General features: G+C 43.5%; 46 protein-coding genes (1 of these 46 cut by a window edge). 26 read left to right on the top strand and 20 right to left on the bottom strand.

The features are described 5' to 3' along the window. Nucleotides 1-4 precede the first annotated feature (4 nt). The 3 genes from JMX70_RS06410 to JMX70_RS06400 all read right to left on the bottom strand — a co-directional run bounded on the left by JMX70_RS06410 (nt 5) and on the right by JMX70_RS06400 (nt 3,767). A complete protein-coding gene (locus JMX70_RS06410) occupies nt 5-859 on the bottom strand; it encodes an RsiV family protein (RefSeq protein ID WP_201590562.1) in 855 nt (284 codons plus the stop codon). 199 nt (nt 860-1,058) lie between these two features. Next, entirely contained in the window at nt 1,059-2,654 is a 1,596-nt protein-coding gene (locus JMX70_RS06405; protein ID WP_068404019.1) for a peptide chain release factor 3, read from the bottom strand. Nucleotides 2,655-2,849: 195 nt separating this feature from the next. After that, nucleotides 2,850-3,767: a hypothetical protein gene (locus JMX70_RS06400; protein WP_201590559.1), complete on the bottom strand. Its 918-nt coding sequence runs from the start codon at nt 3,765-3,767 to the stop codon at nt 2,850-2,852. Nucleotides 3,768-4,071: 304 nt separating this feature from the next. Here JMX70_RS06400 and JMX70_RS06395 point away from each other — a divergent pair, with 304 nt between their 5' ends. The 4 genes from JMX70_RS06395 to JMX70_RS06380 all read left to right on the top strand — a co-directional run bounded on the left by JMX70_RS06395 (nt 4,072) and on the right by JMX70_RS06380 (nt 8,983). Continuing rightward, nucleotides 4,072-4,485 carry an organic hydroperoxide resistance protein gene (locus JMX70_RS06395; protein WP_144298045.1) on the top strand — a complete coding sequence of 138 codons (414 nt, stop codon included), beginning with the start codon at nt 4,072-4,074 and terminating at the stop codon, nt 4,483-4,485. 200 nt (nt 4,486-4,685) lie between these two features. Continuing rightward, a complete protein-coding gene (gene polA, locus JMX70_RS06390) occupies nt 4,686-7,652 on the top strand; it encodes a DNA polymerase I (protein WP_201590555.1) in 2,967 nt (988 codons plus the stop codon). 255 nt (nt 7,653-7,907) lie between these two features. Beyond that, complete coding sequence (locus JMX70_RS06385; RefSeq protein WP_227671179.1) at nt 7,908-8,408, top strand: hypothetical protein; 501 nt, start codon at nt 7,908-7,910, stop codon at nt 8,406-8,408. Between the two features lie 233 nt (nt 8,409-8,641). Next, the gene (locus JMX70_RS06380; RefSeq protein ID WP_201590552.1) at nt 8,642-8,983 is read left to right on the top strand and encodes a hypothetical protein; all 342 of its coding nucleotides are present in this window, start codon (nt 8,642-8,644) and stop codon (nt 8,981-8,983) included. A gap of 84 nt (nt 8,984-9,067) precedes the next feature. Here JMX70_RS06380 and hemH read toward each other — a convergent pair whose 3' ends face one another. Next, a complete protein-coding gene (gene hemH / locus JMX70_RS06375) occupies nt 9,068-10,087 on the bottom strand; it encodes a ferrochelatase (RefSeq protein ID WP_191691086.1) in 1,020 nt (339 codons plus the stop codon). Nucleotides 10,088-10,640: 553 nt separating this feature from the next. Between hemH and metX the strand changes: the two genes are divergently transcribed. From metX to trhO, 4 genes are all read left to right on the top strand, one after another. Further along, entirely contained in the window at nt 10,641-11,957 is a 1,317-nt protein-coding gene (gene metX, locus JMX70_RS06370; protein WP_201590631.1) for a homoserine O-acetyltransferase MetX, read from the top strand. Then, nucleotides 11,954-12,571 (top strand): methionine biosynthesis protein MetW, encoded by a 618-nt coding sequence (gene metW / locus JMX70_RS06365; RefSeq protein ID WP_201590547.1) that lies wholly within the window; start codon nt 11,954-11,956, stop codon nt 12,569-12,571. The genes metX and metW overlap by 4 nt, the downstream gene beginning before the upstream one ends. A 422-nt stretch (nt 12,572-12,993) precedes the next feature. Continuing rightward, a complete protein-coding gene (locus tag JMX70_RS06360) occupies nt 12,994-13,575 on the top strand; it encodes a tetratricopeptide repeat protein (protein ID WP_068404007.1) in 582 nt (193 codons plus the stop codon). A 246-nt stretch (nt 13,576-13,821) separates the two neighbouring features. After that, nucleotides 13,822-14,877: an oxygen-dependent tRNA uridine(34) hydroxylase TrhO gene (trhO, locus tag JMX70_RS06355; protein WP_201590544.1), complete on the top strand. Its 1,056-nt coding sequence runs from the start codon at nt 13,822-13,824 to the stop codon at nt 14,875-14,877. Nucleotides 14,878-15,004: 127 nt separating this feature from the next. Here the strand turns inward: trhO and JMX70_RS06350 are convergent, their stop codons facing one another. Beyond that, entirely contained in the window at nt 15,005-15,538 is a 534-nt protein-coding gene (locus JMX70_RS06350) for a DUF488 domain-containing protein (protein ID WP_201590541.1), read from the bottom strand. A 349-nt stretch (nt 15,539-15,887) separates the two neighbouring features. Next, nucleotides 15,888-17,114: a phosphoglycerate dehydrogenase gene (gene serA / locus JMX70_RS06345; RefSeq protein ID WP_068404003.1), complete on the bottom strand. Its 1,227-nt coding sequence runs from the start codon at nt 17,112-17,114 to the stop codon at nt 15,888-15,890. Between the two features lie 394 nt (nt 17,115-17,508). On the opposite strand from serA, the gene JMX70_RS06340 reads away from it, so the two are divergent. Beyond that, nucleotides 17,509-18,978, top strand: coding sequence for an FAD-binding oxidoreductase (locus JMX70_RS06340; protein WP_201590538.1), 1,470 nt, complete (start codon nt 17,509-17,511; stop codon nt 18,976-18,978). 105 nt (nt 18,979-19,083) lie between these two features. Here JMX70_RS06340 and JMX70_RS06335 read toward each other — a convergent pair whose 3' ends face one another. Then, complete coding sequence (locus JMX70_RS06335; RefSeq protein ID WP_201590535.1) at nt 19,084-19,713, bottom strand: BLUF domain-containing protein; 630 nt, start codon at nt 19,711-19,713, stop codon at nt 19,084-19,086. 696 nt (nt 19,714-20,409) lie between these two features. On the opposite strand from JMX70_RS06335, the gene JMX70_RS06330 reads away from it, so the two are divergent. The 5 genes from JMX70_RS06330 to JMX70_RS06310 all read left to right on the top strand — a co-directional run bounded on the left by JMX70_RS06330 (nt 20,410) and on the right by JMX70_RS06310 (nt 27,415). Further along, nucleotides 20,410-22,047, top strand: a complete 1,638-nt coding sequence (locus tag JMX70_RS06330) for a carbon-nitrogen hydrolase family protein (protein WP_068403999.1) — start codon at nt 20,410-20,412, stop codon at nt 22,045-22,047. A gap of 118 nt (nt 22,048-22,165) precedes the next feature. Beyond that, on the top strand, nt 22,166-22,729 hold the full coding sequence (locus JMX70_RS06325) for a protein disulfide oxidoreductase (protein ID WP_201590532.1): 564 nt from the start codon (nt 22,166-22,168) through the stop codon (nt 22,727-22,729). A gap of 420 nt (nt 22,730-23,149) precedes the next feature. Then, a complete protein-coding gene (gene ileS, locus JMX70_RS06320) occupies nt 23,150-26,008 on the top strand; it encodes an isoleucine--tRNA ligase (protein WP_201590529.1) in 2,859 nt (952 codons plus the stop codon). Beyond that, nucleotides 26,001-26,618 (top strand): signal peptidase II, encoded by a 618-nt coding sequence (lspA, locus tag JMX70_RS06315; protein ID WP_201590526.1) that lies wholly within the window; start codon nt 26,001-26,003, stop codon nt 26,616-26,618. The genes ileS and lspA overlap by 8 nt, the downstream gene beginning before the upstream one ends. 170 nt (nt 26,619-26,788) lie before the next feature. Next, entirely contained in the window at nt 26,789-27,415 is a 627-nt protein-coding gene (locus tag JMX70_RS06310) for an O-acetyl-ADP-ribose deacetylase (RefSeq protein WP_201590523.1), read from the top strand. 13 nt (nt 27,416-27,428) lie between these two features. Here JMX70_RS06310 and JMX70_RS06305 read toward each other — a convergent pair whose 3' ends face one another. The 4 genes from JMX70_RS06305 to JMX70_RS06290 form a co-directional block, all read right to left on the bottom strand. Continuing rightward, nucleotides 27,429-28,106 carry a DUF1294 domain-containing protein gene (locus tag JMX70_RS06305; protein WP_201590520.1) on the bottom strand — a complete coding sequence of 226 codons (678 nt, stop codon included), beginning with the start codon at nt 28,104-28,106 and terminating at the stop codon, nt 27,429-27,431. Between the two features lie 200 nt (nt 28,107-28,306). Continuing rightward, nucleotides 28,307-28,732: a hypothetical protein gene (locus JMX70_RS06300; RefSeq protein WP_201590518.1), complete on the bottom strand. Its 426-nt coding sequence runs from the start codon at nt 28,730-28,732 to the stop codon at nt 28,307-28,309. Then, nucleotides 28,729-29,259, bottom strand: coding sequence for a hypothetical protein (locus tag JMX70_RS06295; protein ID WP_201590516.1), 531 nt, complete (start codon nt 29,257-29,259; stop codon nt 28,729-28,731). The genes JMX70_RS06300 and JMX70_RS06295 overlap by 4 nt, the downstream gene beginning before the upstream one ends. Before the next feature lie 11 nt (nt 29,260-29,270). Beyond that, the gene (locus JMX70_RS06290) at nt 29,271-29,666 is read right to left on the bottom strand and encodes an outer membrane protein assembly factor BamE (protein WP_201590515.1); all 396 of its coding nucleotides are present in this window, start codon (nt 29,664-29,666) and stop codon (nt 29,271-29,273) included. Nucleotides 29,667-30,082: 416 nt separating this feature from the next. On the opposite strand from JMX70_RS06290, the gene JMX70_RS06285 reads away from it, so the two are divergent. Both JMX70_RS06285 and JMX70_RS06280 read left to right on the top strand, forming a co-directional pair. Next, nucleotides 30,083-30,580, top strand: a complete 498-nt coding sequence (locus JMX70_RS06285; protein ID WP_201590513.1) for an FKBP-type peptidyl-prolyl cis-trans isomerase — start codon at nt 30,083-30,085, stop codon at nt 30,578-30,580. A 56-nt stretch (nt 30,581-30,636) separates the two neighbouring features. After that, the gene (locus JMX70_RS06280; protein WP_201590511.1) at nt 30,637-31,677 is read left to right on the top strand and encodes an aldo/keto reductase; all 1,041 of its coding nucleotides are present in this window, start codon (nt 30,637-30,639) and stop codon (nt 31,675-31,677) included. A gap of 185 nt (nt 31,678-31,862) precedes the next feature. On the opposite strand, the gene JMX70_RS06275 is transcribed toward JMX70_RS06280, so the two are convergent. Next, a complete protein-coding gene (locus JMX70_RS06275; RefSeq protein ID WP_191691120.1) occupies nt 31,863-32,663 on the bottom strand; it encodes a lysophospholipid acyltransferase family protein in 801 nt (266 codons plus the stop codon). A gap of 386 nt (nt 32,664-33,049) precedes the next feature. Here JMX70_RS06275 and hflX point away from each other — a divergent pair, with 386 nt between their 5' ends. The 4 genes from hflX (at nt 33,050) to JMX70_RS06255 (ending at nt 37,339) form a co-directional block, all read left to right on the top strand. Further along, a complete protein-coding gene (gene hflX, locus JMX70_RS06270; RefSeq protein ID WP_201590509.1) occupies nt 33,050-34,489 on the top strand; it encodes a ribosome rescue GTPase HflX in 1,440 nt (479 codons plus the stop codon). 428 nt (nt 34,490-34,917) lie between these two features. After that, a complete protein-coding gene (locus tag JMX70_RS06265; protein ID WP_201590507.1) occupies nt 34,918-35,370 on the top strand; it encodes a CidA/LrgA family protein in 453 nt (150 codons plus the stop codon). Between the two features lie 22 nt (nt 35,371-35,392). After that, on the top strand, nt 35,393-36,082 hold the full coding sequence (locus JMX70_RS06260) for an LrgB family protein (RefSeq protein WP_201590505.1): 690 nt from the start codon (nt 35,393-35,395) through the stop codon (nt 36,080-36,082). Between the two features lie 444 nt (nt 36,083-36,526). After that, nucleotides 36,527-37,339, top strand: coding sequence for a lytic transglycosylase domain-containing protein (locus JMX70_RS06255; RefSeq protein WP_144297564.1), 813 nt, complete (start codon nt 36,527-36,529; stop codon nt 37,337-37,339). A gap of 169 nt (nt 37,340-37,508) precedes the next feature. Here the strand turns inward: JMX70_RS06255 and tsf are convergent, their stop codons facing one another. The 5 genes from tsf to JMX70_RS06230 all read right to left on the bottom strand — a co-directional run bounded on the left by tsf (nt 37,509) and on the right by JMX70_RS06230 (nt 45,714). Next, nucleotides 37,509-38,390, bottom strand: coding sequence for a translation elongation factor Ts (gene tsf, locus JMX70_RS06250; RefSeq protein WP_144297563.1), 882 nt, complete (start codon nt 38,388-38,390; stop codon nt 37,509-37,511). A gap of 245 nt (nt 38,391-38,635) precedes the next feature. Further along, complete coding sequence (gene rpsB / locus JMX70_RS06245) at nt 38,636-39,445, bottom strand: 30S ribosomal protein S2 (RefSeq protein ID WP_201590502.1); 810 nt, start codon at nt 39,443-39,445, stop codon at nt 38,636-38,638. A gap of 308 nt (nt 39,446-39,753) precedes the next feature. Continuing rightward, nucleotides 39,754-41,013, bottom strand: a complete 1,260-nt coding sequence (locus JMX70_RS06240; protein WP_201590499.1) for a multidrug effflux MFS transporter — start codon at nt 41,011-41,013, stop codon at nt 39,754-39,756. Between the two features lie 246 nt (nt 41,014-41,259). Beyond that, nucleotides 41,260-42,072 carry a crotonase/enoyl-CoA hydratase family protein gene (locus JMX70_RS06235; protein ID WP_201590496.1) on the bottom strand — a complete coding sequence of 271 codons (813 nt, stop codon included), beginning with the start codon at nt 42,070-42,072 and terminating at the stop codon, nt 41,260-41,262. 138 nt (nt 42,073-42,210) lie between these two features. Then, the gene (locus JMX70_RS06230; protein WP_201590493.1) at nt 42,211-45,714 is read right to left on the bottom strand and encodes an ATP-binding protein; all 3,504 of its coding nucleotides are present in this window, start codon (nt 45,712-45,714) and stop codon (nt 42,211-42,213) included. Between the two features lie 456 nt (nt 45,715-46,170). Here JMX70_RS06230 and cysM point away from each other — a divergent pair, with 456 nt between their 5' ends. From cysM to JMX70_RS06200, 6 genes are all read left to right on the top strand, one after another. Beyond that, nucleotides 46,171-47,139: a cysteine synthase CysM gene (cysM, locus tag JMX70_RS06225; protein ID WP_201590491.1), complete on the top strand. Its 969-nt coding sequence runs from the start codon at nt 46,171-46,173 to the stop codon at nt 47,137-47,139. A gap of 24 nt (nt 47,140-47,163) precedes the next feature. Continuing rightward, a complete protein-coding gene (locus JMX70_RS06220) occupies nt 47,164-47,988 on the top strand; it encodes a 3'-5' exonuclease (protein ID WP_201590489.1) in 825 nt (274 codons plus the stop codon). Nucleotides 47,989-48,109: 121 nt separating this feature from the next. Then, nucleotides 48,110-49,651, top strand: a complete 1,542-nt coding sequence (gene rlmD / locus JMX70_RS06215) for a 23S rRNA (uracil(1939)-C(5))-methyltransferase RlmD (RefSeq protein ID WP_201590486.1) — start codon at nt 48,110-48,112, stop codon at nt 49,649-49,651. A 468-nt stretch (nt 49,652-50,119) separates the two neighbouring features. Further along, nucleotides 50,120-52,672, top strand: coding sequence for a RelA/SpoT family protein (locus JMX70_RS06210; RefSeq protein ID WP_201590483.1), 2,553 nt, complete (start codon nt 50,120-50,122; stop codon nt 52,670-52,672). A 64-nt stretch (nt 52,673-52,736) separates the two neighbouring features. Beyond that, complete coding sequence (gene mutM, locus JMX70_RS06205) at nt 52,737-53,672, top strand: bifunctional DNA-formamidopyrimidine glycosylase/DNA-(apurinic or apyrimidinic site) lyase (protein ID WP_201590480.1); 936 nt, start codon at nt 52,737-52,739, stop codon at nt 53,670-53,672. 369 nt (nt 53,673-54,041) lie between these two features. Then, the gene (locus JMX70_RS06200) at nt 54,042-54,482 is read left to right on the top strand and encodes a hypothetical protein (protein WP_201590477.1); all 441 of its coding nucleotides are present in this window, start codon (nt 54,042-54,044) and stop codon (nt 54,480-54,482) included. Between the two features lie 88 nt (nt 54,483-54,570). Here JMX70_RS06200 and mscL read toward each other — a convergent pair whose 3' ends face one another. From mscL to JMX70_RS06185, 3 genes are all read right to left on the bottom strand, one after another. Beyond that, the gene (gene mscL, locus JMX70_RS06195; protein ID WP_144297554.1) at nt 54,571-55,014 is read right to left on the bottom strand and encodes a large conductance mechanosensitive channel protein MscL; all 444 of its coding nucleotides are present in this window, start codon (nt 55,012-55,014) and stop codon (nt 54,571-54,573) included. 278 nt (nt 55,015-55,292) lie between these two features. Beyond that, nucleotides 55,293-57,140 (bottom strand): translational GTPase TypA, encoded by a 1,848-nt coding sequence (gene typA, locus JMX70_RS06190; protein WP_201590474.1) that lies wholly within the window; start codon nt 57,138-57,140, stop codon nt 55,293-55,295. A 350-nt stretch (nt 57,141-57,490) separates the two neighbouring features. Next, on the bottom strand, nt 57,491-57,671 hold the 3' portion of the coding sequence (locus JMX70_RS06185; RefSeq protein ID WP_201590471.1) for an OmpA family protein. 998 nt of this gene lie beyond the right edge of the window; only the last 181 of its 1,179 coding nucleotides appear in the window; its start codon lies beyond the right edge, outside the window — the gene reads right to left on this strand; it ends in the stop codon at nt 57,491-57,493.

The following is a 57,671-nucleotide window of genomic DNA, read 5'->3' as shown; positions in this document are numbered from 1 at the left end:
ATTATTATTTAGCTATAAATCGAGGTTTGATGATACCGTTAAGCTTACTATAAGGAATACTAAGTACCGGCATGCCATAAGCATAGGGACTAATAGCATAATGCTGATAACGAATATCAATCCCTTTATCAGTTAAGGTTACGTTCTCACTTAAGGTAAATGGCCAGTTTTTCTCATAGCTTGCCGCATCTTCATCGACCGTTTTTACCCAATCTTTATAAGCATCATAAGCTAAAGCTTTAAATTTTGATTTTTTGTTAGGCTGTAGCATATCTGCTAACTGAATTTGTTTCTCAGTTTTTTGGTCAAATATCAAATACTCGCTATATGGCATACCATGAGCGCCACCAGTGAAGACATAAGAGTTTATTTCAAACAGCTCAAAATCATTCACATGACCTAAGTATTCAGGCGTCACCATTAAGTTATAGACGAAAATGCTGTCTTGCGGTAAGTCGGCAAACTGCGCGCTAACAAAACCGTCGATGGCAGCTTTGACCTCGGCTGGGCTACTTTTCTTGGTGATGGGCGCGGACTCCGTTGGCTTACTATTGACCACTAAATTATCAATACGCGCATTGGCAAGCTTATTTATCCAAGCATGATTGGTCTTAAGGTACTTCACTTCAATATCTGGGCAATTATCACGCGCCGTACATTTTTCCTGTATTTTTTTAGGCAATTCATATTCTAAATATTCGCTATGACTAATCAAGCTACCCGCCTGCGCTGATAGGCTTAAAGCCCCAAACAGTACGCCACTACTTAGCAACGTAAGCAGACGTCCCACGCTGTGCTGAGATGGAAATCGTTTAGTAAATCTTGAGTTATTGTTATGAATGTCAGTTGTAGATTTCATATAGACTCTTTCACGTACAAATAAGGTTTATTGATATTCTACCGTAACTATTACGCCGTATTGTAGGCGCACTGTTTGTGTTTTTGAGTACTTAATGTTGAGGCGGGCACTTATATTTGACTGCGACAAAATTTTTCGTAATAAAAAAGACACGATAGCGTGTCTTTTAAAGGTAAGAATAAGAATTCATAAGCTAATTTTAATGCTCGCGCGTATTGCTAAAAGTAATCTCAGGATAGCGGTCTTGCATCAGCTGCAAGTTCACCCGAGATGGCGCGAGATAAGTTAAATAACCGCCACCATCTATTGATAATTGGTCGTGGGCTTTTTTCTTAAATTTCGCCAGCGCCACTTCATCATCACAATGAATCCAGCGTACGGTCGCAATCGATACCGGCTCAAAGATACATTGCACTTTATATTCTTCTTTTAGACGGTGGGCGACCACTTCAAACTGTAGGACACCGACCGCTCCTAAGATTAAATCGTTATTAATCTGCGGCATAAAGACCTGCGTTGCGCCCTCTTCGCTTAACTGCTGTAAACCTTTTTGCAGCGCTTTTGATTTAAGCGGGTCTTTTAGCACCACACGGCGGAACAATTCAGGAGCAAAGTGCGGAATACCAGTAAAGTTTAATTCTTCGCCTTCGGTAAAGCTGTCACCGATAGAAATCGTCCCGTGGTTATGCAAGCCAATGATATCACCTGGATAGGCTTCTTCTAACGCTTCACGGTCACCTGCAAGGAAAGTCAAAGCATCGGCAATACGCACGTCTTTACCCAAGCGCACGTGCTTCATTTTCATGCCTTTTTCATATTTACCAGAGCACACGCGCAAAAAAGCAATGCGGTCACGGTGACGCGGATCCATATTGGCCTGAATCTTAAACACAAAACCGCTAAATTCGGTTTCGGTTGCGGCGACTTCGCGCTCATTGGTCGGATGCGATTTTGGCGGCGGTGCATATTTAATCAAGGTATCAAGTACCATGTTGACGCCAAAGTTACCCAGTGCCGTCCCGAACAATACAGGCGTCATCTCACCTTTTAAAAACGCATCGACCTCAAAGTCTTCGAGCGCCATTTGTACCAGCTCAAGCGACTCTTCAAAAGAATCAAACATCAGCTTGCCCAAGCGCTCACGGATATCAGGATAATCGTAGCCTTCGCGCGTCTCAGAGACGGTCATCTCGCCGCCATGACCTTTTTCATATAGGTAAGTTTTATTTTCGGTTAAATGATAAACACCAACGAAATCTTGCCCCATACCAATCGGCCACGTGACCGGAATACATTTAATCTTTAATACTGCTTCGATTTCGCTGAGTAGCTCAAGCGGCTCGCGAATCTGACGGTCAAGTTTATTAACAAATGAGATGATGGGCGTATCACGCATTCGGCAAACTTCCATCAACTTGATGGTCCGCTCTTCGACACCTTTTGCGCCATCGACCATCATCAGCGCACTGTCTACCGCGGTCAGAGTACGATACGTATCTTCACTAAAATCGGCGTGACCCGGGGTGTCTAGCAGGTTGACCATATGGTCTTTATAAGGAAACTGCATGACCGAAGTGGTGATAGAAATACCACGCTCCTGCTCCATACTCATCCAGTCAGAGGTCGCATGACGGTCAGTTTTGCGGCCTTTTACTTCACCAACCACCTGAATCGCTTGACCCCATAGCAGTAGCTTTTCGGTCATGGTGGTCTTACCCGCATCGGGATGCGAGATAATAGCAAAGGTGCGGCGTTTGGCGACTTCTTTGCTTAATTTCTTTGGATCTACGCTCATAATTTCGGCTTCAACGGTTGTGTGATTTAGAAATCACGCTAAATAAATAGGATAAATAATGGGCGTATTGTAGCGGATTTAGCGTTTGCTTGCAGAATTAGCGCATAAAAAAACACTCTCTGCTAACCAAATAGAAAGTGTTTTTTTATCTTTAGTGACTTTTTATTTTGAGTTATCTTTAAACCTTAGCCATTCTTAATAATAACGCTTGATTTCTCTTTCTAAAAAGTCAGCGGCGACATCATTGACAATCGTGCAATCGACCACACCGCGAAAGCTGTTGGTATTTGGATTGCTACTACCTTTGGCCACATAATCCGCTTCATAAATATCTTTACTATATTCAACCCCATTATACTGATAAGCTGGTTGGTCTTTATACTCAAAAAACACCACTTGCGCCGCTTGTTGCTTGTTATCTACGCCATAACCAACCTTGGTAGTTCTAGGCTTTCTATCATCACTAAAACGCGCTTCGGCTGCTTCAATCCATTTATCAAGCGACGAGTATCCTGTTTTGTCTTTTTCGTTAAAGGCTAAAAATTTACGCTCGCTGCTGACGACGGGAATATAGCAAACCGAGCCTGCTGGAAACGCTAAATTGGTTGGCAGCTTAGAATAGTGATTTAAGGCCGTCATAATGCCGCGACTGTCGCTTAACGTAACGCCTGCATTATAACTATCCGCTTTCACATCTGATAAATCTAAGGTTTTATAAGTGGTTTGATAATTGAACTTGTTATTGCTGTTTTTTTCATAAATAGGTCGTTTGACCGTGCGCCCACTGACTTCAATATTTTTGTGTTCCAATCGTCCTTCGAACTTATCGGCTAGTACCGTTTTGTCTAAAGTATTTAAACTTTGATTGCTGTAGTTATTGACAAGATTTCTGGTTTTAATCTCATAATTACCGGTACGGTAGGTTTCATCGATGCGCGCAATCGCAGTCGCATTGGCTTTACTGTCATAGCTATCAGCAAATCTCGTTAGCGTTATATTATTGCTACTGCCTACGCCAAAAAACACGTCCTCTTCTTCGCAGCCGCTGAGCGCAAGTGCCATTAGAGAGACGATACTTGGTAATAAAATCCATTTATTTAGCGAGGCATTCATTAAACAATGTCCTTATGATTAGACGCTTTTTAGCTACTTTGGTTACTGTAATATGTTAGTAAAATACTTTTTGTGATTAGTTTACATTAATAGTATCGTTATTTATATATCAAAATCCTACTATTGTGGTTTTAGAAAACTCCGATTAGACATTTTAGCAAGTTACCATTTCTAAACTTGCGCGATACGTTCAACGTTGCTCACTGTGCTAATCTAAGGAGCTACTATGTAAAATCGCCTTTTAAGGAAGGTCACATAGTAGATAGATCATTTAATTATAAAAACCAACAACAAAGGATATGTTATGAAAACATTGTATTCTACACAAGCTACCGTTACTGGCGGTCGTACTGGTAATGCGAGTCTAAAAGATAGTGATTTGACCATTAACATGGTCGCACCGGGTTCTGGTAAAGACGGTAACAATCCAGAGCAGTTATTTGCTATGGGTTATGCTGCTTGTTTTGATGGCGCACTGGCAGCGGTCAAAGGCGAAGAAAAAGCAAAATTTGACTCGACTACCGAAGTATCAGTAGATCTAATGAAAGGCGAAGGTTTGGACTTTAAATTGGCAGCAAAAATCCATGTAATCGGTGAAAATACAGAACTATCGGCCGACGAATTTCAAAAACTGGTCGAAAAAGCCAATAAAGTCTGCCCATATTCGAAAGCCACCCATGGCAATATCGATAGTGAAGTGACGTCAGAAGTAAAATAACTCTTATAAAAAATATTAATTAGTCAGAAGAAAACTGATAAAAGAACTCAGCTGGTCTGGGTTCTTTTTTTATTGGCTATCGTTTTGGGTCGTACACATCTTAACTTTTAAGCCATTCGGCACGCGACGCTTTTATCGTTATAATGGGTTATCTTTTTTCTCATTTTTGATTATACCTAATAAATAATAAGTGACTTTCTATGACCGACAACGATCACAACTCGCACTCGCCCATTAATCCCAATACGCTACCAAACTTTGCCACCATGCCAAATGTAGCGACCATGGATACTAGCCATGTCAATAAAGAGCAGCCGCCTTTTATTTTAGTCGACGGTTCTTATTATTTATTTCGCACCTATCATGCCTTGCCAAAGACCATGCAAAACTCTCAAGGGCTGGTCACCAACGCCATACGTGGGACGTTAAATGCGTTATTAAAACTGATGCGCCGTTATCATCCAACCCATATGGCGGTTTGTTTTGATACCAAATCACCGACTTTTCGTCATGCCATGTCAGAAGAATATAAAGCCAATCGACCAAAAATGGATGTGGAGCTTGCCGAGCAGATTCCTTATATTCATAGTTTGGTGGTGGCGCTAGGGATTCCACTATTGCGTATCGAAGGCGCGGAAGCAGACGATATTATTGGCACTCTAGCCCATCGCGCCGTTGCCGAAGGTCATCATGTGGTTATCTCGACCGGTGATAAAGATATGATGCAGCTGATTAATGACTGCGTGATACTAGAAGACAGCTTTACCGGTAAAGTCACTGATAGCGCAGGCGTAGTGGAAAAATTTGGCATTAATCCTAATCAAATGATTGACTTTTTAACGCTGATGGGCGACTCCTCTGATGGTATCAAAGGCGTACCCGGTATCGGTAAAAAAACCGCCAAAGACTTGCTTAACGAATACGGCAACATTGATAACATGCTCAAAAACGTCGCCAATATCAAAGGACGCGCTGGCAAAAATCTGGTCGAATATGCCGACGACATTCCCTTTAATGCGCAATTAGCAACCATCGTCACTGATTTAGAAATTGGTCAAGATTGGCGAGATTTAAAAATCAATACCGACCCGTGCGCTCATATCGATGAGCTACGCGCGCTCTATAGCGAGCTTGAATTTAGAAATGAGTTGGCATCACTCGACCATCCCAATCATCCAGCCAATGCTAATGGGAATGGCGCGCAAAGCGTTGCCGACAGTCAAGCAGATGCCGAATCGCAAGCACAAATCGCCAAATCTCTACAATCAAGTATTAACGATAATATCAAAGACAGTAAAACTCATGATAAAGCGTGGCACACGGTTTTAGATGAACCTGCTTTTGATAGCTTGGTTACATTATTAGAATCTGCACCGCATTTTGTCATTGATACCGAAACCACCAGCGTTTATTGGCGTCAGGCTGAATTGGTTGGCTTGTCTTTTGCGGTAAAAGCCCATGAAGCTTATTATGTGCCATTAACTCATAGTCTAGAAGGCGATGAGCTGACTACCAAACAGCTTGACCGCAATATGGTTTTGACGCGCTTAAAACCCATCTTAGAAAATCCAAACATTGGTAAAATCGGTCAACATTTAAAATATGATGCCCATATTCTTAGCTTTTATGATATCGATCTATTAGGCAGTATTCATGCCAAACCTAATAACTGGGCGATGGATACCATGCTTGCCAGCTATGTGATTAACGCAGCCGCTACTCGCCACGGTATGGATGATTTGGCGCGCCATTATTTACAAACCCAAACCATCAGCTTCGAAGATGTCGCTGGTAAAGGCGCCAAGCAAGTAGGTTTTGACCAAGTTGCCATTGATTTGGCCAGCGATTATGCCTGTGAAGATGCCGACATTACCTATCAGCTGTTTGAGTTATTTAGCGAAAAACTGGCGGCAGATGAAAACAATGCCAAGCTGCTACACGAGTTAGAGATTCCAACGGCTGAGATACTCTGCCAGATGGAAGCAAATGGCATTTTAATCAAGCGCCCGTTTTTAAACGAGCTATCCAAACGTTTCGACGAAGAAATCATTGCACTTGAAAAACGCGCTTATGAAGTCGCTGGTGAAGCATTTAATCTTGGCTCACCAAAACAGCTCGGTGAGATGCTGTTTGAAAAGCTAGGCGTTGCGGGCGGTAAAAAAACCAAGTCAGGTCAATACTCAACTGGCGAAGCGGTATTGTCAAAGATTGACCACCCGTTGGTAGAAATTGTCCTTGAATATCGCGGCTTATCAAAGCTTAAAAGCACCTATACCGATGCACTCGATAATGTCGCAGATAGCGAGACTGACCGCGTGCATACCAGCTACCATCAAGCATTGACCAGCACCGGACGCTTATCTTCAACCGATCCTAACTTACAAAACATTCCTATTCGTACCGCGACCGGGCGTTTGATTCGCCAAGCGTTTATTGCCCCAGAAGGTCGAGTGATTTTAGCCGCGGATTACTCACAAATTGAGCTACGTCTGATGGCGCATTTTTCAGGCGATGAAAACTTAACCCGCGCCTTTAACGAAGGCTTAGATATCCACACGGCAACGGCTGCTGAAGTCTTAGGCAAAGCCGTTGAAGCGGTCAGCGCCACTGAGCGCCGCAATGCTAAAGCCATTAACTTTGGTCTGCTCTATGGTATGAGCGCTTTTGGTCTGGCTAAACAGCTACAGATGAGCCGCGGCGAGGCGCAAGATTATATCGATATGTACTTCGAGCGTTATCCAAGTGTCAAAGACTATATGATTAATACTCGTGCCAGCGCTTATGAAAAAGGTTATGTTGAGACAATATTAGGTCGTAAGCTTTATACGCCTGATATCAATCATAGCAATCGTATGGTCAAGCAAGGCGCTGAACGTGCAGCAATTAATGCCCCACTACAAGGCTCAGCGGCGGATTTAATCAAGCTTGCGATGATAGCGGTCGATAAAGTATTGCCAAAAGAGCACGCAAAAATGCTGCTGCAAGTCCATGATGAACTGGTGTTTGAAGTCGATAGCGATAAGGTCGATAGTATTCGTCAGCTGATCACCGACGCTATGCAGGATGTCCTGACCACAACGGCTGTTGCAAAAGGCTGGAATGTGGACTTCGCCGTACCGTTATTGGTTGAAACCGATATTGGTAGCAATTGGGACGAAGCGCATTAATGACTGAAATAAAAGAAAAGCCTAAACGATAGCGTTTATAAATGCTAATAGCCGTAAGCTTTTCTTCGCAGTATAATAAGTCTACGTTAGATTGTTTTTTTACCGCTTGGTTTTTACCTGTTAATGCTTTAAATATTGGTTTTTACGCGGTAATTTACGATATAAAGTGAGCCTTCGCGCTCACTTTTTTGTTTTTAATACTAGGAGCGTTCCATTTTACATTCAGATAGCGTCATCGAACTACCAGGTATCATTATGATATTCGCCTGCATATTTCGCTGTGCTCAATATATGAAACAAAGTCAGCTCAAACTGGGTCAATATTTTTGGTTGGCATCCGTATTAGTGTTTTTTGCTGTGATACGTCGTGAATTAAACTACGTGCCTGAACTCTTTATTCCCAGTAATTTTTCATTTTTGAACCATTCTTATGATTGGTGGGAAGACGCTGTACTATTAACGGTCTATCTACTCATTGTGGGTTTTTTGACCTATAGCTGGCGTTATCTATGGGCTGTATTAAAAAAGGTACCACTATCCCTATATCTCACTGTAGTTGCACTGGCATTGTTAGAGTATATGGGTGAAAACGCCATCCTAATCCCTGAAAGCATCGGAGAAATGGTCGAAGAAATTGCAGAAACCAGTGTTTATGCGATTGCCTTGATTTACTTGTGGCGGTTTCAAATGAGCGATTTTGAAAGCCCTGCTTTATATCAGCCAAATCATCACCAACCTTGCAATGCCAATTCATAGGTTAATGGTTCTAAAACAGTTTTAAAAAAAATAGTTAACGCTAAAACCTTTTTATGGCTGCCCACTTAACTCGTAATGGCAGCCGTTTTTTATCTCTCCTTACATTTTTTGCACATCCTGTGACACCTCATCACTATTAGTTGCGATTATAACGCGGCAAACTGATAAGCATAATTTTGATAATTATAAACAACCCGTTTAATCGTAATTATAACTATAATGAGGACATAACCATGGACAATTCAAAAACCCCATTACCAGAAGAAATGGACCATATCGAAGGCGATAGCAGCATTGATGATAATGAAGACGGTAGCCAAGAGATTGATTTAAACAATCCTATGCTGCATACCTTTGATGACGACGATGTCATCGACAATAGCGCAGGATTTAATAATTCTGAAGTCGGCACACATGCCACCCAAGGACTGACGCCGATACATCGCCAAAATATCGATGAAGCTCGGATTGATGAGGTGTTGGTTGAGGACAATTTAGACGATAAAGATTATCCTGACATCGTCGATATCGCAGACAGAGATGCGGCTAAAGTTTCTAATGATGACAATTTTTAGAAATTGTACCTTAATGAAATAGCAAATAATTTAGAAAAAAATACCGAACATTATGTCCGGTATTTTTTTGATTTAAGAAAACTATTAAACCCAGCCATCGAGTGTATCAGCCCAGCCTTTAACCAACGGCAAACTGAGTGCTTCAAGCAAATCAATATGCGCCTCATCAAGGTTTAATGCTGGAATATAATGATACTCTTGCCCGCCTGCATTTAAGAAATTATCACGGTTTTCGATTGCCAATTCTTCCAGTGTTTCTAAGCAATCTGCTGAAAACGCCGGACTAATCACTTGTACCGAACGTACCCCAGATTTACCCCAATCTTCTAATACTACATCGGTATACGGCTTGACCCATTCTTGCTTACCAAAGCGCGACTGAAAGCTGATAATCCACTCGTCATCTTGTAGACCAAGTTCGTGCGCCACTTGCGCGGCGGTACATTTGCAGCGTCTTGGGTACGGATCGCCTTTATCGGCATAAGGCTGCGGAATCCCGTGAAAGCTAAACATCAACTTTTCAGGCTTGCCATGCTCGGCTTGAAAGCGGCGAATCGAGTTAGCCAATGCTTGAATATACAGCGGATGCGCAAAGTAATCTTTGACAATGCTATAGTTTGGCAAGTTACGTTGCTTTAGCGTCCATTTGGTCAAGGCATCATAGACGGCACCGCCAGACGATGCCGAATACTGCGGAAATAATGGCAAGATAACAAAATGGTCAACGCCCTCGCTTTTTAGTGTATCCATCACGTCAGGCAAACCCGGATTGCCATAGCTCATCGCTGCATGTACAGAAACACGAAATGGCGCCACGCTATTTGCCAAGCGCGGCTCGAGCAGCTCAACTTGGCTGTTTAATATTTTGCGAATGGGCGAATCGCCTTCCCAAATACTGGCATAGGCTTTTGCTACACGTTTTGGGCGACTTGGTAGAACAAACAGATTTAGGATAATCGCCCATAAGAATTGAGGGATTTCAATCACGCGTGGGTCGGACAAAAACTGTTTTAGATAACGACGGACGGCGGGCGCGGTCGGCTCATCTGGCGTACCTAGGTTGACTAATAAGACGGCAATACGGGGCGGCAATTGAGGTTTCATAAGGGCATTATCTATTATTGGATTATGTTATGGCAAAGTTATAGGCTTTAATCAGCTAAAGGGTACTTCAAAATTCATATATTTTAGCCATTTATTTAGCAATAGTACTATTAAGTCTTAATTAACCGTACTTAGCAATTATCAAAATATACTAAGCAGACGATAGTCAATCACATACCAAATAATGGTTAAATAAAAAGGCTGATACTTATCATCAGTGTAGCATTTTATCCACCAAAAACGCAGGGCGAAACGCTTGATATTTAGAATTGCCATACCGTTAATACCGCAGCTACTGATACTTTGCTTGAAAGACTGCCTATCAAGGTTGTACTCCTAGGCGCATCGCCATACAATAGACAAGCTTATAATAAGAAAGTAGTTAGACCATTACTGTCGCCATTCTAGGTTTGTTTTATTTATAACCGTTTTTTATCCATGACCATTTTTTTATCCATAACTGTAACTGTTGTTTTGTGAGGTAGCTTTGAGCGCACGTTCTGATAGTACCAGTGAGCATTCCACCAATCATTCTGCTAATACGACCGATTCTATCGATTTGGTAGGCTCAGTTGGCCTCGTCACGCCGCAGACTTTTCATTTCGCTGAGCCATTGACCTTAGAATGCAATCGCACCCTACCCTCATTCGATTTAATCTTTGAAACTTATGGCACGCTCAATAGCGACAAATCAAACGCCATTTTGATTTGTCATGCCTTATCAGGTAGCCATCATGCGGCAGGCTTCCATAGTGACGACGATAAAAAAGCAGGCTGGTGGGACAATATGATTGGCCCTAATAAAGCCATCGATACCAATCAGTTTTTTGTGGTTTGCGTCAATAATATCGGCAGCTGCTTTGGCTCTACCGGTCCAACGACTATCAATCCAGATAGTCTAAGCGATGAAGGTGAAGCGCAGGTTTATGGCCCTGACTTCCCCCTTGTCACCATTAAAGATTGGGTAAAAACCCAAGCCATGCTCTCAGACCGCTTGGGTATTGAGGTTTGGCATGCCATTGTCGGTGGCTCAATGGGCGGCATGCAAGCCATGCAATGGTCGGTCGATTATCCAGAACGCTTAAAACGCTGCGTGGTCATAGCCAGTACGCCAAAGCTTTCTGCGCAAAACATTGCCTTTAATGAAGTCGCGCGCCAGTCGATATTATCCGACCCTGATTTTAAAGACGGACGCTATTTGCATGCGGGTACTTATCCTCGGCGTGGGCTGATTCTTGCACGCATGGTCGGTCATATCACCTACTTGACCGATGATGCGATGAAAGCGAAATTTGGCCGTGATTTAAAATCTGGCAAGTTTATGTATGGCTACGATGTCGAGTTTCAGGTTGAGAGCTATTTGCGCTATCAAGGCGAACGCTTTAGCGAAAACTTCGATGCCAATACTTACTTGCTCATGACCAAAGCGTTAGATTATTTTGACCCGACGCGTGATTATCCGGCAGCAGCAGAGCTAGAAACCTCCCTCGCCGCAGCAGTAAAAGCCGATTCTACCGAAAACGAGCTTGAGGAAACGGTAAACAGTAGCGCGGATATTGCTACTGCTGACAACGTCAATGTAGCCAATGCAAAAGAGCTGAACGCCCTAAAAGCTGCCTTTGCTCATACGCAGTGTCAGTATTTGGTGGTGTCATTTACCACCGACTGGCGTTTTGCGCCCGAGCGCTCACAAGAGATTGTCGATGCGCTGATGGCAACTGGCAAACCAGTCAGCTATATCAATGTCGACGCCCCGCACGGTCATGATTCGTTTTTATTTGATATTCCACGTTATATGGGTGCTGTTAAAGGCTTTTTGACTGCACCATTTATTGCCAATCGCTTGAAAGCCAAAGGAGCACGCTCATGAGAATGGATCATCAATTGGCTGAGCGTTGGATAGCGCCGCACTCGCATGTGCTGGATTTAGGCTGCGGGAATGGCGAGTTGCTCGCGCATTTACAGCAAAATCTAGGCGTCACCGGTTACGGACTTGAGATTGACGAAGACAAAATCAATGAGGCGATTACTAAAGGCTTATCCATCGTCGAGCAAGATCTCAATGATGGCTTAAGTCGTTTTGCCGATAATAGCTTTGATACCGTGGTTATGGCGCGCGCCCTGCAAGCGGTAAAAGCGCCTGATATATTGCTGCTCGATATGCTACGCGTCGCCCGCGAAGCCGTCATTACCTTCCCTAACTTTGCCCATTGGCAAAACCGCCTGCATTTAGGCTTAAAGGGGTTGATGCCGGTTTCAGAAGCCCTGCCTTATGAGTGGTATAACACTCCAAACATTCACTTGTGTACCTTTAAAGATTTTGAGCAGCTGTGCGCGCAGCATGATATTCATATCATTAATCGCTTTGCGGTCAGTGATTCTGATAAAGGGTATAAGCCACTGATGACCGCATTAATCAGACAAGCGCCCAATCTGCTCGCAGACGTCGCTATTTATCGGGTCACCAAACAAAAACCTGCTTAGTAGTGAGGTTTATACGCTTATTATTAACGAAAATTTAAGTAAAAAGGTAATAATGTTAACCTTAATAGAATGTTAATTTATTCTTACACTTAAGTAACTCTATGATTTTATTGAGGACCGCGAGGTATAAATAGGCATTAAATCGTGTAATTAGTATTTGAGTTTCGTAAGTTTGGGTGTTAAGCTAGCGAAATAGTGTCAGTCATACCCCATATACGACCGTTTATCGGATTTTTTAACCGTCTATCGGCTCGATTCGAGGTAACGACCATTAAATCTATAAATGTTATTGCTAATGATTAGGTAAGAAGGTAGCGCAAAATTTCACCTAATTGTTATCGCCGCCTAACTGTCTCAAGCGAGACCATTTTAGCGGTGCAACTTTTTCTTTTGCTTATTAACTGCCTAATTTTGGAGCTGCTATGAAATTATTAAAAGCTGCGTTGTTTACTGCCTTGTTTTCTTGTGCGGGCCTTGCCAACGCTGAGTTAATATCAAACGTGCCACTTGATACCTCACGTTTCGAGCTAATGCCTATCAGTGAGCTGTCTGCCAGCGCTGCCCAAGGTAACAATCACGCCCAGTTTTACTTAGCCAAGCGTTTGCAAAAAGGTGAAGGCGTCGCCCAAAACACCCAGCAAGCTATCCAGTGGTATACCAAAGCCGCTCAGCAAGGCGTTGCCCCTGCTCAGTTGAATCTTGCCATCATGTACTTGCGCGGTGAAGGCGTTCAACCTAACTTGCAACAAGCGCGTCTATGGTTAGAAAAAGCCGCTATGCGTGGCGATAACCGTGCCAGCTATACGCTTGCCCTGCTCGATGAAAAGCAAAAAAATCTGGTCGATGCTTATAAATGGTATGACTTGGCTGCTCGTGATGGCATGCTGGATGAAAAAGTCCGCAATAAAGCACGCGGTAAAATCGGTCAATTGGCATTGAACTTATCAAGTGCTGACATCGCTAGCGCGCGTAGCAAAGCCGATACTTGGTTCCAAAGTAAGTAAACTCTAATTTAGACTTTACACAGTAAATATAAAAAAGCTCAGTATCATACTGGGCTTTTTTATTTGCCATTTTTATGATCTGTCATATTTCGATGAAATTATAGGAGGATAAAACCTCCAAAACCTTTTTAAAATTTGTTAAACTACGCCCGCATTAGCCAATTCCACAATTGCGCTAGTGTTATAGCTAATCTACATACTTAAACCAATGCACTAGGTTTGCGACCTAGCCAGCAGGAGAAACACATGATTACCTCACAAACAACTGACGTACAAGCGTCAACCCACGCCACCGAATACGATAGCGTCATCAACAATATCGTGGTTGCCGCCCTTTATAAGTTCACCCGCTTTGCCGATTTTGAGCAATATCGTGAACCAATCTTGAACACCATGCTAGAGAATGACGTCAAAGGCACGTTATTAATCGCCAGCGAAGGTATTAACGGCACGATTTCTGGTAACCGCCAAGGTATTGATAACGTCTTAGATTATTTGCGCAGTATCGAAGCCATCGGCAGCTTTACTTTTAAAGAGTCGTATACCGATGCCCAGCCTTTTTATCGCACTAAAGTGAAGCTAAAAAAAGAAATCGTCACTATGGGCGTGGAGAATATCGACCCATTACAATCGGTTGGTCGCTACGTAAAGCCAAGCGAATGGAATGCGCTTATCTCAGACCCTGACGTTATTTTGATTGATACCCGTAACGATTACGAAGTACAAATCGGTACTTTTCAAAACGCGGTCAATCCAAATACTGAAACTTTCCGTGAGTTTCCAGAGTATGTGGCAAAAGAACTTGACCCAGCGAAACATAAAAAAGTTGCGATGTTCTGTACTGGCGGCATCCGCTGTGAGAAATCGACAGCATTTATGCGCGAGCAAGGCTTTGAAGAGGTCTATCATTTAGAAGGCGGTATCTTAAAATATTTAGAAGAAATTCCAGCCAGCGAGTCCATGTGGCAAGGCGATTGCTTCGTCTTTGACAACCGTGTCTCGGTCAATCACAATTTAGAGAAAGGCAACTACGAGCAATGTTTTGCTTGCCGCATGCCAATTACTCAAGATGATATGCAAAGCGCTGCCTATGTTAAAGGCGAGTCGTGCCCGCACTGTATCGATAAAGCAACCGTAGAACAAAAAGCGCGTTTTCGTGAGCGCGAGCACCAAATGCAGCTGGCTAAAAAACGTGGTGAGGCGCATATCGGTAGCGATGTGATTGACGTGATTGAGAAGCGTAAAGCAGCTAAGATTGAAGCTCGCCGTCAAGCGGAAGCCGCCAATAAAGCCAAAGCTTAACGGCGTTAAGGCTTATTAAATAAGGCTTGTTAAATAAGGCTTGTTAAATAAGAGTTGTTAAATAAGGCTTGTTAAATAAGAGTTGTAAAAAAAGAGGCCAACAGCGTCTCTTTTTTTGACCGTTTTTTTATACCGCCGGATAAATTACTTGGTCTTGACTATTTAGCTCAGCCCCAGGTGTTGGCTTAGCAGGATCTAAGCGGCCAACGCCCATAATATGCTCTACCCTATAGCCTCTAAGCAGTAAATAATCGGTAATGATACGCCGATGGCAACGCCACCATACTGCTTCAGAACACATAAGGGTAAGACGCTGTTTTTTCCCGAGTTGAATGAGTTGATCGAGGGCGGCTTGAAAAGTATCACTTAACGCATAATCCGCATAGTTATGAAAAGCTTGCACGCGCCATAGATCATTAATCTGTTCATCAACTTGCTTTTGTTTCGGACGTCGCCCGCCAAGGTCAGCGCAGTGCTGATAACTGATGCCAACTTGACTGAGTGCTTGCGGAAAAGTATCGATATTAAAAACAGGGTTGGTACGAGAACGCGGAAAGCTGCGCACATCGATGAGCAGTTCGATACTGGCTGCTTGAAGCATCTCAATCAGCTCATCAAGGCTACGGGTCGAATGTCCAATCGTATAAAATGTGGTAGTCATAATTTAAGCCATTGTTGAATTGTCGCATCATTGTTTTAAAGTTTGTTGTCGACATTTTATTTTGCATGGTCTTGTCTTAAATGGTTCAGTGGTTTTTCTCATTCAATATTACCCAGCCTCAACCTGCTCACTCATTAGGACTTTTGTAGCACTATTATGGTCGAAGGTCGCTAACGCAGCAAAATCAAGCAAAGCAAAGCAAAGCAAACCAAATCTCTACTACTTATAACGATACCCAATATAAAAAAATAGCAGACAACCACCAAGGCCATCTGCTATTTCATTTAACTTACTTTAAGACGTTAAACGTATCTTTATACCGTAAGTCTTAAGCGTTATGAATAATCTATTAAAACAAGATACGTACGCGAATGGTTTCTTCAACATCCTTTAGCTGATCTAGAGCGGCGCGTGAATCGTTGTAATCTACGTCCATCACTAGATAGCCAACGTCACCTTCGGTCATGAGACTTTGCGCTAAAATATTGATATGCGCTTCGGCGAACAGGCGGTTAATCTGTGACAATACGCCTGGAACGTTTTTGTGGATATGCAGCAGACGATGCGTGCCTTCTTTAAACGGTACAGAAACTTCTGGGAAGTTTACGGCTGTTGCGGTATCACCTTGGTCAGAGTAACGAACAAACTTATCGGCAACTTCAAGACCGATATTTGCTTGGGCTTCTTGGGTTGAACCACCGATATGCGGCGTCAAGATAACGTTGTCAAATTTACGCAGTGGTGACTCAAACTCTTCATCTGCTGATTTTGGCTCTTTTGGGAACACGTCAATCGCTGCGCCCAAGATTTTACCTGACTCAAGGGCTGCTGCCAAATCATCAATCTCAACGCAGGTGCCGCGAGCGGCGTTGATAAAGTAGCTGCCATCTTTCATATGCGCAAATTGCTCAGCTTTCATCATATAGCGCGTGCTTGGAACATCAGGCACATGCAAGGTAACGATATCAGCGGTTGATAATAACTCTTCTAAGCTACCAACTTGGACGGCGTTACCGAGTGGCAATTTGGTCACGACATCATGATAGATGACTTTCATGCCAAAGCTTTCAGCCAATACCGACAATTGCGAGCCAATAGAGCCGTAACCGACGATACCGATCGTCTTACCACGTACTTCATGGGAGTTGGTCGCAGATTTGCCCCAACCACCGCGATGGACAGTGGCATTTTTTTCAGGGATACCGCGATATAGCATGATGGCTTCGGCAAGCACCAACTCAGCGACCGAACGAGTATTCGAATATGGGGCGTTAAAGACAGGAATACCCAAATCACGAGCGGCGTCCAAGTCGACTTGGTTGGTACCGATACAAAAACAGCCAATACCGATCAGCTTGTGGGCGTGCTCAAGGACTTCACGCGTCAGCTGCGTGCGCGAGCGGATACCGATGAAGTGAGCATCTTTAATCTTTTCGATCAGCTCATCTTGATCTAGGGCGTGACTGATATTCTCGATGTTATGGTAACCAGCCCCTTCCAATACTTTTAACGCATTGTCATGTAGACCTTCAAGCAATAAAAACCGGATCTTGTCTTTTTGTAGTGATAACGCCATGTGAGAACTGTCCTATAATTGTCTTATAAAAATCATCAGTGGAATAAGTCTGATGGATGAAACGAAAACAGTCTGGATATCTTACACAAAATTTGGCAGCGATGTTAGCAGATTAGATGAATTATTGCTTATCAAGCCTGAAAACTTTTTATGCTATAGTGAATCATGGTATATAAAACTTATAACCAAACCTTATTAAACTGTTTTTAACGATTTAGGCGAGACAGATAGGCGTATGACAGCATCTCTATCTATCATTGCGCTACGCGCTCGCTTATACTTATCTAAACCTACTTATTTATATAAACACAGTTAGCACCGCTGGGTTATATCCATTTAGCGATATAATAATCCCTTTTATGCATAGCGCTTGCGTTTCTACCGAGATTTGAACATGACTTCTTTAGCTAGCCAAAGCAATACTACCGCTCAAAATGATTCTCAAACCACTACCAGCCATACTGCTGCTGTCCAAAGCATCTTAAGCAGCTTGCTTGATGTCCATCAGTTTGACCCCAGCCAAATCAAAACCGATAGCGAGAGCTTAGAGCACTGGGGCAAAGACTGGACCAAACATTTCGCGCCTGCTGCTGCCGCTATAGTCTTTCCAAAGACCACCGAGCAAGTGCAAGCCATCGTGCTCCTTGCTAATGAGCACAATGTTGTCTTAACGCCAAGTGGCGGCCGTACCGGTTTGTCTGCTGGAGCGGTAGCTGCCAATGGTGAGATTGTCGTCAGTATGGATAAGATGAATCATATTGGACAGTTTTATCCTGCTGACCGCATGGTTGAGATTGAAGCCGGCGTGGTCACTGAGCAGTTACAACAATTCGCCGAATCAAAAGATTTATACTATCCTGTCGATTTTGCTTCAGCTGGCTCCAGTCAAATTGGCGGTAATATCGGCACCAACGCTGGCGGTATTAAAGTAATTCGCTATGGCATGACCCGTCAATGGATCATGGGGCTCACAGTTGTCACTGGTAAAGGTGATATCTTGCAGCTCAATCGCGGTATGGTAAAAAACGCCACCGGTTATGATTTACGCCAATTATTTATCGGTAGCGAAGGTACGCTTGGTCTAGTCACTCATGCACAAATCAAGCTTGAGCGTCAGCCGCAAGACTTAAACGTCATGGTCTTAGGCATGGACAGCTTTAATGATGTCATGAATGTGCTATCTGCCTTTCAAGCGAAAATTGATTTGACGGCGTTTGAGTTCTTTGATGAGCTAGCGATTGATAAGCTGATGGCGCATGGTCAGGTGCAAGAGCCGTTTGAGTCGCGTACCAAGTTTTATACCCTGCTAGAGTTTGAGGCGCCGTATGAGCCGATCATGGACAAAGCCATGGCAATATTCGAGGAGTGCATGGAACAAGGTTGGGTCGTCGATGGGGTGATGAGTCAGAGTCTGGCGCAAGCTGAAGAGCTGTGGAAGCTGCGCGAGTATATCTCTGAAACCATCTCAGTATTTACCCCTTATAAGAATGACGTCTCGGTATTAATCAGTTACGTACCTGAATTTATCGCTGAGATTGATCACATCGTCAGTAGCAACTACCCTGACTTTGAGGTCTGTTGGTTCGGTCATATCGGTGATGGTAACTTGCATCTGAATATCTTAAAGCCTGCAAACATGAGCAAAGATGATTTCTTTAGCGAGTGTCAAATCGTCAATAAATACGTGTTTGAAACGGTACAAAAATACGGCGGTTCGGTCTCTGCAGAACATGGCGTTGGTATGACTAAAAAGCCCTATCTGAATTATAGCCGTAGCGAGACTGAGATTGAGTACTTACGCGCAGTGAAAAAAGTATTTGATCCCAATAATATTATGAACCGTGGTAAGATTTTTGATATGTAATTGCTTCAATTTATTATTATCACGATAAGTTTGATGACATAAAAAAGACGCTAAACATTAAGTCTAGCGTCTTTTTTATATTACTGTTTAGTACCATAGCCCAGCTTATAAATATAACAGCACCAAACCAACGATTAATAGCACACTTAAAAACCCTTGCACCACTAAAAAAGCTTGATGCGGGGCTGCAATATGGCGCACCATATTACCAAGCGCGTTATAGGTAATGCCGGCTGCTTTGATATGTGGCGGGGTATCAAAGGTTTTGATAATTTGCAAAAACTGCTCGGTGCGCTCAGCTGACCAACCGTGCGGCGCAAAGGGTAGATACGGTGACAATTGCGCTGCTTGTTTTTTGGTGGCAGGCGACCAAAGCCAACGCTCCAAAAACAGCAAACGCATGCGCCAGTCTGAAAAATTACGCTGCGTAATCACTTGTAATACGAGCACTTGCACGTCTTTATGGCGCTTATCGGCAAAAATGCGCTGCGTCAACGCCGCGACTTTGGCTTTTTCACCTTCCATACATTGCAAAAAATGCCCATTGCCATAACATAACGTACCTGTAATGCCGTGCTGCTCGTTATAATCACGCGCATGAGCTTCTACCTCATCAAATATTGCTGCATTTAACCGTGAAGCAAGTGTCAAGCTGCTGACATACACCAACTGTATCAATGCAGTATCTGCTATTTCATCTAATTTGCTAAAGGCATTAGCATGAGTTAGGGGCATAATAAAAATCCTAAAAGGTCACCATTGAAGACAACCGAAAAAATACGCCATCTAAAATGACGTGTAAAAAAATAAGAATATTACGGATAGTAGAGATGGAGCTTCACGAAAACTGAGCAATAAAATATGGTAATAAGACCTAGTAATAAAATCGGGCAACAAAAACCTAGCAAATAATTACGCCGCTTGTCTGTGCTTGTTTATGGGGGTTGCTATCATAACCAGCGCAAAGAGAAGCGTGATAATAAGCGTCATTTGTGCCATAAAGGGCTAAAAATTAAGTTACCTGCAGAAAGTATTTAAAATAAAGACAAAAGACGGTGGCAAAATCCACCCTTGTAAACTTGCTAAATCGCCTCATTAAAACAAATAATGACAAAGGCAGGATTTATAATTTGTGTGTATAACTCACTGTAAATGCAAGGATAAATGATTTTAACGTTTAAATAAGCCTATTGATATGCTTTTCTCGACATTATGGTCTAAAAAGTCGTAGAAAAATCTGGGCGCTGGCGTTTACTTTTAGCAATTGCATCTGTGCGAAAACGCCTTTTTCGTGCTGTTCTTACGATTTTTAATAGCCAGTTTTTTATAAAAACCTTATTTATAGCTGCCCTTTTTAGCAAGATTTTTAGCAAAAAAATATTAATATCGATTTATTAAGACCGATTTACAGAGACGACAGACAGGAACATTATGAGCAAAATTGAAAAATTAGATGACTTTCACCTAACCATCGCTGAGATTAAGAAAAAAGACTACCCGCAGCTTAAAGCCTTGATGGATCGCGTTTATGTCAACTTGGGCGGCGCATGGTCAAAAAACACCATTCATGCTTTGATTGATGCCTTTCCCGAAGGGCAGATTGCGCTATTTGACCACGATGAGCTGATTGGCATCGTGCTCTCTATGCGCGTCGATTATAACAAGTTCTCTAACCCGCATACTTATGATGATTTAATTGGTCATAAAGAAATTATTAGAGACAACCCTGAAGGCGACGCGATTTATGGGCTTGATGCATTAATCGACCCTGAGTATCGTGGGTATCGTTTGGGGCGTAGGCTTTATGATGCGCGTAAAGAGCTGTGCCGTCAGTTAAACTTCCGCGCTATTTTAGCTGGTGGTCGTATTCCCAATTATCATAATCATCAAGATTTGACCCCTGGCGAATATATTGAGGCTGTAGAAGCGCGTGAGATTCATGACCCAGCGCTGTCGTTCCAGTTATCAAATGGCTTTATTGTGAAACGTATTTTGACCGCGTATTTGCCAGATGATGCGCAGTCAAAAGGCTTCGCCACGCTACTTGAATGGGCGAATATTTATTATGAGCCGCAAGATTATAAGCCAAATACCCGTAAATCTGAGGTGCGTATCGGCGGTATTCAATGGCAAATGCGTGAGGTGGAGTCACCTGAAGAGCTGCTGCAACAAGTTGAGTTCTTCGTCGATATCATGGCCGACTACAACTCTGACTTTGCTTGTTTGCCAGAATTCTTTAACGCGCCCTTAATGGGACTGTGTGAATCGACCGATCAAAACGTTGCGATTCGCTTTTTGGCCGGTTATACCGAATGGTTTAAAAACGAGATTTCGCATCTAGCAGTCAGTTATAACGTCAATGTCATCACCGGTTCCATGCCGTTCTTGGACGACGATGATACTTTATATAACGTCAGTTATTTGTGCCGCCGTGACGGTACGGTCGAAGAGCAGCGTAAAATCCACATTACCCCGCATGAGCGTAGCGCTTGGGTGATTGAAGGTGGCGATGAGGTCAAAGTATTTGACACCGATGCTGGTCGTATCGGTATCTTGGTTTGCTATGATATTGAGTTCCCAGAGCTTGCGCGTTTGATGGCACTTGATGACATGGATATTTTGTTTGTCCCATTTTGGACAGATACCCAAAACGGTTACCTGCGCGTACGCCACTGTGCGCAAGCACGGGCGATCGAAAATGAATGTTATGTGATGATTTGCGGCTCAGTTGGTAACTTGCCGCAAGTTGAGAGCTTGGATATTCAATATGCACAGTCGTCTATTTTCTCGCCATCAGACTTTGCGTTCCCGCATGATGCGATTATGGCAGAAACCACCGCCAATACCGAAATGGTGTTTTTCTCTGACGTGAACTTAGATAAGCTTATTCACGTTCGTAATGAAGGCTCGGTACATAATTTACTTGACCGCCGCGATGATTTGTTTAGCTTGAAGTGGAAAAGAAAAGCCAAAGTGCCAGCGAGTAAATTATCAGATGCTGAGCGCCGTGAAAACTCTGGTAGCGTGCTTATCGGTGACCCATTGCAAGACCGCGCGAAAAAACCTTAAGCGGTCATATTAAAAGACAAGCATTAAGCATAACAATCTAAAAATTATAATAATACGGCTGACCATTCAGCCGTTTATTTTTATCTACTAACATTTAAAGGCGAAAAAAGCAGCCATTATGACCTCTGATTCTAATCTTAATATTGCAAATACCCCTGAGACGCCAAAAAAAACGCCCAAGCAAAAGCTATTGTCGGTTGCTAAAAGCTTTCTTATATACGGCTTAGCATTTGCGGTCATTTATATGGCGATTAACTGGTGGCGCCAACCGGTCATGCCAGCCAATCCGCAATTGCAATTGACCGACTATCAAGGTCAAAGCGTTGATTTGGCAGCCATGAGTCGGGATAAGCCAACGTTGGTATACTTTTGGGGAACGTGGTGTCCGGTTTGTCGGTTGACCTCACCGACGATAGATAAGCTTGCGGCTGCAAATAATTATCCTGTGGTAACGATTGCGATTAAATCCGGTTCTGACCAAGAGTTGCATAGCTACCTTGCCGAGCACAATTACCGCTTTACCACTATTAATGACCAAGAAGGTGAGATATTTGCTGATTGGCAAGGCCAAGTAACGCCGTCTTATGTGGTTTTGGAAAATGGCGAGATGACGCAAGGCTTGACCGGTATTCAGCCGCTTTGGTCGCTCAAATTGCGTTTGTGGTTATCAGAAGTTTTTTAACCCTTGGTCAATAGTATAAAATCTAATAAATGGTCAATTAAGGGGTCTAGACCTATGCTTTAATAGATGGCGCATTGCTGCTATAAGTCATTGCTTTTGGCTAAAAATAGGACGATACCGGCCAGCTCTTTTTACCCTACTCATTTTGTCATATAATAGCTGCCGTACTCCTATTCCCTTTTCTAAGTATTCTGCTAAAAATATTTTTTGTTGCAATCGTCTGATTAGTATTTATGATGGACGTGTCCATTTACAATCAAGTGATAAGCAACCTATTTTGCGCCATGTTTCTTAAGCAAATTTTTTCAAGTAATAAGTAAAAGACTAGCATCGATTATCCAATATTTAACCCCATATATCTTTAATCTTACGCCTGAATTTAAACACAACCTTTAACCATCATCTTATAAGACACCTTCTATGACTGATAAAAGTACCGACACCCCAAGCCACGATTATAAAGACACCCTAAACCTTGCCGATACGCCCTTTGCTATGCGTGCCAACCTTGCCAAACGTGAGCCAGACTGGCTGGCGGCTTGGGAAGCCGACGACGTGTACGGCAAAATTCGTCAGGCGCGGACGGGCGCAACCAAATATATTTTGCATGACGGCCCTCCATACGCTAACGGGCAGATTCACTTAGGTCACGCGGTCAATAAAGTGTTAAAAGACATTATCGTCAAGTCAAAAACCTTGTCAGGCTTTGATGCGCCTTATGTGCCGGGTTGGGATTGTCACGGTCTGCCTATCGAGCAAAAGGTCGAAGCCAAAGTTGGTAAAGTCGGTCAAAAAGTCTCGGCAACTGAATTCCGTGGTCTATGCCGCGAGTATGCAAGTACCCAGATTGAGCTACAAAAGGCAGACTTTAAACGTCTGGGCGTGTTTGGTGATTGGGACAATCCTTATTTGACAATGAACTTCCATCAAGAAGCTAATATCGTACGCGCGCTTGCTAAAATTTATGACAACGGCCACGTCACCCGCGGCATGAAGCCAGTCAACTGGTGCTTGGATTGTAGCTCTGCGCTAGCAGAAGCTGAAGTGGAATACCAAGATAAAGTCTCAGACGCTATTTATGTGAGCTTTGATGTGCTTGATACCGACAAGGTTGCAGCATTAAGCGGCATTGAAGGTAATATCGCCGCGATTATCTGGACGACGACCCCTTGGACGTTACCAGCAAACCAAGCCATCTCAGTACACCCTGAGCATGACTACAGCGTGGTCGCGACTGCCAAAGGTAACTTCTTATTAGCCACTGACTTGGTTGAAAGCGCATTAAGCGAGTTTAAACTGACTAACGATGGCATCTTAGCTACCGTTTCAGGACGTGAGCTTGAAGGCCTGCGCGCCCAGCATCCATTGATTGCGGATCGTCAAGTGCCGCTTATCCTAGGTGAACACGTAACCACGGATAGCGGTACTGGCCTCGTCCATACCGCACCGGGGCATGGTCTTGACGATTATATCGTTGGCCTGAAATATAACTTGCCGGTTGAAAACCCAGTCAGTGGAACGGGCGTTTATCTAGACAGCGCGGCGGTATTTGCAGGTGAGCATATCTATAAAGCCAATCCGCAAATCATTGCAGCACTGCATGATAACGGCCATTTAATCAACCATACCAAAATCGAGCACAGCTATCCGCATTGCTGGCGTCATAAGTCGCCGATTATCTTCCGTGCCACGCCGCAGTGGTTTATCAGTATGGAAACCAAAGGCTTACGTGAGCGTGCGCTTGCTGATATTCCTTCTGTCAATTGGACGCCAGCTTGGGGTCAAAACCGCATTGAAGCGATGATGACCGGTCGTCCAGATTGGTGTATCTCACGTCAGCGTACGTGGGGCGTGCCGATTACCTTTTTCACTCATAAAGAAACCGGCGAGCTGCATCCAAAGACGCTTGAGCTGATGGAAGTTGCCGCGCAAAAAATCGCTGCAGGCGGCGTTGAAGCTTGGTTTGATGCCAGCTGTGAAGACTTTTTAGGGGCGGAAGCGGCTGACTATGATAAAGCAACCGATACGCTAGACGTTTGGTTTGACTCAGGAACGACGCATTTTGCCGTCCTCGAGCAGCGCGATGAGCTGACCAATCCTGCCGATATGTATCTCGAAGGTTCGGATCAGCATCGCGGTTGGTTCCAGACCTCATTACTCACGTCTGAGGCGATGTACCAGCGTCCACCATTTAAACAAGTATTGACCCATGGTTTTGTCGTTGATGAAAATGGTCGCAAGATGAGTAAGTCACTTGGCAACATCATCACGCCGCAAGACGAGATCAATAAAACCGGCGCCGATATGCTGCGTTTGTGGATTGCCTCGAGCGACTATCGTTATGAGATGAGCGCGGGTAAAACGGTGTTTAAAGGCGCCATCGACATGTATCGCCGTATCCGTAATACCTTACGCTTCTTGCTGGCCAATACCGACGACTTTAATCCTGCGACCAACAGCGTTGATATTAATGAGCTGGTCAGCCTTGATAAATTTATCATTGAGCGTGCGCAAACGGTACAAGCGCAAATCATCAGCGCTTATGATGCGATGGACTTTCACCAAGTCACCCAGCATATCACCGCATTTTGCTCGCAAGACTTGGGTAGCTTTTATCTCGATATTATCAAAGACCGTCAGTACACTACCCAAACTGATGGACAGCCGCGTCGCTCTGCGCAAACGGCGATTTATCATATCGCCCATGCGTTGATTCGCTGGATTACGCCGATTTTATCATTTACCGCCCAAGAAGCGTGGGAAGTATTGCAAGGTAAAAACGGCACTGACGCAGGCTACGTATTTACTGAAAGGTGGTATGAGTTCCCAGCGTTTGAGCTTAGCGCCATCAGTAGCGACGACTGGCAACGTATCATGCAAGCAAAAGATATGGTTAATAAGCATATCGAAACCGCGCGCGGTGAAAAAACCATCAACGCCAACTTGTCTGCGGGCGTTGATTTATATGCCGACGGTGCGATGTATGACAGCTTAGCCAAGCTTGGCGAAGAGCTGCGCTTTGTCCTGATTACCAGTAGCGCAACGTTAAAACCAATGAGCGCCGCGCCTGCTGATAAAGCCAACGCAAAAGCCGATAGCAATGAAAATGAAGACGCATCGGGTGATTTAGTGGTTAACGTCAGCGCTGCGACGGGCACAAAATGCGTACGCTGCTGGCATATCCGTGATGATATCGGTACAGACGCGACGCATCCTGAACTATGCGCGCGCTGCGTGACCAACGTCGCAGGCGACGGCGAGGTGCGCCATTATGCCTAACTCACCTGAAAATAAGCAGCCGCAGGTTGAGGTCGATAACTCGCCTACGCCTGCGCATGCGACTACAGGTAGCTCAACCACGCCTAAAGGTCGTCTGAAGAAGATGCCAAAAATGGTCGCTAATGGCAGCCGCGCCTTTATGTGGTACTTGCTGGCGCTTGCTGTGCTTATCATTGACCAGTGGACGAAGTGGTTGGCTGAAACCAATCTCAACTTCCTTGAGCCTGTGCCCGTGATTGAGCCGTTTTTAAATTGGACGCTTGCTTATAACTATGGCGCGGCGTTTAGTTTTTTAGCAGACCAAGCAGGTTGGCAAAAGTGGTTTTTTGCTGGACTTGCACTCGTAATGTCGCTATTTTTAATCGGCTATCTGGTTAAAGCACCACGTAAAGCCAGACTGTTATCCTTTGGTTTGGCTCTGGTGCTTGGCGGCGCTCTTGGCAACCTGATTGACCGCTTGCTCCATGGTCACGTGATTGATTTTATTCACGTGCATTACGCCGACGTTTGGCATTATCCAATCTTTAATATTGCCGATATTGGTATTTGTATTGGTGTGGCGCTGATTGTGATTGATATGCTGTTTTTAGAAAAGAAACGTGATACTTAAATGATATAAATACAATGACTTTGCAAATAGGCTACCAAATCGGTAGCCTATTTTTTTTGCGCCTTTTTTGAGAAACAGTATATTAAAGATTATTGATAACGTAAGCGATATAGTCGAGTGACGCTAAAAACGCTAAAGTATATTAAGTTCAATATAAAAAGGGTACTGCCATGTCTGATAATCAAAAGTCTCCTAGTCAAACATCTAATCAACAAAAAAAACCTATTGCTCAAAAGCAAATTTCTGCTGCTAATGAAAATAATAAGCACACTGTGACTTTGTCAGTGCTGCAAGCCGATATCACCATCTTAAATGTTGATGCGATTGTCAATGCGGCCAATTCAAGCTTGCTTGGTGGTGGCGGTGTCGATGGTGCAATTCATCGGGCAGCTGGACGTGAGTTATTGGCGTATTGTCGTACCTTGAATGGTTGCCAGACTGGCGAGGCAAAAATCAGTCCAGCGTTTAAGCTACCTTGCCAGTATGTGATTCATACGGTCGGTCCTGTTTGGCATGGTGGCAATCGTCACGAGCCAGAGCTACTCACCAGCTGTTATCGAAACTCACTGGACTTGGCAGTTGAAAACAATCTAAGCAGCATTGCTTTTCCATCTATCAGTACCGGCGTATATGGCTACCCAATCGAAAAAGCAGCGCAAATTGCTGTGGGTACGGTAAAAGATTATCTACAGAATAGTTTAGGCGAAACGTCTGAGCTTTCAATTCGTGAAGTCATTTTTTGCTGCTTTTCAGCCAGCGATGCAGCGGTTTATGAGCGAATATTAGAGCAGTCTTAAAAGTAAAACACGCTTAGAACAATGCTTTTAACCCCGTTAAGTCGCCACCGTTTACCATAATAAATAACAACCCTGCCAAATTAATAATGACGGTCAAATAATACGCAATACGAAACTCAGGCTTTTGTGACTTATGACGTAAATAGGTTTGTGCGACCAGCGCCCCAACCCAACCGCCAAGCGTACTTAACAGATGCAGCGTTGACTCAGGCGTACGCCAGTCGCCACTTTGGGCAGCGGCTTTGTCTTTGGCATACATGCTATAGGTAATGACGCCTAATACCGCGTACCAAGCAACCACTAGCCAGCTTAGCTTATTCATGACCGCCAATAAAATTAAAACCCCATAAAAACCAATACCAAGGAACAAGCGTTTCTTTTGTCCCGCTTCAAATTCTGCTTGGGCACTGCGTTTGTGATTACGCTGCCGGATTTGGTTGTTCTTTTGCGCCATTTTTTGTTGTACAAAGCTAAGTTCTTGCACGTCCTTTGCTTGCAGGCGCCCCTGATTGTCTTGCCCCATTGTAAAAACCACTTGCTCGCCAACTTCAGGGCGACGCTGGGCTTTAAACGCACTAACATGAAAGAATACCGACTCGCCGGTCCCAGTTTCGATAAAACCAAAACCTTTATCGTCTTGCCATTTTTTAATATGACCTTGTTGTCTTATATTTATCTGCTTAGTTTTCATAGCTGTATACTTTTTGATTTTAATGATTATTAACGACCATTATATAACCTTCCTGCGCTCATAAAAAAAGCTAAGAGCATTACTCTTAGCTTTTTTAATACCTGTAAAGTTTCTCATAATATATAGAAGATTATACGTATCAAACAAAGAAGGAAAATATAAAGTAATTTTACTTATTTAATTGTTTGTTTAATAGAATTCTACTCTACAGCGTTAGCTGATAAGAAAAGCGACTTTGATAAAGATGAAAAAAAGTCTTGATATATCTTAGGATTTTCGATTGGTTTTAAGTTGTACTGCGCGTTTGCTCTAACGATCGTAGATTTTTTTGTAGATGAAGGTCGTGCAGTTACCGTCATTCTAACCTTGTTCCCTTTGTACAGCCTAGTAGCTGAAACCGTACCAAGATCAGTGTCAGCCTTATCAATTACAAAACTCAAGTCTTGTAGTGTTGATATGACATTTCTGATAACGATAGTTCTATCACTAGTATCAAAAGATCTAGTTTGCATACTACGTGACTCTACTTGATTGTCTGCTCCCAAAATCCTAGCGTCATGCGTTGTAGCACAACTAGTAATCAGAGTTAGACAAGCTGCAAAGAAAGCTATTTTTAATGTACTCATATTTGTTGAGCCTCTAGAAATACTGATTTGGATAGTTTGGCAAAGAACTCATTGTATAGTTCTTCAGTTTTCATTGTTTCGACTTTAGTTTCTTGTCCTTGTGTATTTATCACAATGCGTTGGAAAGTAGCTCTAGCCAAATAACCATTCTTATTATTTTTAGACGGCAACGTTACGAAACTAACTTTTATCTGTTGCTGGCTATCAATCGACATATTTGCGCCAAGAAACACAGCTGCTAATACAGCGCCTGCCACCTGCGCATTATTAGTAGCATCTACGGTTTTAGATGCAGTAATAACGCCTGACTTCGTTTCTGTCTCATCAATTGAATAGCCCATGTCTTGCAACACTGCTACTCCAGCTGAAAGAAGTTCTAGTTCATTATCTGTTTCAAAGAACCTCGACTGCATTTGTCGATCTTGTAGTGAAGTTTCTGCTACTTGAAATAAATCTTCTGGTGCAGTTGTTGCACAACCTGTCATTCCTAAAGTACAAGCAATAAATATATATTTAAGATTTTTCATTCAGTATGCCTTTAGAATTTTGAAGAATGGTAGGCAAAGTCTCTTACCAAGTTTTGCTCATCAAATTTTATTATGATTGTCAGTGTTCTTTGTGATCTAGAAGAGGCTCCTGAACTAGTCTGGCCACCAGCTAACACGGCAAATACCCAACCTGTACTTGATGACTGCACAGTATCTGTTGCTACTTTATCGTAAACCCAAACTTCTCTTCTTTGATCGTCTGTAGAAACCATGTTCGGGGAACCAAGCGCCTGTAATACATCCGCGCCACTCATTCCAACTTTGATCTGTTTCTGAACAACTCCTACTGAGATGTTCCCATTACTTTGTACTTGCTCAGCATGCTGTGATGCTGAAACACAGCCACCAATGGATAAAGTGGCTAGTAGCGTTAATATAACTTTCATTTCTCTTCCTCTAGAATTAACAAATAATTAGCTAGACTGCTTAATTATCTAGATGATTGAACTTAATAAATTACTTAAAGTATTATCTTGGACAAAAATAACAACTTAAAATTTAAAAAGCTGTAAGTTCTAAAAACAATATTAACATTTTAAATACAATAAGGAAACGTAATCCAACAAATATTCAATGTTGAAACATAATTATTCTAATGGATAAATATGGCATGCTAAATGGACTGTGGATCGTTGAATATTAAATAACATACTAGACGATGACTTAAGCTATAAGAATTACTTAAAACCTTATTTCTATTCTTAAACCTATTGATGACAGAGTCGTGATTAATGAAATGATTATGCTAAACTCTCTTTTATAATTAATATTCTAAACCCTACTCTATAAAAGACACTTTGCTATGACCGACTCCCAATTTATCACCCCTAATGAAGACATTCGCATCACCCACGGCAGCCTTGTAAAGCTGCATTTTGAAGTATCGCTCGAAAACGGTACGGTGATTGATTCAACCTTTAACCGCGACGAGCCAGTGACGCTGACCGTTGGCGATGAGAGCTTTTTACCGGGTTTTGAGCAAGTGCTGATGAACCTACGCGCTGGCGATACGCGCACCGCCCACCTTGAGCCTGAGCAAGCGTTTGGCGAGTGGAACCCTGATAACATCCAGCATTTTAGCCGCACCCAATTTGCCTTAGTCGCTGACAATCCTGAAATCGGTATGTTGGTCGAGTTTGAAGATAAAGGCAAAAACACCCTGCCCGGTACCATTAGCGCCATCGATGACGACGAAGTCGAAGTCGACTTTAACCATCCACTTGCTGGTCAATCGGTACTGTTTAAAGTAAAAATATTCCAAGTCACCCCGCCGGGCGTCACAGGTATCAAGCTGATGTAGTATGAAAAACGGCTTGAACATAAAACCTTATTGAGAATAAAAACAGGGATAAACAGATGCAATATCAAACACTGCCGCAACTGAATGAAAAAGTCTCAAAAATCTGCTTAGGAACGATGACCTGGGGGCAGCAGAATAGCGAAAGCGACGCGCATGCCCAGATGGATCTAGCACTCAGTGCAGGCGTGAATTTTTGGGATACCGCTGAAATGTATCCGTCGCCACCTGATAAAGACAAGCAAGGCGATACCGAACGCTTTATGGGAACGTGGTTTAACAAAACCAAACAGCGCGACAAGGTCATTCTGGCTAGCAAAATCTCACCGATGGATTTTTTACGCGATGGTCAGACGCGTTATACCGCTGCGCAAATCAGTAGTGCTATCGATGGCAATCTTGAGCGTTTGCAAACCGATTACATTGATATTTATCAGTTGCATTGGCCTGAACGGCAAGCGAACTTTTTTAGCCAGCGCGGTTATAGTGAAGAGATGGCAGCGCAGTCGCTGGATGATTTGACGCCTTTTTTAGAAACCATACAGGCATTAAATGACGAGATCAAAAAAGGTCGTATTCGTGCTTATGGCTTATCAAACGATACCGCTTGGGGGCTGATGCGTTATCTGTGGGAAGCGGATAAAAATGGTTTAATCGCGCCTATCACGGTGCAAAATCCTTATAGTTTGCTCAATCGCCTATATGAAGTTGGCATGGCAGAGATTGCCCATCGTGAAAATGTCGGTCTACTTGCCTACTCGCCGCTCGGCTTTGGGGTTTTATCTGGCAAATACCTTGATGGTAAACGTCCTGCAGGCGCGCGTCTGACGATGTATGACCGATTTGCTCGCTATACCAATGACGAAGCAAAAGCTGCCACTGCCCAATACGCCAAAATCGCCGCCGAAGCCGCCTTGGATATGGCGCAAATGGCATTGGCCTTCGTCAATTCGCGCTCGTTTGTCACCAGTAATATCATCGGCGCAACCACCACTCAGCAGCTGCAATCAAATATCGATAGTATCAATGTCACCTTAAGCGCAGATGTGCTAAAAGCGATTGAGGCGATACATACCCAGCACCCTAATCCGTCGCCATAACATTACGTGGTCATAGATTGATATTGTTCAGCTTTCAATAACCTGACGTTCAGGTATTGGTATAGCAAAGAAAAAGGCGCCAATCGTTAGTATGGGTGACTAAGATTGGCGCCTTTTTTATGACTACTTTTCTGCTACTACTTTTTCTATTAAAGCAGTTATCTTTCAAGCAGTTTTGTACTTGCTTAAGGTTTGGCAGCTTTCGTTAAAACCCGCGAATGCAGTTCAGCCAAACCTTCTTGCATATGCGCTTGTAACAAATCGGTTAGCTGGCTTTTATTCAACCCTTTAGGATCTATCGGCTCAAGTGGTAAGACAAAAGCCGTCACATCTTTACTATCAAGCACCTTTTTTAGGCTATCTTTCATCGTCATTTTGCCATAATAAGGCAGCGCTTCACTTAACGTGCCGTCTTTATTGACATATGCAATCACCAGTGGGCGTACTGGGACGTCAGCATCTATCGCCGCTTGCAGCAAAGTGCCGTGGATACGTTTGATTTTTTTACCATCGGTGGTGGTCGCTTCTGGGAAAAAGATAACCGAAAAACCTTTGGTTAAAAAATTGGCAATTTGGGTAGCGACTGTGCCCGCATCACCGGAACCGCGCTCGATAAATACCGTCCCTGCGGCATGCGCAAGCTTACCAAAGATTGGCCAATCGCCAATTTCTGCCTTTGATAAGAAAAAAGCAGGGCTTAGCGTCCCCACTACCGGAATATCCATCCACGATACATGGTTAGACACCCATAGACCGTGATGCTGCTCTACGCGCTCGACTGCCACGACCTGCACGCCAAACGAGCCGGCCATTTTTCGGCAAAACGCTTGAATATAGCGCGGCAGCTTTTCGCGCGGTGGTTGTTTAAAGGCACCGATACGCTGGGCGGCGCGCAATCCGCCAGCGATGGTGGTGGTCATGCCAGCGATCTGTTTGCCGCGACCTAACTGCTGTTTGAGTGAAAAGCCTGACTTAGATTGGCTCATCTGTGTCCCTCGTGGTTAAAAACTTATGGGTTAAAAATGCTTTATTACATCTTAGTGCTAAAAAAGCTTAATGCTTAAAAGAGTGCTGCCTAAAAAACGTATGATTATATCTCGTAAACAAGGGCAATGAGTATAACAAAATTCATTTACTCAGTGATGACTTGTACACTGAATTATGAGTGGCTTTTGTTAATAGTCTCAGCTTAAAATTTTTATAGATAAAAATATTTCCCTATAAACGCTGTAACATAAAGACGTAGCTAATTGCGCACATACGCTTTAATATCAAATAATAAGACCACATATAGAGGGTCATATGAACGCTATATCGATACTCATTGAAGCGGTCATAGCGATTTATCTACTTTAATAATAGGTGATACTCTTTGGAATATTTTGAAAGACATGAAGGTGGCGAGCGCGCCATTATCGTCCATTTAGACATCCGCCAAATTCAAGATCCCGATGATCTAAATGAATTTGAGCTACTTGCAGATTCGGCAGGCGCTGATCGCTTGGCACTGGTCACAGGCTCACGCTCGCGTCCTGATGCCAAATACTTCGTTGGTAGCGGTAAAGCACAAGAAATAGCAGAATTGGTGCGCGAATACGACGCCGATATCGTACTTTTCAATCACAATTTATCGCCATCGCAAGAGCGTAATATCGAAGCTTTGGTACAATGCCGCGTGCTTGACCGCACCGGCTTAATTTTGGATATTTTTGCCCAGCGCGCCCGTACTTACGAAGGTAAACTGCAGGTTGAGCTTGCGCAGTTAAACCACTTATCGACACGATTGGTGCGTGGTTGGACGCATTTGGAGCGCCAAAAAGGGGGTATTGGTCTACGTGGACCCGGTGAAACTCAGCTAGAAACGGATCGCCGCTTATTACAAGTGCGTGTCACCCAGCTGAAAAATAAACTGGAAAAAGTACGCCAAACCCGTGCCCAAGGTCGAGCGCGTCGGCAAAAATCAGACGTCCCGACCATCTCGCTCGTCGGTTATACCAACGCTGGTAAATCTACCCTATTTAATCGCTTGGTCGATGAAAACATTTATGCCGCCGACCAATTATTTGCCACCCTTGACCCGACCTTGCGCCGTCTTGACTGGCAAGGGGTTGGTCGCGTGGTTTTGGTCGATACCGTTGGTTTCGTGCGCCATTTGCCGCACGAGTTGGTCGAGTCGTTTCATGCCACACTAGAAGAGACGCTAGAAGCCGACTTACTACTGCATGTCATCGACTCGTCTAGTGAAGACATGCACGAGCAGATTCAAGCGGTGAAAAACGTCCTTGCTGAGATTGACAACGATGTGCCTGTACTGAATGTTTATAATAAAATTGACTTAACCGATGAGCCGGCGCACATTGGTTATGCGAAAGAAGGTCAGCCTAATCGGGTATATGTTTCTTCGCGCCAAAACCTAGGCATGGAAGAGTTGTCGCTTGCTGTACAGCAATTATTGACGGGCAACTTAACTACTTTTGATTTGACCCTACCGTATAATGCCGGTCAATTTAAAAATACCTTGTACGAGCTTGGCGTCATTTTGGAAGAAAGCTATGACGATAATGGTCATGAGAGCCTAACCATTCGCTTGCCAAGTGATAGGCTCAAACAGCTATTGGGACAAGCCAATTTAAAGCCGTTAGATGTATTGCCATTAGCACAAGCAACATTGCTAATGCCGATACTTGAAGAGTTTGAGCAAAAAAATGAGAGTATGGATGAAGCCGCGTCTTTAACGCCAGAGGAAGAAGATGCCTTTGTTGAATTTGAAGCGTTAAACCCTGCTACAGAGAAATCTGATTCACAAAGTTAAACAGTCTCGTTGCCAGTTATTTAATCGGGGTGAAGTTAAAAAGGACGCTATCAAATGATGGCGTCCTTTTTTATATTTGTAGCATATAAGGGGTAATGGACATTTATGATATAGTCAAAATATCCTAAAAACGCGACGGTATTGCTGATATCAGTTTTTTGTAGCCTCTGTCTGCGCAGGCACAGCAAGCAAGAAAAATTGATAAACAGTGCGTGCTGTATTGGTATTACCTTTCACTCACTATACGAGATATTTAGCAACAGCTTAATAGCAGCAATCAGCGCTTAGGCTTTATTAGTATGGCTACTGCCTATATAATCAGCTTTTGCTGAAATGCTTTTATCAACATGCTTTTGTTAACACACTGGCGTTAAACTCTCTTTTTTAGCATATTTCCCTTTTTATACCCGACTTGGCTAGGATTGCTTATGAGCTATACCTCTACTTCTAACACGCCTTTATGGCTGGCGCTAATATTGACGCTGATTATGGTCGTGGTGGTTCGCGAGTTAGCAGTCGTTGTCTGCCAATGGGCGGGCATTGAAAAAGCGGCTAACATCGTCGGCCTGTTAACGATGTTTGTTATTTTAATTGTTTGGCGAGTCATAAAAGGGCTACCGCATTGGCTAACCCAAGCAAGCAACACCTTACTGGTCGATAGTGGTTTTGCTTTTTTGCCCGTTTCTGCCGGTGCAGGTTTGCTGCTATTTGGGCTAGGTGATGAGTTTTGGGGCGTGATGCTGACTATGATTATCAGTACCCTTATCCCGCTTTGGGGACTGGCTATCCTTGCCAATCGCTCGCTTAATAATAGCGATAATACAGATGGCAGTCATGATGACAGTATGAATATGACCAACAAGCACAAGGGACAGCATTAAGCTCTGTTAATAAGGTAACGTTATGAGTTTTGATAGTGTGTTTAGCGCAACCCTTGCTGCGATAGTATTAACCTTGGCCGCCCACGTCATTGCCCGCGTCCTTGCGCGCAAGCTGTCCTGGTTGCCTATGGTCATTACCGCTTTGGTCTTAGTACTGCTATTTTTATTCATTTTGCAATGGGATTACAATCATTATTACAGCGTGGCAAAACCGGTATTTGACCATTTATTAGGCTATGTGACAGTATTATTGGCCGTGCCATTGGCCGCGATGAACTTTAAGGGTTTGCCAGTTAAAAAGCTAACCATGATTGTGGCACTGGCGAGCGTGGTTGGCGCCTTGCTACCCATGTCACTGGCCTATTTATTTTCGCTTAGCCACGAGACCATTTTGGCATTTGCGACCCGCTCGGTGACCACACCAATTGGTCTGAGCGTCGCCGATTTGATTAAAGCACCATTGGCATTAGCAAACTTAATTATTATCGTTTCAGGTCTAATCGGTGGCACCTTAGCGCGCTTTTTATTTCGCGGTATTGATGACGATCGCGCCAAAGGCCTCGCGCTAGGCTTAGCGGCACATGCTTTTGGTACTGTAGAAGCGTGGCAAATCAGCCATACTGCTGGACGCTATGCCGCTTTTGGCTTAGCGGTCAATGGTTTAGTGACCGCCGTTTGGGTACCTATTTTTATTGGGGCCTTATCGGTTTAAAATATTTTAAGTAAAGTCGAAAGCTATTTAAGCCTATCCTTTTTGATGGGCTTTTTTTCGCCTATATTAATTGTATTTGCTAGCATTTTTAACGTCATTTCTTAACTATTCTTATAGAAAAAATAAAGGCATAAACACTGCTGTTGTATACCGCTTAACCATCTTCATTTTATTACCATCTTGATTTCATTCAGCTTTTTTACAAAATAAATGGATTTTTGACGTCGCGTGCACGCATTCAGATGTGGCAAAAACTTATTTTGTGTTATAGTAAGCAACTATTATTTTTTGTATCTATTGCAAGTGGTTTTGTTAGACGTGAATTCGTAGATAGCCTATTTGAGCGCTATAAGATCCTACAGACGCGATAACCGCTTTGATGCGCAACCTTACGCGCTTATAGGCAAAGCAATTTGCTCTTACTTAATAAAAAGTGATAAACCTATGATAACTATTGCCCCTTTACTGACGCGCTGCTTGTCACCCCTTTTACTCTCTGCCATTGCTTTATCTAGCCTACCTATCGCCGCTCAAGCGGGAAACATGTATATTTATAAAGACAAGAGCGGCCAAGTTCTGCTTACCAACGTCAATCCTAGCGGTAATTTTGATAAATTTAATAAAAAAGTGAAAACCACCTACTATAAAGATTCAAGCGCCTACAATGCGGGGAGCAGCTATAGCAATGATTACGGTAGCAGCACGGCGAGTAGTAGCGGCAGCCGTAACTCTTACGACAGTTATATCCGCGCCTCGGCTGCCCGTCATGGTATCGATCCTGGCCTTATGAAAGCCATGATGCATACCGAATCGGCGTTTAATCCCAATGCACGCTCACCTGTTGGCGCCCAAGGCTTGATGCAGCTGATGCCGGCAACGGCGCGCCGCTTTAATGTCAGTAATCCGTGGAATCCTGCTGATAATATCGAAGGATCAGCGAAATATATCGCTTGGCTGATGAAACGTTTTAATAATAACGTTGAGTTTGCGGTGGCAGGTTATAATGCTGGTGAAGGGAACGTCGATAAATACAATGGCATACCCCCGTTTAAAGAAACGCGCAACTATGTCAAAAGCGTCATGAGTCGCTATCATAGCTTATATAAGAACGACTCAGCGCTATCGGGTAATACCATGAATGCCAATAACGCTACGGGCACTACCAATGGCGGCGGCGTGCAAAACGTCAGTTACGGTACCAGTAGTAATGGCAACAGTGCCAGCTATGCCAATTCCGCTTATTTAGCGCTACGTTAATATTGACGTTTAAGCTGGTAGTTGCAGGTAACCTGAGAATAAGTAGCCTAAAAATAAATAAATGAACCTTTAAAATACTTAGCTTTTAAAAGTTACAGACACAAAAAAGCCCGTTAATATATAACGGGCTTTTTAATATCTATATGATGTGCTCTATACGATTTAAAGCTTACTTGTTCGCCGCTTGCGTGGCAGCAACTTCAGCAGCAAAGTCTTCTTGCTTCTTCTCGATGCCTTCGCCAACTTCTAAACGTTTGAAACCAAGAACTTTTACGCCTTCAGATTTTAATACGTCACCAACTTTTTTCTCATTGTCCATAACGTATGGTTGACGTAGTAAGGTTACTTCGTCTAGGTATTTGCGCAAACCGCCTTCGATCATTTTCTCAACGATATTGTCAGGCTTGCCAGATTCTTTCGCTTTGGCTTCGATGATGTCTTTTTCGCGTGCTAGTACATCAGCATCTACGCTTTCGTCATCTACTGCGACTGGGTTGAAAGCTGCAATGTGCATGGCAAGGTTTTTACCAGTTTCTTCACTGCCGCCTTCATAAGATACGACCACACCGATACGTAGGCCGTGACGGTATGCAGCGATGTTTGCGCCTTCTAGTACTTCAACGCGGCGAATTTGAATGTTTTCACCGATTTTTTGTACTAAAGATACACGCGCTTCTTCAACGGTTTGATCATCGCTATAAGACAATTCAGAGATAGCAGCAACGTCAGTGACATTGTTTTCTAGGGCAAGATTGGCCACTTTTTCTGCAAATGCAGTGAAGTTTTCATCTTTTGCAACGAAGTCAGTTTGGCAGTTTACTTCTAGCAAGAATGCTTTGTTGTCACCTTGAGCGATGATGATAGCGCCGTCAGCTGCGATGTTACCTGCTTTTTTAGCCGCTTTCGCTTGACCAGATTTACGTAGGTTATCAATGGCAACTTCGACATCGCCGTTTGCTTCTTCTAACGCTTTTTTGCATTCCATCATGCCAAGACCAGTACGGTCACGCAATTCTTTTACCATTTTGGCAGATATTTTTACTTCTGACATAAGAGTTACCTTTTATGATGTAGGTGAGTATTGTTATGTAAGGGAGTGCACGATATCTAAACGCGCTGACATTCTGTGCAATAAGTCAGTAATGCTCGGCGCGTTAATAATAAGGCATGACGAGTAAAACTACATCATGCCTATTATAGATTTCCATAAACTTTATGCGATTAATAACCTTATATGGCTGCTAATAGCTAAACTATCAAGGCATCCTTACAAAGTTAAACCTTATCGCTTAGCCATTACTCTGCTGGAGTCGCTGCTTCTTCGGTTTTCGCATCAGCTGCCGCATCATTAGCAGGAGCTTGCTCTGCGTCTTGTGCTTGGTCAGCTTTACCGCCTGCTTGAGTTTGCGCGTACTCTTTACCAGCGATAATCGCATCAGCAATAGAAGTTACATACAAAGTCACGGCACGGATAGCGTCATCGTTAGCTGGAATGATGTAATCAACGTTATCTGGGTTTGAGTTGGTATCAACGATACCGATAACTGGGATACCTAGATTTTTAGCTTCTTTGATAGCGATTGCTTCATGGTCTACGTCTACGACGAAGATAGCGTCAGGTAGGCCGCCCATGTCTTTGATACCGCCCAATGAACGCTCAAGTTTTTCCATATCACGAGTACGCTCTAATGCTTCACGCTTAGTCAGCTTAGCAAAAGTACCGTCTTCAGATTGTTTTTCAAGCTCTTTTAGGCGATTGATTGACTGACGTAGGGTTTTCCAGTTAGTCAACATACCACCTAACCAGCGATGGTCAACGTATGGCATGCCAGCGCGTTGTGCTTGCTCGCGGATAACGCCGCTTGCTGCGCGTTTAGTACCGACGAATAATACTTTGTTTTTCTTAGCAGCTAGGCCGTTTACGTAAGTCAATGCTTCGTTAAACGCTTTTACGGTGTGCTCTAAGTTGATGATATGAATCTTGTTACGGGCGCCAAAGATGTATGGACCCATTTTTGGATTCCAAAAACGTGTTTGGTGACCAAAGTGAGCGCCGGCTTGTAATAAGTCGCGCATTTCGATCTTGGTTGGATTGTTTGAAGCCATGTGAAATTCCTATTGGTTGGGTTATGCCTCCACATCACAAAAACTGCCTATCTAGCGACACGCATTTGCTAACGGTTAATGTTTAACGTTTATTGAAACAGCACTAACTTTTTTGCAAATTAATCAAGTCGCCAAACACCCAGCAATTTTTTGCCATGATGTGTGTGTCATTGTTTGATGGGTTGATTTAAAAATTGAGCTATGATTTGAAAGTTCAGAATAATACTGAATGATAAAAATAGCTGGGCTATATTTTACCATATAACGCTTAGCGACTGCTAGCGCTATTATGCATCGCTACCCTTCAATCACTCCGCAGTATCCAAATCCAAATCACGGTCTATCTGCCAAATTAAATACGCACCAAGGCTCATGAGTACAAAGAGTGCAATACCGATTTTTAACACGGGATTAAGAGGGAATAAATTTAATAATAAACCGCCAAAAATACCGACCGAAAACATCAACGAGCCTTGCAAAGCACTGGCCATACCCGCACGGCGTTTTTGAAAAGCAAGCGCAATCGCCGAGGCATTTGGCTGTGTCAGGCCCAAGCCCGCAATACAAAAGAAAATACAAGCTAAAACTAGCGGCAACCATGCATCCGTACCAAAAATAATACCGGTTACAAATAGCGCTGCGGCTGAGATGACCTGCATCATTGCCCCAAAACGTAGAATACTTAAAATACGAAAACGATTAGTCAGCCACTGATTCAGCTGGGTTAAACCTACGAACCCTGCCGCATTCATGCCAAATAGCCAACCAAAATGGGTGGCTGAGACGCCATAAGTATCCATGATTAATTCAGAAGCTGAGCTGATATAGACAAACATCGCGCCCATTAATAACCCGCCACCAATCGCAGGATAGTTAAAGGTTGGGTCTTTTAACAAATCCCAATACTGACTGAGCACTTCTCTGGCAGGGCGGACGTTACGGTTTTCTTCAGTCAAGGTTTCAAAGAAGAAAAACTTGGTCAGTAATAAATTTAACGCCCCAAAGGCCGCTAAAAACCAAAAAATAGAATGCCAATTAAAGAACTTTAAAAATAAAGCTCCAAGAGATGGCGCTAAGATCGGCGCTAAACCCATGACCAATATCATAATCGAAAAGGCTTTGGCGGTTTGTTTGGCTGTCAGGCGATCACGTATTGCTGCACGCGTCACAACCGCTCCCACGCACGCGCCGAGCGCCTGAAAGGTTCGGCCGATAAACAATACGTATTCATTATCGGTCGTCGCACAGACAATCGAGGCAATCACATATAAAATCATGCCCATATATAACGGTTTGACGCGACCGACGCGATCACTAAAAGGACCATAAAATAGCTGACCAAATACTAAACCTAAAAAATAGGCTGGCACAGAGTTGGCCATAAAGGCGGTCGATACGCCAAAATCCTCTGCCATCGACGGCAATGCTGGCAAATACATATCAATCGATAATGGCCCGACTGCCACGATAAGCCCAAGCATCATAATCCATGCAACGGGCAAATCCGCAGAGCGCACTCGGTCAGCAGCATTGGGTTTATTGGGCAGGGAGGGTTTTGGAGCAGACATAATGAGACCATATGATAGAGGAAGGATTATTTTATTATTGATACGTGGTTTGTTGGGTAATTTTAATCGACTTTTATTACAGAACAAGCCTTTTAAAAATACCGTCTACGAACAAGCAGCAACGCAAACAGATAAAAAAAACAGATAGTGCTATATTGCACTATCTGCTTGTAATTCAATAGATGCTTGATGTGAATAAAATAAACCTATCTCACTCAAATACAGTTGCAAAATATGGCTGATTTTTTAACGGAATTGACGTTTGCCAAAAGCGGTACTGGCTTGCTTAGCTTTTCTAAGTGCCAGTTTACGGTTGCGACCAAACATCATTTTTAGTTGCCAAAATTTTTCTTTATATAGCGTGGTAGCTGGCTGCTCGAACATCGCATTGATAACGCGTTTGCTTGCTAGCACCGCATCGGGTGAGCGCTCAGCAAACTCGGCGGCAAGCTTTTGCGCTCGCTCAAGTGGCGTTTCACTACAATGGCTGACCAAGCCAAGCGCTTTGCCTTCCTCGGCATTAAAGGTACGCGCGGTCATTGCCAGCTCCTTTAAGACATCAGCGCGTACAACACCAAACCCTGATTGCGTTATGCCCATGTCAGGAACTAGGCCCCACTTGGCTTCCATAATCGACAATTTACACTCAGGATGGCTAATACGCACATCACAAGCCAGCGCCAGTTGTAAGCCTGCGCCAATACAATAGCCTTCTAAAACCGCAATCACTGGCACAGGCACATCACGCCAAACCAAGCAGACGCGTTGAAAGAGACTTTGCCAAGGTTTAACCAGCTCCCACAGCGCAAACGCTTGATTCTTAGGATGGTTTAAATCGCCCAAATCGATACCAGCACAAAACGTGCCCTCTGCGCCATTAAGAATCACCGCGCGTACCGTTTTATCTTTACTGATTCGACCGGCGACCGCGATTAACTCTTGCACCACTTTAAAACTCATAGCGTTCTTTTTTTCCGGTCGATTGATGGTCACCGTTATTATATTGTCAGTGGCGCTGACTTGTAATGTCTCATACTCATACGTGGCAATAGCGTGCATAATCATCCTTAATAATAAATAAAACACTTAGAGAGTTTGTTAATCCGTTTAATATTAACAGCCTTGCACTCGCCCTTCCTTATCAATAACTGACTGCTAGGGTATCGTTTAGTCTCAGCGGTTTTATGATTATCAGCTTTAAATCATTTTCCACGTCATATCATTTTCACTTAGACGATGATAATTAAGCTGCGGATACGCCGATAAATCGAGGGTTTGTAGATTGTTTAACGCCGTCAATAACGCTTCATAATAAGGCTCTAACATCGCAAATTGAGCCGGCGTGGTATGTTGAATATTTAATAAGCATTTATCTTCTAAGTCTTGGCTGGCTTGACGTAGCTGCGGCACGCCGGTATAACGGCTGCCACCTAAGATACGATGGGCAATTTGCGCCAGCGCACTGCGGTTACGGCTCTCCCAAGCCTGCATCAACGCTTGCCTTTCATCATTGATGGTATCGAGCATCATGATGATGAGCTTGGCAGCCAAATCGGGTTTATTGGCTGAGCGCGTCAACGCATCTTGCCAATTTAAAATCTCCGAGGTATCAAGGGTATTTGCGCCCATATCCGTATTATTTTGCCCGTGTGCGGTATTTACTGCTTGTTCATCTTTAGCATGCTCTGACATTTGATAAGGCGGATAAGCCAATGGTACTTGCCCCTGCCCTTGATAATGCAGATTCTCATAGTGTGGCTTTTCATAGCGTGGCTTCTCGTAACGTGACTGGGTTTCGCGCGGTGTCTCGCGTCTATAATCTTCACGCGGCTGACTGTCACGCAAATAGTTATCGCGGATTTTCTTCAGTGATAAAGGACGGGTGATTTTTGCCTGATTCTTCACTTTAGTCTCAGAACTTGCATTGGCGATACGACTATCCTCGTTATCTTTGAGCAAAGGATAAGTTGGGGTTGTCACATCTGCATAAGACGTCAAGGCGTTTTGATTCACCTCACTTTGTAGGTCAGAGCTAGGCAAATTAGAGCTATGCAAGTCAGAGCTGTATAAGTTATCGCTATGAATGGTGGTTAATGGCGGCACTGAGTCGGTACGGCCAAGCCATTTTTGCAGCACTTGTAGCAACTGTGGCTGGCTAATGGGTTTGCCAACATAGTCGTTGATGCCGCTTGCAATCAGCTTATCGCGCTCATCGGCTAAACCATGGGCCGTTAAGGCGATAATCGGAATATGATGATCAGATGTTTCGATATTACGGATTTGCCGCGCTGCTTCATGCCCTGACATACGTGGCATTTGAATATCCATAAATATCAAATCGATACTGTTTTTGTGCGCCGTACTACCTTTATCATCTGTTGTAGTATCGTCAAGATGTAATGGATTAACCGCCGATTTACTAGCATCATCACGCGCTTCGGCTTTAGATATTTGAGTTTTTTTCGACAGACTTTGGCTGTCAGCTTTAGCAGTTTTGATATGCTTAGTTTGCTGTTTACTGATAATTTCTATGGCATCAAAACCGCTGCTGGCGGTAATGACATGGATGCCAAGTTCACTTAGTAGCGCATCAAGCACCAGTAAGTTCGGCAGATGGTCATCGACAGCCAAGACGGTCACGCCCTTCCATCGCGGCTCTTGAACGCCACTCGGGGCGTTGCGTTTTTGCGTATCAAGCATGGCATAGAGCTGCCTTTTATCTAATGGCTCATACAAAATATTGGCATGATAACGATTGAGCAGTGCTTGGTCGGCGGCAACTTGATAGCCAAATACTGCCAGCTTTCCCTGATAATGCAGACGAATCTGTTTGAGCAGCGCCATCATATCGTCTTGGGTATCATCATCAACGATAACCCAATCCCAATAATTGCCGCGCTCCTTGAGCGACTCAAGTACGCCCGGTAAAGAGTTTGCTTGAGTCAGGGTAATCGGTAAATGTTGCAGGCTGGCTTTGAGCACCTGTATCGACGCGGTATGATTGATCCAAACCAGCACATTAAACTCGTCCGTATCGCTGGCAAGTGGCGCAAGTACTGGTAACTCAATCGTTTGCCCAGTTGCCGCTTCCAAGACATCGACATGCGCTGGCATTCGAAACCAAAACGTCGCTCCTTGATTAGAGATGTTTTCTTGCACATTATCATAAAAGCCAATGTCGCCGCCCATCAGTCGCGTTAACTGCTTGGAGATGACCAAACCCAAACCGGTACCGCCGTATTGCCGCGTAATCGACGGATCGCCTTGGCTAAAGCTTTGAAAGAGCATTTTTTGGTCAGATAATGAAATCCCTTTACCGCTATCTTGCACGCTAATCATCAAATAATTGTCGCGATGATCGTCTAAGCTCACGCGTACAACCACGTCGCCACTATCGGTGAATTTAATCGCATTACCGACGATATTGGTCAGTACTTGCTTGAGGCGCAACGCATCGCCGTTGATGCGCATCGGCACGTCGTTATAAAACAGCACCGCCATGCGCAGACCTTTTTCAGCAGCAACCGGCGATAGCATATCGACCACGTCATAAATGGTGTCATAAAGGTCAAACTCGTGACGATCAAGAACCAATTTACCCGCTTCAATTTTAGAGAAATCCAAGACGTCGTTCACTAGCGCCAATAGATGCGCCGACGATTTACGGATGGTTTGCACGTACAAATCTTGTTCAGGATTGAGCTCGCCGTGACGTGCTAGCAAATTGATAAAACCATCAATACTGTTTAAAGGCGTTCGCAATTCATGGCTGATATTGGCCAAAAACGCCGATTTTGCTTGGCTGGTTGAAATCGCCGCATCGCGCGCATTACGGATAGAGATATTCTGCATTTCCATCTCATCAAATGCCAAGCGCAAATCATCTTCGGTCTGTTCGGCATGATCTTTTAAATCTTGGAAGCTGGCATGGAGACGACGTAAGGTCCTAACCAGATCTTGCTGTAATAAATTCAGCTCACCATTTGATTCAACCGGAATAGGCTGATAAAGATTGTCGACATGGGTACGTTGTAATTGCAAACGCAGCTCGTAAATCGGCGCAATCCAACGTTTTGAATAAATATTTAAGCTCAATAACAAAATCAAAATCGTAAATAAACCCGTAATCGCGAGCGCCATCGCGATACGATAACGGGCGATATAGAGCGGCTCATTATCCATATCAATCATGAGCCACAATTGCTGCCCGTCAAACTCTCCCAAGCTACTGCCGTAAGCGGTACCAATGGGCGTTGTTTGTTGCGATAAAAAGCGCTCTGCAGATTCTATCAGCGGCCAAGCTTCCTCAGTGCCATAACCGACGCTTGCTAACACTTCATTGTTTTGATTGATAATTGCAATACGCTGGACATGCTGCTCGGACTGCATCCGCCCGAGCCTATCTTGAATACCTTCTAAGGCTGTTATCGCCGGTTGCGGGTTGTCCGCTGCCTTATTTTTATCATCGCTATTCTCTACCTGTTCTTGCTCTAATAACTCAGGAACCAGCTCCGCAATCGTTGGCGTATAACGAATCAGTACCGCCTCTGCTAACGCTTCTTGCTCTGAATTACTGGCGCGCATGGTTTCGTAAAATACCAAAATGCCACCGACCGCTGCCAATAAACAAATCGGCAAAAACACCAATATAATCAGCTGACCATAAGCACTACTGGTATCAAAACGTTTTTTGTAAGCCATGCTGGGTTTATTCTCCACTGATTTTGGCGCTAAATGCTATTGCTGATGAATGCTACTACTGACAAATCTTGTACGGTGCGCTTAGGTATTCATTATTGATTAAGCATTAAAGATGAGTCATCAAGAATGACTTGCGATTATCTTAGCAGGATTCTAACGAAGGCGGTTAACCATTCCTTAGCAAACTTTTATTGCCTCACTTGCTCTTTCGCTTTTATTGCTCAAAGGCGATTACTAAAGGGTCAGCTTTTCGTATTTTGTTCATGCCTATTTGTTTATGCAGATAAGTACACTGCTTATCCTCAATAAAAATTTATGCATTAAGCGCAGGCGAAAACAAAATGATATAATGACGCAACTTTTTATTGACCACAATCAATCCCTAACGGTCATCAAGTACTGACCTGCTATTTAAACAGCGCCTATTAAAAAACTAATAATCGATAAGGATACCTTATGTCCGCTACGGCCCAGTCAAACGCCAATTTTATTACGCAAATCACTGACCTTGCCGATTGCGTGGGTAAGACGCCTTTGGTCAAATTAAATCGCCTGCCTGAGCAAGAGCAGATTGCCAATGGCGCGGTATTGCTCGCCAAACTCGAAGGCAATAATCCTGCTGGCTCGGTAAAAGACCGTCCGGCCTTTAATATGATTTATCAAGCTGAGCTGCGCGGTGATATTAAACCTGGCGATATGCTCATTGAAGCGACCAGCGGCAATACGGGCATTGCTTTGGCGATGGTGGCGGCGATGCGTGGCTATCCAATCACCCTATTTATGCCAACCAACTCGACCCAAGAACGTAAAGATGCGATGGCCGCTTATGGTGCGACGCTTATCGAAGTCGACGAAGGCATAGAAGCCTCGCGTGATATGGCCTTGCAAATGCAAGCCGACGGTAAAGGCATTGTGCTCGATCAGTTTAACAATCCTGATAATAAACAAGCGCACTATCTGACCACTGGCCCTGAGCTGTGGGCACAAACGAACGGCAAAATCACCCATTTTATCAGCTCGATGGGCACCACAGGTACTATCACTGGCGTTGCGCAATATCTTAAAGAGCAAAACCCTGACGTTAAAGTTATCGGTCTACAACCTGACGAAGAAGCATCTATCGCTGGCATCCGCCGCTGGCCTGCCGCTTATATGCCCGGTATTTTTGAGGCAGATTTGGTTGATGACATCATGGATGTTGATCAGCGGGTCGCCGAAGTTTATATGCGTAAATTGGCGAAAACTGAAGGCATTTTTGCTGGTGTGTCATCAGGTGCAGCGGCATGGGCCGCTACCGAAGTCGCAAAAGCAAATCCTGATGCCGTGATTGCTTTTATCGTTTGCGACCGCGGTGATCGTTATTTATCGACGGGCCTATATAGTGTGAATGACGCTGACGATAGCACGGATAACGCCACCCCATAAGCTTATAAATAGGCAGAGTTATTTATGTCAAACGCCCTCTCGTCCAAACCTATCTTGGTCTTTGATATTGAAACGGTTGCCGATACCGAGGCTGCCCGCCGTATCTATCCGCAGTTGGCTGAGCTAAACGATGCCGATGCTTTGAGCGCATTGACAGCGCTGCGACTCCAAGAAGCAGGTCACGATTTTATGCGTTTGCCCTTGCAGCGTATTGTTTGTATCTCTGCGCTCTATATTAAAGACGGCAAATTTTCCCTGTTTTCTTTGACCGCCGATAAGTTTAGCGAAAAAGACATACTGAGCAAGTTTTTTCGCGCGTTCAGTGACCTTGAAAAGCTGCCACAGCTGATTAGTTGGAACGGTTCAGGCTTTGATATTCCGGTGCTTATTTATCGCGCCATGCAGTATGACTTATCAGCGTCGTGGTTATTTGAAGAAGGCGAGCGCATCAAAAATATGCGCTTTGATAATTACGTTAATCGCTTCCACAGTCGCCATCTTGATTTGATGGACAGATTTAGCCAATACGGTGCCAGCCGCCGCGAAGCCATGGATATCGTCGCCAGTCTTTATGGTTTGCCCGGTAAGACCGATGTTGATGGCAGCATGGTTGGCGATCTGGTCAGCAATGGCGATTGGCAAACGTTGTCAATATATTGCGAATCGGATGTGATGAATACCTGGCTGATATATCTGCGTTGGTTACGTTTGACCGGTCAGTTATCCTCACCGGATTTTGATGCTTGGCAACAGCAAAGCCGTGATTATTTGGCAAATTATACCCAAGCAGATGGCAGCCCACGTCATCATGAGTTTATTGCTGATTGGTCATCTGCGCCTGCACCATAGCAGACATTTTTATATAACGGACGTATTTATAAAAGCTTCTTTATAAAGATGACGTTTTAACAACTAACGTCTCACCCTCATTTATCATTTATCATTTATTACTTATTATTAAGGCAGGTTTATGCAACCCACCGATTCAAAAAACTCTACCATCTTAGATACCAGCCAACAGCCTCACGAGACTCAGACCATTACTATTCCGCCAAGTAAGAAAAAATCTAAGCCGTCATCAAAAACGCGGCGCCGTTTAAAAGATGCTGAGCCACTACCTTTTAATATCGATGGCTTGTCACATGATGGTCGCGGCGTTGCGGTATACGGCAATGGCTTTGGTGAAGCTGATGGTCATATCGAAGACAAACATGGCAAAAAGATTTTTGTCAGCTTTGCGCTACCGGGCGAAAGCGCTTTAGTTAAAATTACCAATAGCCGTACCAGCTTTGAAGAAGGTGATGCGGTGAGCATTACTGCCAATCCAAACCCTGAGCGCGCCGTACCGCCCTGCCCGCATTTTGGCGTCTGCGGTGGCTGTAATCTGCAGCATTGGCAGCCAGAAGGTCAAATCAACTTTAAGCAATCTGTGCTTGCTGAGATGCTTATCCATCAAGCGAATGTTGAACCAGATCATTGGCTCGCGCCTGTGGTCGGTGATCGCTTAGGTTACCGTACCAAAGCACGATTGGGCGTCCGTTATGTCGCCAAAAAAGAAACAGCTTTGGTTGGTTTCCGTGAGCGCTCAAGTAACTTTTTAGCGGAATTAAATGAGTGTCATATCTTAGACCCACGGATTGGTTTTGAGATTGAAAATTTAAAAGCACTTATCAGCACCTTAGAGAGCCGTGACAAAATTGCCCAGCTTGAACTGGCTATGGGTGAAGCAATGCCAGAACTGCCCGATGGCAATCAGCCGGTTGCGCTTATCGTGCGTAATTTAGCGCCATTATCAGATGCTGATGTCGAGAAGCTAAAAACGTTTTTTGCAGCGCGCAATTGGCAGTTATATTTACAGTCAAAAGGTGCCGATAGCATTCAGCGTATTGCTTTGACGGAGAATGATGACATGAGTGAGCAGTTTGGGCGCTTATATTATCAATTACCAGAGTATGATTTGACGTTTGAGTTTATCCCAACGGACTTTACCCAAGTCAATTTATCGGTAAACCGTCAAATGACCAAGCTTGCTTGTGATTTGTTAGACTTAAAAGCGGGCGAACGCGTGCTAGATTTATTCAGTGGTTTGGGCAACTTTAGCTTACCGCTCGCGCGTTTAGTCGGCGAAACAGGCTCGGTGGTCGGCGTTGAAGGCAGTGAAGCAATGACTGCCCGTGCTGCTGACAATGCTCGTCGCAACGGCATTAATAATACTGAGTTTTATAGCCAAGATTTAACCCAAGATTGCACCGACAAGCCTTGGGCCAATCAAGGCTTTGATGCGTTACTCATTGACCCGCCGCGTTCGGGCGCTTGGGAGATTATGCAGTATCTGCCGAAATTTAACGCCGAACGTATTGTCTATGTCTCTTGTAACCCTGCTACCCTCGCCCGCGATACCAAAGCCTTATTAGAGCAAGGCTATCGTTTGACGCATGCAGGCGTGATGGATATGTTCTGTCATACCGGTCACGTCGAATCAATCGCACGCTTTGAGAAAGTGTCCGCTTAGCATCAATTTTAATGATGTTTAAAGTAAGGTGTTTCAAAAGACTTTATTTTAGGGCAGCGTGCTTTAATACACGCTGTTCTAAAACACCAAAATAACGTATGACAGATATAAATAAAGACGACCTTTTTTAACCTATTAATTTAAGAAAAAATGGCCTGAACGATAGGGATAAAAAGGCGTTATGTTATCGAAAGCGACATTATCATTACAGAGCCTTGCTTGATTTGTCATTGTGAAATGAGATAATAACAGCCAATGTATTTAGGCTTTCTTCAGCAAGATATCGTGAGTATCCTTTATCCTTACTCAGCGCTTTATATATTATTTATGTCTGTCATTTATAGCTGCTAAAAATGGATTTTTTAGCGGCTGAATTGATTTATAGCTGACACTTTACCTATGGAAACCTAAAAGTGTGGTTGGTAAATGGGCTTTTAATCAATTTAGAATAGCTAAGAGGAGTGGGCTATGGTAAAAATTCGTGAAGGGCTACCGCTGGTAGATGGACAAACCACGCAAGCCGATAGCGCAACATTGGCGGCACAACTGGTCGCGAGCCAACGCTCTCATCAGTCTGCCAATAGCTATGCCCAAATTCCACACGACATCAAATATCAGCTGTCCACTCATAAACTGCACACTACCTTTGATCGCTCCGCGCAGTATGCTTATCACAGCCATGACCCCAACCTCGAAGATGAATATTTAGACAATCAATTGCTTGATGATGCCAATGCGCTTTCGGCACAAGAACTAGAAGCCATTGATTTAGATCAGATAAATATCGACGTCCCTACTTGGCTGGATAATATTGCCAAGCGTATCGGGCAAGAATCTGTGCCCAATCTTGCTATCGCCTGCGAGTTTATTCGCAGTCATATGAATACCAGTGAATCTGAGCGTTCAGGCGCTTACGTCACCGGTATTGCCATGACCGATATCCTAACCTACCTTTATCAAGACGAAAATGCGCTTGTGGCAGCGATGCTTTATCGTAGCGCCCGTAAATCAATTATTAGCTTAGCTGAAATTGAAAAAAAATTCGGTGCCGATATCGCAACCTTGGTCAAAGATACGCTAGCGATGGGAAAACTGTCGGAAATTATCGAAAGCAATAAGCGCTTAGAAGACCATTTCGTCAATAATCAGCGCGATCAGCTCTCCAACATTTATAGCATGCTCATCTCCGTGACCAACGATGTACGCGTGGTGCTGATTAAGTTGGCCGAGCGTACCTTTGCCATGCGCGAACTGACTTTTTCTGGTGAAGAACGACAATATCGGGTCGCGCGTGAGGTTATGACCATCTATGCGCCACTAGCACACAGGCTAGGCATTGCTCAATTAAAATGGGAGCTTGAAGATTTAGCCTTTCGCTATCTGGCGCCCGAGCGTTATAAAGAAATTGCCAAACTGTTATCAGAAAAACGCAGCGAACGTGAGTCTTATATTCAGCGCGTCCAAGATAAGCTCAATGAAGCGTTGGCGGAAGCGAGTATCGAAGGCGAGGTTTCAGGCCGCGTCAAGCATATTTATTCTATTTACCGAAAAATGAAGCTCAAAGGTTTATCCTTTGATCAGCTATATGACATTCGCGCGCTACGGGTCTTGGTCAATAATCCTTCAGATTGCTATCACGTGTTGGGCTTGGTACACGGTTTATGGCGCTATATCCCTGAGCAATTCGACGACTATATTACCAATCCAAAATCAAATGGTTATCGCTCGCTTCATACCGCCGTTATTGCCGAAAATAAATCGCTAGAAGTACAAATTCGTACTCAAGAAATGCACTTCGAGGCCGAGCTTGGCATGTGCGCACACGTCAATTACAAAGAAGGCCTGAAAAATAAAAAGGACAATTACCTTAACCAAAGAATCAGCTCATTACGTCAGCTCTTATCGATTAATAACGAAACGCGCAATCAGCCGCGCTCAGCATTACTGACTGGCGAAGAATTAGAAGAAATCGAGTTCGACGATGATGAGCAGTTGGTTGATTTCGATGAGCTCGAGCGTATTTATATCTTTAGTCGTGATGGCGATATTACCGAGCTGCCAAAAGGCGCCACTGTACTGGACTTCGCTTATTATGTACACACGCAAGTCGGTAACCGAGCGCAAGCGGCGCGCGTCAATCAGCGCTATGTGCCGCTGACTTACCAGTTAAAAACGGGCGAACAAGTTGAGATTATTACCAAAGCCTCGCGTGAACCCAATCGCGATTGGCTAGTCGCCTCGCTCGGTTATATTCATACCAATCGCGCGCGCTCAAAACTGCGTCAATGGTTTAATAAGCAAGACCGCGATAAAAATATCGAGATAGGTCGCCAAATGCTCAGTAAAGAGCTTGAGCGCTTGTCGGTGCACCCAAACAGTATTGATTTAAACGATTATATCCAGCATTTTAACGTCAATAATACCGATGATATCGTGGTCGGTTTAGTGACGGGTGATATCAGTCTCAATCAGTTGACCAGTCATATTTCACGCCAGTTAGATTTAGAGCCTGAAAAACCTGAAGAAGATTTCACTCCAAGTATCGATACAAGAAACGCTGGGAAACTTGATGCTTATAAAATCCGTATCGATGGTTTGGATAATATCGAGATTAACCTAGCCGGCTGCTGCCATCCTGTCCACGGTGAACCTATCGCAGGCTACATTACCTTATCGCGCGGCGTCAGCGTACATAACCGTGGCTGCCCCGAATACCTGCGCTTGATTGAACGGGATCCTGAGCGTGAAATTGAGGCGGCTTGGACGGTTAAAGCTGGTCGTTATCAGCCGGTAGACATTCACGTTGAAGCCTATGACAGGCGCGGATTACTACGTGATTTGACCCAAATTATTGATAAAGAAAACGTCAATATTCGTCAGGTTGAGACGCTCAGTAACGATGACAATATCGCCTTTTTAAAGTTTCATATTGAAGTTTCAGGGCTCGCGCATTTGTCTAAGTTACTTGCCAAGCTCGAGCAGCAGCATGGTATTTTGCATGCTCGCCGTGCTGTTGTTTGATAGCTTAAACTTTAAAATCTTTGAAAATAACCTTTATATATAATAGAGTCTGATAAGAAATACTATGCCTGAGTTGCCGGAAGTAGAAACCACCAAAACCAGCCTGACACCTTTATTAGGTCAACAAGTGGTCGATGTCAAAGTTTTTCAACCAAAGCTACGCTGGTCGATGCCCGATAACTTGAGTGAACTGGTTGATTATACTTTGGACAGTGTCGAGCGCCGAGCGAAGTATTTAATCCTAAATTTTATACCGCTCACTTCTGTTAATACCAACGCTTCTATTCAGCCAAATAGCTTAGCACCGCGTCAACTTTTGATTCACCTTGGTATGTCGGGTAGTTTACAGCAACATAGCCATGGCACCGATAAGCGTAAACATGACCATTTAGTAGTAACATTTAGCGCCGCTGATAATAGCCAAACACAGCTACATTATTATGATCCGAGGCGATTTGGCTCAGTATTATGGTTTAAAGATTACGGTCCTAAGCTTTTAGATCATTTGGGTCCGGAGCCATTATCAGCAGACTTTACCGCTGATTATTTATATCATTTAATACAGCGCTCGGACAATCCAAATCAAACCTCGGATAACAACATAGCTAACAAAACCAATAGCAAGCAGCCTATCAAGCGCGCGATTAAATCAGTAATTATGGAGCAGCAAGTCGTTGTTGGCGTTGGTAATATTTATGCAACTGAAAGCCTTTATTTATCAGGTATTCATCCGGCAACACCAGCCAATGAAGTATCTCATGAGCAAATAGTTATCTTGGTTGAGCATATCAAAGCCATTTTAAAAAAGGCCATCACGCTAGGTGGTTCCACATTACGCGATTTTACCGTTGCCAGCGGTCAAACCGGCTACTTCCAGCAAACTTTAAATGTTTATGGTAGACAGGGCGAAACCTGTCCGCATTGCGATACGCTATTAGAAAATATTAAGTTAAATGGGCGTGCCAGTGTCTTCTGCCCTAACTGTCAGCCTACTAAATAATCCATTTCTAAACTCCCTCACAGCTGAAGATTTAAAAAGTCTGCAAAGCTATAAAGCACTGAATTGCCACAATGAATACTTTTTATGGAAATCTGATTTAACGCTATTAAAAACTCCATTCAAACTTATTCGTTTTAAGAAACATCTTTCATATAAATATATCCTGCGCATTTTTGTTGCTTATTGGCTTAAATCTTGCTTTAATAGTGCCAATATTTACATAAATAGTGCAAAGCGTTTATTTATCTGTAATATTAAAACTATTTATCAATGCCTATCGTTGTCGCATTATTTCTATAGGGAAGTTGTCTCTGTATGGAAATAGCAGCAGCTATGAATCATACTTCTTATGAGTTTTAGGATATCATTATGAGCGCTCCAGCTAAAATGAAACGCACAGCTAAATATAAACTACTGACCATGATGGCAAGCATAAGCTTGATTTTTGCTAGCATGCAGCCCGCTCTAGCAGCGATAGAAATTGATGAAACGGATTTTGGCCCCTCTTATGAGACCATGGCAGTTGATACTATTGTTGGTAAACCATTACAGCTGGTGACCGCTGTGGCAGGCACCGCCGCTTATCTTGTTAGTCTACCCTTCTCGCTTATCGGCGGTAACGCCGACCAAGCACAGCAGAAATTATTCGTTGAACCTTGGGATGCCATGGGACGCTGCCTCGGCTGTACGGTTGCCGAAGACAATTATTATAAGTCACAAGTCGTTGATAGTAACGTGGTCCGTATTGTCGTCGATCAACCCTCAGAAATTCTGATTAATACCAATGACTATGTGGTAGTTAAACCTTAATTAAAAAACTTCGAGCTTATCAATCGACAATAAAAAAGGCTAACTTATTGTTAGCCTTTTTTGATTTTGGTAAGCGAATTATATGATTTTATTTTGTAAGGTGAGTATTACTCAGCTTAGCGCTAATCTCACGCAGTAATTGCACCTCTTCTGACGGCTCTGCAACCGCTTCTTCTACCTCATCTGCACGGCGTAATCTATTAACCATTTTTACCATCATAAATATGATAAACGCCAAAATTAGGAAGTTAATCAACACTGTGATAAAGCTACCATAAGCCAACACCGGTACGCCTGCTGCCTTAAGTGCATCATAAGTCATTGCCACACCTTCAGGCGCATCTCCTAGTATAAAAAACATGTTTTTGAAATTAATTTCGCCGCCGGCAATAAAAGCGACTATAGGCATGATAATGTCTTCAACTAAAGAAGTCGTAATAGTCGCAAAAGCGCCACCAATGATGACACCGACCGCTAGGTCCATCACGTTACCTTTTAAAGCAAATTCCTTAAACTCAGATACCATACTCATAATGTCACTCCTTGAAAGTTTAATTAATTATTATATAGATGATGAACTAGATTTTCTAATGTTGATTCTTTAAACCTTTCTAAATAGATAGCACTTATTGATTAGATCGTTTTTATTATATATGAAAACCAAGCACACAAAAAAGCAATATAAAGTGAACTTTATTTTGCTCACCTTATACTGCTAATTTTCGATGTCAAAGCTAATCATGAAAAATTAGCTTTGAGTACTTTTCTAAAATTGAAAATATAAATTACCAAGTAATTTACGTATCGATATTAAGCATTTTTCTTGCGTCCATGACGCTTACGCTCATTTTCAGTCAAATAACGCTTACGCAGACGTATGGCTTTTGGCGTTACTTCTACTAACTCATCATCTTGAATGAATTCAAGCGCTTGCTCAAGGGTAAACTTAACCGCTGGCGTCAGCGTCAACGCTTCATCAGTACCACTGGCACGGACGTTGGTTAACTGTTTAGCAGTCGTTGGATTGACAACCATATCATCGTTACGAGAGTTTAGACCAACAATCATACCTTCATAAACTTCAAGCTGTGGCTCAGCAAATAATTTACCACGTTTTTGTAGGTTAAATAGGGCGAAACCTAAGCAAACACCATTGGCCATAGAAACCAATACACCGTTTGAGCGACCACCAACATCACCGATCTTTTGTGGACCGTAATGTGAGAAGCTTGAAGTCAGGATACCGGTGCCCGAGGTCAGGGTTAAAAACTCTGAACGGAAACCAATCAAACCACGCGCAGGCATAGTCGCTTCAATACGCATACGACCTTTACCATCAAGCTCCATATTGGTCATCTCGCCTTTACGCAAGCCGACTTGTTCCATAATTGGACCTTGATGCGCGTCTTCAATATCAAAGACAACATTTTCATACGGTTCTTGTAGCTTGCCATCTACTTCTTTAACAATAACTTCTGGACCTGATACGCCAAGCTCAAAACCTTCGCGGCGCATGTTTTCGATCAATACTGATAAATGTAGCTCACCACGACCTGATACTTTAAATTTATCTGGAGACTCGGTGTCTTCTACACGTAGCGCCACGTTGTGAATCAATTCACGCTCAAGACGCTCACGAATATTACGTGATGTCACAAACTTACCTTCACGACCGGCAAATGGTGAATTGTTTACTTGGAAGTTCATCGATACCGTTGGTTCATCAACAGTCAATGCTGGCAACGCTTCAACATGGTTAGGGTCACAAATGGTGTCTGAAATATTTAGCGCATCAATACCGGTAATACAAACGATATCGCCCGCTTGCGCAACGTCTACTTCAATACGCTCAAGACCGTGATAACCCATGATTTTTAGGATACGACCGTTACGCGTTTTACCATTCTTATCAATGACAGTCACAGGCGTATTGGTTTTAACTTTACCGCGTTGAATACGGCCAATACCGATAACGCCAACGAAGCTGTTATAGTCAAGGCTAGAAATTTGCATGCGGAAAGGTGCATCTGCATCGACTTGCGGTGGCTGTACCACATCAACGATGGTTTTAAACAACGGCGTCATGTCATTTGCTAAATTATCTGCTTCCAAACCAGCAATACCGTTTAAGGCAGATGCATAAACCACTGGGAAATCTAATTGCTCGTCAGTAGCACCCAAGTTATCAAATAGATCAAAGATTTGATCCATTACCCAATCAGGACGTGAACCAGGACGGTCAATTTTATTGATAACCACAATCGGCTTTAGGCCTTGCTCGAACGCTTTTTGAGTGACAAAACGGGTTTGCGGCATTGGGCCATCAACACCGTCAACAACCAACAATACGCAGTCAACCATTGACATAACGCGTTCGACTTCGCCACCAAAGTCGGCGTGACCTGGGGTGTCGACAATATTAATACGGTATTCAGTGCCATCAGTGTCATCTGTCCAGCGGATGGCCGTATTTTTTGCCAAAATAGTAATGCCACGCTCTTGCTCAATATCACCTGAATCCATTGCGCGTTCCGCAATGTTTGCACGGTCGCCAAAAGTACCAGATTGATGTAATAACTTATCAACCAAAGTGGTTTTACCGTGGTCAACGTGGGCAATAATTGCAATGTTACGCAGGTGTTTGATATCGTTCGCCATATAAAATGCTCGTTTCGTCTTAAAAAATGCAGTAGCAGTAAGCACCGCTGGATAAACTGTTAACATCAACCAGATAGACATGATTGGCTTAGGATTAAATAATTGCACAATACGTACAGCAATTTAATATTAACGAAATCAAATACCTATGCTGATAAATCCATCGTACAGATAGCTATGCTAATGTACACTTTGTCAGTTTACAAAGTGTTTGGGTCGCTAGTATAACATTATTGCGCTATCAATTTATGCAATAACTTACTTTTCTGAGTGTATAAATAAAAAAAAGCCACCCAAAGGATGACTTTTTTTGTAACTAATTAAGTTAATACATAATTAGTAGCGTCTACTTACTGAACAACCATATCTTTAGTTTGTTCAACAGTCATGGTTTTGTCACCAGTAATGATGGCATATACACGACGGTTCATAGCGCGACCTTCTTCAGTGTTGTTATCAGCGATTGGTTGGTCATAACCATAGCCAACTGTTGATAGACGGTTTGGCTCGATACCAAATTCGTTGGTCAAC

It is taken from the genome of Psychrobacter pulmonis, assembly GCF_904846465.1.
In the GTDB taxonomy this organism is placed as follows: domain Bacteria; phylum Pseudomonadota; class Gammaproteobacteria; order Pseudomonadales; family Moraxellaceae; genus Psychrobacter; species Psychrobacter faecalis.
The sequence above is the reverse complement of the archived record's forward strand: the minus strand, read 5'-3'. Positions and strand labels throughout refer to the sequence as shown.

Excerpts from the sequence above, each read along its gene's own strand:
- JMX70_RS06360 (WP_068404007.1), top strand. The coding sequence starts at position 12,994 with ATGAAATTATTAAAAGCTGCGTTGTTTACTGCCTTGTTTTCTTGTGCG.
- mutM (WP_201590480.1), top strand. The coding sequence starts at position 52,737 with ATGCCTGAGTTGCCGGAAGTAGAAACCACCAAAACCAGCCTGACACCT.
- JMX70_RS06260 (WP_201590505.1), top strand. The coding sequence starts at position 35,393 with ATGAGTTTTGATAGTGTGTTTAGCGCAACCCTTGCTGCGATAGTATTA.
- JMX70_RS06255 (WP_144297564.1), top strand. The coding sequence starts at position 36,527 with ATGATAACTATTGCCCCTTTACTGACGCGCTGCTTGTCACCCCTTTTA.
- JMX70_RS06305 (WP_201590520.1), bottom strand. The coding sequence starts at position 28,106 with ATGAAAACTAAGCAGATAAATATAAGACAACAAGGTCATATTAAAAAA.
- JMX70_RS06310 (WP_201590523.1), top strand. The coding sequence starts at position 26,789 with ATGTCTGATAATCAAAAGTCTCCTAGTCAAACATCTAATCAACAAAAA.
- JMX70_RS06290 (WP_201590515.1), bottom strand. The coding sequence starts at position 29,666 with ATGAAAGTTATATTAACGCTACTAGCCACTTTATCCATTGGTGGCTGT.
- lspA (WP_201590526.1), top strand. The coding sequence starts at position 26,001 with ATGCCTAACTCACCTGAAAATAAGCAGCCGCAGGTTGAGGTCGATAAC.
- serA (WP_068404003.1), bottom strand. The coding sequence starts at position 17,114 with ATGGCGTTATCACTACAAAAAGACAAGATCCGGTTTTTATTGCTTGAA.
- JMX70_RS06405 (WP_068404019.1), bottom strand. The coding sequence starts at position 2,654 with ATGAGCGTAGATCCAAAGAAATTAAGCAAAGAAGTCGCCAAACGCCGC.
- tsf (WP_144297563.1), bottom strand. The coding sequence starts at position 38,390 with ATGTCAGAAGTAAAAATATCTGCCAAAATGGTAAAAGAATTGCGTGAC.
- JMX70_RS06210 (WP_201590483.1), top strand. The coding sequence starts at position 50,120 with ATGGTAAAAATTCGTGAAGGGCTACCGCTGGTAGATGGACAAACCACG.
- hemH (WP_191691086.1), bottom strand. The coding sequence starts at position 10,087 with ATGAAACCTCAATTGCCGCCCCGTATTGCCGTCTTATTAGTCAACCTA.
- polA (WP_201590555.1), top strand. The coding sequence starts at position 4,686 with ATGACCGACAACGATCACAACTCGCACTCGCCCATTAATCCCAATACG.
- JMX70_RS06280 (WP_201590511.1), top strand. The coding sequence starts at position 30,637 with ATGCAATATCAAACACTGCCGCAACTGAATGAAAAAGTCTCAAAAATC.
- cysM (WP_201590491.1), top strand. The coding sequence starts at position 46,171 with ATGTCCGCTACGGCCCAGTCAAACGCCAATTTTATTACGCAAATCACT.
- JMX70_RS06335 (WP_201590535.1), bottom strand. The coding sequence starts at position 19,713 with ATGCCCCTAACTCATGCTAATGCCTTTAGCAAATTAGATGAAATAGCA.
- JMX70_RS06380 (WP_201590552.1), top strand. The coding sequence starts at position 8,642 with ATGGACAATTCAAAAACCCCATTACCAGAAGAAATGGACCATATCGAA.
- JMX70_RS06230 (WP_201590493.1), bottom strand. The coding sequence starts at position 45,714 with ATGGCTTACAAAAAACGTTTTGATACCAGTAGTGCTTATGGTCAGCTG.
- JMX70_RS06395 (WP_144298045.1), top strand. The coding sequence starts at position 4,072 with ATGAAAACATTGTATTCTACACAAGCTACCGTTACTGGCGGTCGTACT.
- metW (WP_201590547.1), top strand. The coding sequence starts at position 11,954 with ATGAGAATGGATCATCAATTGGCTGAGCGTTGGATAGCGCCGCACTCG.
- JMX70_RS06265 (WP_201590507.1), top strand. The coding sequence starts at position 34,918 with ATGAGCTATACCTCTACTTCTAACACGCCTTTATGGCTGGCGCTAATA.
- JMX70_RS06330 (WP_068403999.1), top strand. The coding sequence starts at position 20,410 with ATGAGCAAAATTGAAAAATTAGATGACTTTCACCTAACCATCGCTGAG.
- rlmD (WP_201590486.1), top strand. The coding sequence starts at position 48,110 with ATGCAACCCACCGATTCAAAAAACTCTACCATCTTAGATACCAGCCAA.
- JMX70_RS06350 (WP_201590541.1), bottom strand. The coding sequence starts at position 15,538 with ATGACTACCACATTTTATACGATTGGACATTCGACCCGTAGCCTTGAT.
- mscL (WP_144297554.1), bottom strand. The coding sequence starts at position 55,014 with ATGAGTATGGTATCTGAGTTTAAGGAATTTGCTTTAAAAGGTAACGTG.
- ileS (WP_201590529.1), top strand. The coding sequence starts at position 23,150 with ATGACTGATAAAAGTACCGACACCCCAAGCCACGATTATAAAGACACC.
- JMX70_RS06340 (WP_201590538.1), top strand. The coding sequence starts at position 17,509 with ATGACTTCTTTAGCTAGCCAAAGCAATACTACCGCTCAAAATGATTCT.
- typA (WP_201590474.1), bottom strand. The coding sequence starts at position 57,140 with ATGGCGAACGATATCAAACACCTGCGTAACATTGCAATTATTGCCCAC.
- rpsB (WP_201590502.1), bottom strand. The coding sequence starts at position 39,445 with ATGGCTTCAAACAATCCAACCAAGATCGAAATGCGCGACTTATTACAA.
- JMX70_RS06200 (WP_201590477.1), top strand. The coding sequence starts at position 54,042 with ATGAGCGCTCCAGCTAAAATGAAACGCACAGCTAAATATAAACTACTG.
- JMX70_RS06285 (WP_201590513.1), top strand. The coding sequence starts at position 30,083 with ATGACCGACTCCCAATTTATCACCCCTAATGAAGACATTCGCATCACC.
- JMX70_RS06295 (WP_201590516.1), bottom strand. The coding sequence starts at position 29,259 with ATGAAAAATCTTAAATATATATTTATTGCTTGTACTTTAGGAATGACA.
- JMX70_RS06220 (WP_201590489.1), top strand. The coding sequence starts at position 47,164 with ATGTCAAACGCCCTCTCGTCCAAACCTATCTTGGTCTTTGATATTGAA.
- trhO (WP_201590544.1), top strand. The coding sequence starts at position 13,822 with ATGATTACCTCACAAACAACTGACGTACAAGCGTCAACCCACGCCACC.
- JMX70_RS06300 (WP_201590518.1), bottom strand. The coding sequence starts at position 28,732 with ATGAGTACATTAAAAATAGCTTTCTTTGCAGCTTGTCTAACTCTGATT.
- JMX70_RS06235 (WP_201590496.1), bottom strand. The coding sequence starts at position 42,072 with ATGCACGCTATTGCCACGTATGAGTATGAGACATTACAAGTCAGCGCC.
- JMX70_RS06240 (WP_201590499.1), bottom strand. The coding sequence starts at position 41,013 with ATGTCTGCTCCAAAACCCTCCCTGCCCAATAAACCCAATGCTGCTGAC.
- JMX70_RS06325 (WP_201590532.1), top strand. The coding sequence starts at position 22,166 with ATGACCTCTGATTCTAATCTTAATATTGCAAATACCCCTGAGACGCCA.
- JMX70_RS06385 (WP_227671179.1), top strand. The coding sequence starts at position 7,908 with ATGATATTCGCCTGCATATTTCGCTGTGCTCAATATATGAAACAAAGT.
- JMX70_RS06275 (WP_191691120.1), bottom strand. The coding sequence starts at position 32,663 with ATGAGCCAATCTAAGTCAGGCTTTTCACTCAAACAGCAGTTAGGTCGC.
- JMX70_RS06410 (WP_201590562.1), bottom strand. The coding sequence starts at position 859 with ATGAAATCTACAACTGACATTCATAACAATAACTCAAGATTTACTAAA.
- JMX70_RS06400 (WP_201590559.1), bottom strand. The coding sequence starts at position 3,767 with ATGAATGCCTCGCTAAATAAATGGATTTTATTACCAAGTATCGTCTCT.